At 74.9% G+C, this 51,420-nt stretch carries 46 protein-coding genes, 1 tRNA gene and 1 pseudogene; 39 read left to right on the top strand and 9 right to left on the bottom strand.

Annotated features, from left to right (window positions below):
• The first annotated feature begins 241 nt into the window (after positions 1 to 241).
• Positions 242 to 1,720 carry a phytoene desaturase family protein gene (locus V9U69_RS10360; protein ID WP_337061680.1) on the top strand — a complete coding sequence of 493 codons (1,479 nt, stop codon included), beginning with the start codon at positions 242 to 244 and terminating at the stop codon, positions 1,718 to 1,720.
• 138 nt (positions 1,721 to 1,858) lie between these two features.
• Here the strand turns inward: V9U69_RS10360 and V9U69_RS10355 are convergent.
• A tRNA-Arg gene (locus V9U69_RS10355) sits at positions 1,859 to 1,930 on the bottom strand.
• Positions 1,931 to 2,046: 116 nt separating this feature from the next.
• Here V9U69_RS10355 and argS point away from each other — a divergent pair.
• The 25 genes from argS (at position 2,047) to V9U69_RS10230 (ending at position 27,325) form a co-directional block, all read left to right on the top strand.
• Positions 2,047 to 3,711, top strand: coding sequence for an arginine--tRNA ligase (gene argS, locus V9U69_RS10350; protein ID WP_337061679.1), 1,665 nt, complete (start codon positions 2,047 to 2,049; stop codon positions 3,709 to 3,711).
• Complete coding sequence (gene lysA, locus V9U69_RS10345; RefSeq protein WP_337061678.1) at positions 3,711 to 5,144, top strand: diaminopimelate decarboxylase; 1,434 nt, start codon at positions 3,711 to 3,713, stop codon at positions 5,142 to 5,144. Before argS ends, lysA begins: the two co-directional genes overlap by 1 nt.
• A gap of 94 nt (positions 5,145 to 5,238) precedes the next feature.
• Positions 5,239 to 6,579, top strand: a complete 1,341-nt coding sequence (locus V9U69_RS10340; protein WP_442907713.1) for a homoserine dehydrogenase — start codon at positions 5,239 to 5,241, stop codon at positions 6,577 to 6,579.
• Positions 6,579 to 7,673, top strand: a complete 1,095-nt coding sequence (gene thrC / locus V9U69_RS10335) for a threonine synthase (protein ID WP_337061675.1) — start codon at positions 6,579 to 6,581, stop codon at positions 7,671 to 7,673. Before V9U69_RS10340 ends, thrC begins: the two co-directional genes overlap by 1 nt.
• Positions 7,674 to 7,681: 8 nt before the next feature.
• Positions 7,682 to 8,671, top strand: a complete 990-nt coding sequence (thrB, locus tag V9U69_RS10330; RefSeq protein WP_442907714.1) for a homoserine kinase — start codon at positions 7,682 to 7,684, stop codon at positions 8,669 to 8,671.
• Between the two features lie 290 nt (positions 8,672 to 8,961).
• Positions 8,962 to 11,064: a transcription termination factor Rho gene (rho, locus tag V9U69_RS10325; RefSeq protein WP_337061673.1), complete on the top strand. Its 2,103-nt coding sequence runs from the start codon at positions 8,962 to 8,964 to the stop codon at positions 11,062 to 11,064.
• Positions 11,065 to 11,238: 174 nt separating this feature from the next.
• Positions 11,239 to 11,454, top strand: a complete 216-nt coding sequence (gene rpmE / locus V9U69_RS10320; RefSeq protein WP_337061672.1) for a 50S ribosomal protein L31 — start codon at positions 11,239 to 11,241, stop codon at positions 11,452 to 11,454.
• A 96-nt stretch (positions 11,455 to 11,550) separates the two neighbouring features.
• Positions 11,551 to 12,624: a peptide chain release factor 1 gene (gene prfA / locus V9U69_RS10315; RefSeq protein WP_337061671.1), complete on the top strand. Its 1,074-nt coding sequence runs from the start codon at positions 11,551 to 11,553 to the stop codon at positions 12,622 to 12,624.
• Positions 12,621 to 13,496 (top strand): peptide chain release factor N(5)-glutamine methyltransferase, encoded by an 876-nt coding sequence (prmC, locus tag V9U69_RS10310; RefSeq protein WP_337061670.1) that lies wholly within the window; start codon positions 12,621 to 12,623, stop codon positions 13,494 to 13,496. Before prfA ends, prmC begins: the two co-directional genes overlap by 4 nt.
• A gap of 107 nt (positions 13,497 to 13,603) precedes the next feature.
• Positions 13,604 to 14,350: an L-threonylcarbamoyladenylate synthase gene (locus V9U69_RS10305; RefSeq protein WP_337061668.1), complete on the top strand. Its 747-nt coding sequence runs from the start codon at positions 13,604 to 13,606 to the stop codon at positions 14,348 to 14,350.
• A gap of 6 nt (positions 14,351 to 14,356) precedes the next feature.
• Positions 14,357 to 15,550 carry a glycosyltransferase family 4 protein gene (locus V9U69_RS10300; RefSeq protein ID WP_337061666.1) on the top strand — a complete coding sequence of 398 codons (1,194 nt, stop codon included), beginning with the start codon at positions 14,357 to 14,359 and terminating at the stop codon, positions 15,548 to 15,550.
• Positions 15,551 to 15,668: 118 nt separating this feature from the next.
• A complete protein-coding gene (locus tag V9U69_RS10295) occupies positions 15,669 to 16,097 on the top strand; it encodes a hypothetical protein (protein ID WP_337061664.1) in 429 nt (142 codons plus the stop codon).
• 29 nt (positions 16,098 to 16,126) lie between these two features.
• Positions 16,127 to 16,360 carry a hypothetical protein gene (locus tag V9U69_RS10290; protein ID WP_337061662.1) on the top strand — a complete coding sequence of 78 codons (234 nt, stop codon included), beginning with the start codon at positions 16,127 to 16,129 and terminating at the stop codon, positions 16,358 to 16,360.
• Between the two features lie 88 nt (positions 16,361 to 16,448).
• Positions 16,449 to 17,243, top strand: coding sequence for a F0F1 ATP synthase subunit A (gene atpB / locus V9U69_RS10285; RefSeq protein WP_337061660.1), 795 nt, complete (start codon positions 16,449 to 16,451; stop codon positions 17,241 to 17,243).
• A 65-nt stretch (positions 17,244 to 17,308) separates the two neighbouring features.
• On the top strand, positions 17,309 to 17,524 hold the full coding sequence (locus V9U69_RS10280; RefSeq protein ID WP_337061659.1) for an ATP synthase F0 subunit C: 216 nt from the start codon (positions 17,309 to 17,311) through the stop codon (positions 17,522 to 17,524).
• A gap of 46 nt (positions 17,525 to 17,570) precedes the next feature.
• Positions 17,571 to 18,143: a F0F1 ATP synthase subunit B gene (locus tag V9U69_RS10275; RefSeq protein WP_337061657.1), complete on the top strand. Its 573-nt coding sequence runs from the start codon at positions 17,571 to 17,573 to the stop codon at positions 18,141 to 18,143.
• Positions 18,140 to 18,967 carry a F0F1 ATP synthase subunit delta gene (locus V9U69_RS10270; protein ID WP_337061656.1) on the top strand — a complete coding sequence of 276 codons (828 nt, stop codon included), beginning with the start codon at positions 18,140 to 18,142 and terminating at the stop codon, positions 18,965 to 18,967. Before V9U69_RS10275 ends, V9U69_RS10270 begins: the two co-directional genes overlap by 4 nt.
• 184 nt (positions 18,968 to 19,151) lie before the next feature.
• Positions 19,152 to 20,807, top strand: a complete 1,656-nt coding sequence (atpA, locus tag V9U69_RS10265) for a F0F1 ATP synthase subunit alpha (protein WP_337061654.1) — start codon at positions 19,152 to 19,154, stop codon at positions 20,805 to 20,807.
• Between the two features lie 58 nt (positions 20,808 to 20,865).
• Positions 20,866 to 21,771 (top strand): F0F1 ATP synthase subunit gamma, encoded by a 906-nt coding sequence (locus V9U69_RS10260; RefSeq protein ID WP_337061653.1) that lies wholly within the window; start codon positions 20,866 to 20,868, stop codon positions 21,769 to 21,771.
• 50 nt (positions 21,772 to 21,821) lie between these two features.
• The gene (gene atpD, locus V9U69_RS10255) at positions 21,822 to 23,282 is read left to right on the top strand and encodes a F0F1 ATP synthase subunit beta (protein WP_337061652.1); all 1,461 of its coding nucleotides are present in this window, start codon (positions 21,822 to 21,824) and stop codon (positions 23,280 to 23,282) included.
• A 45-nt stretch (positions 23,283 to 23,327) separates the two neighbouring features.
• Positions 23,328 to 23,606 (top strand): F0F1 ATP synthase subunit epsilon, encoded by a 279-nt coding sequence (locus V9U69_RS10250; RefSeq protein ID WP_337061650.1) that lies wholly within the window; start codon positions 23,328 to 23,330, stop codon positions 23,604 to 23,606.
• 27 nt (positions 23,607 to 23,633) lie between these two features.
• Positions 23,634 to 24,068, top strand: coding sequence for a DUF2550 domain-containing protein (locus V9U69_RS10245; protein ID WP_337061648.1), 435 nt, complete (start codon positions 23,634 to 23,636; stop codon positions 24,066 to 24,068).
• A gap of 118 nt (positions 24,069 to 24,186) precedes the next feature.
• Complete coding sequence (locus V9U69_RS10240; protein ID WP_337061646.1) at positions 24,187 to 25,515, top strand: extracellular solute-binding protein; 1,329 nt, start codon at positions 24,187 to 24,189, stop codon at positions 25,513 to 25,515.
• Entirely contained in the window at positions 25,512 to 26,459 is a 948-nt protein-coding gene (locus V9U69_RS10235; RefSeq protein ID WP_337061644.1) for a carbohydrate ABC transporter permease, read from the top strand. Before V9U69_RS10240 ends, V9U69_RS10235 begins: the two co-directional genes overlap by 4 nt.
• Entirely contained in the window at positions 26,456 to 27,325 is an 870-nt protein-coding gene (locus tag V9U69_RS10230; RefSeq protein WP_337061643.1) for a carbohydrate ABC transporter permease, read from the top strand. The genes V9U69_RS10235 and V9U69_RS10230 overlap by 4 nt, the downstream gene beginning before the upstream one ends.
• A 19-nt stretch (positions 27,326 to 27,344) precedes the next feature.
• Here the strand turns inward: V9U69_RS10230 and V9U69_RS10225 are convergent, their stop codons facing one another.
• Complete coding sequence (locus tag V9U69_RS10225; RefSeq protein WP_337061642.1) at positions 27,345 to 27,677, bottom strand: hypothetical protein; 333 nt, start codon at positions 27,675 to 27,677, stop codon at positions 27,345 to 27,347.
• A 423-nt stretch (positions 27,678 to 28,100) separates the two neighbouring features.
• Between V9U69_RS10225 and V9U69_RS19310 the strand changes: the two are divergent.
• Positions 28,101 to 28,361 (top strand): annotated as a pseudogene (locus tag V9U69_RS19310) (STAS domain-containing protein); the annotation flags it as partial.
• A gap of 86 nt (positions 28,362 to 28,447) precedes the next feature.
• Here V9U69_RS19310 and nucS read toward each other — a convergent pair.
• A complete protein-coding gene (nucS, locus tag V9U69_RS10215) occupies positions 28,448 to 29,140 on the bottom strand; it encodes an endonuclease NucS (protein WP_242127726.1) in 693 nt (230 codons plus the stop codon).
• A 219-nt stretch (positions 29,141 to 29,359) separates the two neighbouring features.
• On the opposite strand from nucS, the gene V9U69_RS10210 reads away from it, so the two are divergent.
• The 3 genes from V9U69_RS10210 (at position 29,360) to V9U69_RS10200 (ending at position 31,567) form a co-directional block, all read left to right on the top strand.
• The gene (locus V9U69_RS10210; protein ID WP_337061639.1) at positions 29,360 to 29,653 is read left to right on the top strand and encodes a hypothetical protein; all 294 of its coding nucleotides are present in this window, start codon (positions 29,360 to 29,362) and stop codon (positions 29,651 to 29,653) included.
• Between the two features lie 73 nt (positions 29,654 to 29,726).
• Positions 29,727 to 30,824: a threonine aldolase family protein gene (locus V9U69_RS10205; protein ID WP_337061637.1), complete on the top strand. Its 1,098-nt coding sequence runs from the start codon at positions 29,727 to 29,729 to the stop codon at positions 30,822 to 30,824.
• Positions 30,821 to 31,567 carry an alpha/beta hydrolase gene (locus V9U69_RS10200; RefSeq protein WP_337061636.1) on the top strand — a complete coding sequence of 249 codons (747 nt, stop codon included), beginning with the start codon at positions 30,821 to 30,823 and terminating at the stop codon, positions 31,565 to 31,567. Before V9U69_RS10205 ends, V9U69_RS10200 begins: the two co-directional genes overlap by 4 nt.
• A 45-nt stretch (positions 31,568 to 31,612) precedes the next feature.
• On the opposite strand, the gene V9U69_RS10195 is transcribed toward V9U69_RS10200, so the two are convergent.
• Positions 31,613 to 32,740 carry a hypothetical protein gene (locus tag V9U69_RS10195; protein ID WP_337061635.1) on the bottom strand — a complete coding sequence of 376 codons (1,128 nt, stop codon included), beginning with the start codon at positions 32,738 to 32,740 and terminating at the stop codon, positions 31,613 to 31,615.
• 147 nt (positions 32,741 to 32,887) lie between these two features.
• Between V9U69_RS10195 and V9U69_RS10190 the strand changes: the two genes are divergently transcribed.
• Positions 32,888 to 33,226 carry a thiamine-binding protein gene (locus V9U69_RS10190; protein ID WP_337061633.1) on the top strand — a complete coding sequence of 113 codons (339 nt, stop codon included), beginning with the start codon at positions 32,888 to 32,890 and terminating at the stop codon, positions 33,224 to 33,226.
• Positions 33,227 to 33,248: 22 nt separating this feature from the next.
• Here the strand turns inward: V9U69_RS10190 and V9U69_RS10185 are convergent, their stop codons facing one another.
• Positions 33,249 to 33,731: a DoxX family protein gene (locus tag V9U69_RS10185; RefSeq protein WP_337061631.1), complete on the bottom strand. Its 483-nt coding sequence runs from the start codon at positions 33,729 to 33,731 to the stop codon at positions 33,249 to 33,251.
• 344 nt (positions 33,732 to 34,075) lie between these two features.
• Between V9U69_RS10185 and V9U69_RS10180 the strand changes: the two genes are divergently transcribed.
• The 7 genes from V9U69_RS10180 to V9U69_RS10150 all read left to right on the top strand — a co-directional run bounded on the left by V9U69_RS10180 (position 34,076) and on the right by V9U69_RS10150 (position 40,870).
• Positions 34,076 to 34,753: a hypothetical protein gene (locus tag V9U69_RS10180; RefSeq protein WP_337061630.1), complete on the top strand. Its 678-nt coding sequence runs from the start codon at positions 34,076 to 34,078 to the stop codon at positions 34,751 to 34,753.
• Positions 34,753 to 35,796, top strand: coding sequence for a hypothetical protein (locus tag V9U69_RS10175; protein WP_337061628.1), 1,044 nt, complete (start codon positions 34,753 to 34,755; stop codon positions 35,794 to 35,796). Before V9U69_RS10180 ends, V9U69_RS10175 begins: the two co-directional genes overlap by 1 nt.
• Positions 35,797 to 35,942: 146 nt before the next feature.
• Positions 35,943 to 36,905: a co-chaperone YbbN gene (locus tag V9U69_RS10170; RefSeq protein WP_337061627.1), complete on the top strand. Its 963-nt coding sequence runs from the start codon at positions 35,943 to 35,945 to the stop codon at positions 36,903 to 36,905.
• A 76-nt stretch (positions 36,906 to 36,981) separates the two neighbouring features.
• Positions 36,982 to 38,406: a serine hydrolase domain-containing protein gene (locus tag V9U69_RS10165; protein ID WP_337061626.1), complete on the top strand. Its 1,425-nt coding sequence runs from the start codon at positions 36,982 to 36,984 to the stop codon at positions 38,404 to 38,406.
• Between the two features lie 112 nt (positions 38,407 to 38,518).
• Complete coding sequence (locus V9U69_RS10160) at positions 38,519 to 39,169, top strand: ABC transporter permease (RefSeq protein ID WP_337061625.1); 651 nt, start codon at positions 38,519 to 38,521, stop codon at positions 39,167 to 39,169.
• Between the two features lie 5 nt (positions 39,170 to 39,174).
• Positions 39,175 to 39,900: an ABC transporter permease gene (locus tag V9U69_RS10155; RefSeq protein WP_337061623.1), complete on the top strand. Its 726-nt coding sequence runs from the start codon at positions 39,175 to 39,177 to the stop codon at positions 39,898 to 39,900.
• 22 nt (positions 39,901 to 39,922) lie between these two features.
• Positions 39,923 to 40,870: an ABC transporter substrate-binding protein gene (locus tag V9U69_RS10150; RefSeq protein ID WP_337061621.1), complete on the top strand. Its 948-nt coding sequence runs from the start codon at positions 39,923 to 39,925 to the stop codon at positions 40,868 to 40,870.
• A 101-nt stretch (positions 40,871 to 40,971) separates the two neighbouring features.
• Here V9U69_RS10150 and glgB read toward each other — a convergent pair whose 3' ends face one another.
• The 4 genes from glgB to V9U69_RS10130 all read right to left on the bottom strand — a co-directional run bounded on the left by glgB (position 40,972) and on the right by V9U69_RS10130 (position 48,553).
• Complete coding sequence (gene glgB / locus V9U69_RS10145) at positions 40,972 to 43,161, bottom strand: 1,4-alpha-glucan branching protein GlgB (RefSeq protein ID WP_337061620.1); 2,190 nt, start codon at positions 43,159 to 43,161, stop codon at positions 40,972 to 40,974.
• Between the two features lie 84 nt (positions 43,162 to 43,245).
• A complete protein-coding gene (locus V9U69_RS10140; protein ID WP_337061619.1) occupies positions 43,246 to 44,658 on the bottom strand; it encodes a maltokinase N-terminal cap-like domain-containing protein in 1,413 nt (470 codons plus the stop codon).
• Positions 44,655 to 46,457: a maltose alpha-D-glucosyltransferase gene (gene treS, locus V9U69_RS10135; RefSeq protein ID WP_442907711.1), complete on the bottom strand. Its 1,803-nt coding sequence runs from the start codon at positions 46,455 to 46,457 to the stop codon at positions 44,655 to 44,657. Before treS ends, V9U69_RS10140 begins: the two co-directional genes overlap by 4 nt.
• Positions 46,454 to 48,553 (bottom strand): alpha-1,4-glucan--maltose-1-phosphate maltosyltransferase, encoded by a 2,100-nt coding sequence (locus V9U69_RS10130; RefSeq protein ID WP_337061617.1) that lies wholly within the window; start codon positions 48,551 to 48,553, stop codon positions 46,454 to 46,456. The genes treS and V9U69_RS10130 overlap by 4 nt, the downstream gene beginning before the upstream one ends.
• 165 nt (positions 48,554 to 48,718) lie before the next feature.
• On the opposite strand from V9U69_RS10130, the gene glgP reads away from it, so the two are divergent.
• Positions 48,719 to 51,283 (top strand): alpha-glucan family phosphorylase, encoded by a 2,565-nt coding sequence (gene glgP / locus V9U69_RS10125; protein WP_337061616.1) that lies wholly within the window; start codon positions 48,719 to 48,721, stop codon positions 51,281 to 51,283.
• Positions 51,284 to 51,420: the final 137 nt, after the last annotated feature.

The raw sequence follows: 51,420 nt of genomic DNA, 5'->3' as shown, positions 1-51,420 counted from the left end.
CGGGCGCGGTCCAGCACGACCGTCCAGCCGGTGAGCCCGTGCTCGGCCAGCAGCTCCTCGGCCGTCGCGACCGCCTCCCGCAGATCCACGCCGCACATCCTGCCGCCCGCACCACCTCGCTCCGCTCACCCGTCCCTACGCCCCCAACGGTGATCAAGGAAGTGGCAACTTCCTTGATCACCGTTGGGGGCGGGGCGGGGAGCGGGGAGCGGGGAGGAGCAGTGCGTGCCAGGGTCGCGGGGTGAGCGCAGTCGTCGACGCCGTCGTGGTGGGGGCCGGGCCCAACGGGCTGGCCGCCGCCGTGGTCCTGGCCCGCGCCGGCCTGCGGGTGGAGGTCCTCGAGCGCGCCGCGACCGTCGGCGGGGGAGCGCGCACCGCCGAGCTGACCCTGCCCGGCTTCCACCACGACCTCGGCTCCGCCGTGCACCCCATGGCGCTCGCCTCGCCGTTCTTCCGGGCCTTCGACCTGCCCGCGCACGGCGTGGAGCTGCTGCAGCCGGAGGTCGCCTACGCGCACCCGCTGGACGGCGGCCGGGCCGCCCTCGCCCTGCGCGACCTGGACGCCGCCGCCGAGGGCCTGGGCGCGGACGGTGCCGCGTGGCGCGCGCTGCTCGGCCCCCTCGCCGCCCGCTGGCGCGAGGTGGTGGCCCTCGCCCTGGGCGACCTGCGGACCCCGCCGCGCTCCGCCGCCGAGCTGGGCGCCGCCGCCCGGCTCGCCGTCTCGGTGCTGGAGCAGGGCGGGCCCGCGTGGGGCGCGCGCTTCCGCACCGAGGAGGCGCCCGCGCTGCTGACGGGCGTGGCCGCGCACGCGGTCGCGCCCCCGCGGGCACCGGGCCCGGCCGGTGCGGGGCTGCTGCTCGCCGCCCTCGCGCACGCCGTGGGCTGGCCGGTGCCCCGGGGCGGCTCGCAGTCGATCTCCGACGCGCTGGCCGCCGAGGTGCGCCGCCTGGGCGGGGCGGTGCGCACCGGCGTGGAGGTCACCGACCTGGGGGAGCTGCCGCCCGCGCGCGCCGTCCTGCTGGACGTGGTGCCGCGCGGGCTGCTGCGGCTGGCGGGGGACCGGCTGCCGGAGCGCTACGCGGGGTGGTTGCGCCGCTGGCGCCACCGGGCCGCCGCCGCGCCGGTGCACTTCGCCCTCGACGGCCCGGTGCCGTGGGCGGCGCAGGGCCTGGAGCTGGCCGGGACGGTGCACGTGGGCGGCACGCGCGCGGAGGTCGTCGCCGCGGAGCGCGCGGTGGCCGCGGGCCGGCACGCCGAGCGGCCCTACGTGCTGCTCTCGCAGCCGTCGGTGCTGGACCCCGCCCGCGCGCCGCAGGGGCGACAGGTGCTGTGGACGTACGCCCACGTCCCGCTGGGGTCCACCGTGGACGTCGGCGACGCGGTGCAGGCCCAGCTGGAGCGGTTCGCGCCGGGTTTCGGCGACCGGGTCCTGGCCCGGCGCACGGTCACGGCCGCCCAGCTGGAGGAGCAGGACCCGAACCTCGTGCGGGGCGACATCTCCGGCGGGGCGGTCACGCCGTGGCAGCTGCTGTTCCGCCCGGTGCCGCGCTGGGACCCGTACCGGGTGCCGCTGCCGGTGCCGACGTACCTGTGCTCCTCGGCGACGCCGCCGTCGTCGGGGGTGCACGGCATGGCCGGGGTGCACGCGGCGCGGCGCGCCCTGCGGCAGGTGTTCGGGGTGCGCGTCGGCGCGGACGGGTTGTCGGCGCCGGCGCGCTGAGGGTGCGCGGTGGACCGGGGCCTCCCGGCGGTTCCCCGGGCCGCCGGGGACGTTCGCCCCGCCGCCGACGTGGCGGCCGTGAGACGCCGAGAGCGGCGCACCCCACGGGGTGCGCCGCTCTCGGCGTCTCGATCCAGGTGCCCCCGGCAGGACTCGAACCTGCGCACACGGCTCCGGAGGCCGATGCTCTATCCGCTGAGCTACGGGGGCTGACAGCAGGATCAACCGTACCAGCGTCCGCACGCACCCCCGACCACCGCCCGCCCCGTCCGGTGGGCCGGCGCGGGGGCGGGGCGCGGCGGGGCCCACGGGTAGGCTTGTCGCCCGTGACCCCCGCCGAGCTCTCCACCGCCCTGCGGGACGCTCTGATGTCGGCCGTGCAGGCCGGCGAGCTGTCCCTCGACCCGGCCGACGTCCCGGCCGAGGTCCGCGTGGAGCGCCCCAAGAACCGCGACCACGGCGACTGGGCGACCAGCGCGGCCCTGCAGTTGGCCAAGAAGGCCGGCCTGCCGCCGCGCGACGTCGCCGCCCTGGTGCGCGAGCGCCTGGTGCGGGTGCCCGGCGTGAAGGCCGTCGACATCGCCGGGCCGGGGTTCCTCAACGTCACCCTGGACGCCGCCGCGGCCGGCGGGCTGGCCCGCGCGGTCGTCGAGGCCGGTGCCGCCTACGGCACCGCGGCCGAGCCCACCGGCGAGAAGGTGAACCTGGAGTTCGTCTCCGCCAACCCCACCGGCCCCATCCACCTGGGCGGCACCCGCTGGGCCGCCGTCGGCGACTCCCTGGCGCGCATCCTGACCGCCGCCGGCGCCGAGGTGACGCGCGAGTACTACTTCAACGACCACGGCGCGCAGATCGACCGCTTCGCCCGCTCCCTGCTGGCCGCCGCGCACGGCGAGCCCACCCCGGAGGACGGCTACGGCGGCGCGTACATCGGCGAGATCGCCCAGCAGGTCCTGGCGCGGGTGCCCGCTCTGCTGGACCAGCCGCGCGAGCAGCAGCAGGAGACGTTCCGCCGCGAGGGCGTCGAGCTGATGTTCGGCGAGATCAAGAAGACGCTGGCGGACTTCGGCGTCGAGTTCGACGTCTACTTCCACGAGGACTCCCTGCACACCTCCGGCGCGGTGGAGCGGGCCGTGGCGCGGCTGCGCGAGCTGGGCCGCGTCTACGAGGCCGACGGCGCGACCTGGTTGCGCACCAGCGACTTCGGCGACGACAAGGACCGCGTCGTCGTCAAGAGCGACGGGCAGCCCGCGTACATCTCCGGGGACCTGGCGTACTACCTCGACAAGCGCGAGCGCGGTTTCGACCGGTGCGTGCTGATGCTCGGCGCCGACCACCACGGCTACGTCGGCCGGATGATGGCGATGTGCGCGGCGTTCGGCGACGAGCCGGGCCGGAACCTCGAGATCCTCATCGGCCAGATGGTGAACCTCGTCAAGGACGGCAAGCCGGTGCGCATGAGCAAGCGCGCGGGCACGGTCGTGACGCTGGAGGACCTCGTCGAGCAGGTGGGCGTGGACGCCGCGCGGTACTCCCTGGTGCGCTCCTCGGTGGACACCTCCATCGACATCGACCTCGACCTGCTCGTCAAGCGCAGCAACGACAACCCCGTCTACTACGTGCAGTACGCGCACGCCCGCACCGCCAACGTCGCGGTGAACGCCGCGGCCGCCGGGGTGCGCCGCCAGGACGCCTTCGACCCCGCGCTGCTGACCGACGAGACCGAGTCGCTGCTGCTGGCCGCGCTGGCGGAGTTCCCCGCCGTCGTGGCCCGCGCCGGTGAGCTGCGCGAGCCGCACCGGGTGGCCCGGTACCTGGAGGAGCTGGCGGGCAGGTTCCACAAGTTCTACGACGCCTGCCGGGTCACGCCCCGCGCCGGCGAGGAGGTCACCGACGTGCACCGCACCCGCCTGTGGGTGAACGACGCGACGCGGCAGGTGCTCGCCAACGGCCTGGCGCTGCTGGGCGTGAGCGCCCCGGAGCGCATGTAGTGGCCCGCACCCACGAGGCCGGCCAGCTGCACGCGCCGGGGTCCTCGTCCATCGCCTACGTGCCCGCCTGGCTCACGCCGCCCGCCGACGTCAACGAGCTGCTGCCGAAGCTGTGGGCGCGCACCGTCGAGCGCGGCGCCGACGGTGCGGTGCGCGTGGGCGGCCTCAGCGTCGCCGAGCTCGCCGCCGAGCACGGCACCCCGCTGTACGTGCTGGACGAGGCGGACTTCCGCGGTCGCGCGGTCGCGTTCCGGGACGCCTTCGCCGCCGCCTTCGCCGACCTGTGCGGCGGGGCGGACGTCTACTACGCCACCAAGGCCTTCATCGCCACGGGCGTGGCCCGCTGGCTCGCCCAGGACGGGCTGAGCCTGGACACCTCCTCCTCCGGCGAGCTGGAGCTGGGCCTGCGCGGTGGGGTGCCCGGGGAGCGGATCGCCCTGCACGGCAACAACAAGTCGCGCGCGGAGATCGAGAAGGCCCTGCGCGCGGGCGTCGGCCGCATCGTCGTCGACTCCCTGCAGGAGGTCGACGTCGTCGCCGAGGTGGCGGCCTCGCTGGGCGTGGTGGCACCCGTCATGCTGCGCATCACGGTCGGGGTGGAGGCGCACACGCACTCCTACATCGCCACCGCCCACGAGGACCAGAAGTTCGGGCTGTCGCTGTCCTCCGGCGCGGCGCAGGCGGCCGTCGCGAAGGTGCTGACCAGGCCGGAGCTGCGGCTGCTGGGCCTGCACAGCCACATCGGCTCGCAGATCTTCGACATGGGTGGTTTCGAGGTCTCCGCCCGGCGCCTGCTGGGCCTGCACCGCACCGTCGAGCGCGAGCACGGCGTGACGCTGCCGGAGATGGACCTGGGCGGCGGCTTCGGCGTGGCCTACACCTCCGAGCACGACCCGCTGGGACCGGAGGAGATCGCCGGCCGCCTCGCCGACATCGTCGCGCGCGAGTGCCTGGCGCAGGGCATCGCCGTGCCGCGCATCTCCGTGGAGCCGGGCCGCGCCATCGCCGCCCCCAGCACCTTCACCCTCTACGAGGTCGGCACCACCAAGGACGTCGACCTCGACGGCGGCGTGCGCCGGCGCTACGTGTCCGTCGACGGCGGCATGAGCGACAACGTCCGCACCGCCCTGTACGACGCGGACTACTCCGCGACCCTGGCCTCCCGCGCCTCCGGGGCACCGGGCGTGCTCTCCCGCGTGGTGGGCAAGCACTGCGAGAGCGGTGACGTCGTCGTCAAGGACGAGTTCCTGCCCGCCGACGCCGGCGCCGGCGACCTGCTGGCGGTGCCCGGCACGGGTGCCTACTGCCGCAGCATGGCCAGCAACTACAACCAGATCACGCGCCCGGCCGTGGTGTCGGTGCGCGACGGCGTCTCCACGGTGCTGGTGCGCCGCGAGACGCCCGAGGACCTGCTGTCGCTCGACGCCGGGTGACGGGCGGGTGGCCCACGCGCGTCGCGCGGGGTGAGAGGGTGTCCGGGGCCCCGTCGGGGCGCTGGGAGAACGGGACGGTGGAGGGACGACTGCGGTGGAGCCGGTGAAGGTCGCGTTGCTGGGGTGCGGGGTGGTCGGCACCGAGGTGGCGCGGCTGCTGACGACGCAGGCCGACGAGCTCGCCGCCCGGGTGGGCGCGCCGCTGGAGCTGGCCGGCATCGCCGTGCGCCGCCTCGGCCGCGACCGCGGTCTGCCGGTGGACCCGGCGCTGTTCACCACCGACGCGGAGGAGCTCGTCACCCGCGCCGACGTCGTGGTGGAGGTCATCGGCGGCATCGAGCCGGCGCGCTCGCTCATGCTGCGCGCCATCGAGCACGGCGCCTCCGTCGTCACCGCGAACAAGGCGCTGCTGGCCGCCGACGGCCCCGCCCTGTACGAGGCGGCCGCGAAGCACGGCGTCGACCTGTACTACGAGGCGTCCGTGGCCGGCGCGATCCCGCTGCTGCGCCCGCTGCGCGAGTCCCTCGTGGGCGACCGCGTCACCCGGGTGCTCGGCATCGTCAACGGCACGACCAACTACGTGCTGGACCAGATGGACACCACCGGCACCGGGTACGCCGAGGCCGTGGAGCAGGCGCAGGCGCTCGGCTACGCCGAGGCGGACCCCACCGCCGACGTGGAGGGCTTCGACGCCGCGGCCAAGGCGGCGATCCTGGCCTCGCTGGCCTTCCACACCCGCGTCTCGCTCGACGACGTGCACCGCGAGGGCATCACGGAGGTCAGCGCCGCGGACGTGCGCGCCGCCCGGGCGCAGGGGTGCGTCGTGAAGCTGCTCGCCATCGCCGAGCGCAGCACCGGCCCCGGCGGCGAGGACGCCGTCTCGGTGCGGGTGCACCCGGCGATGATGCCGCGCGAGCACCAGCTCGCCGGTGTGCGCGGCGCCTTCAACGCGGTCTTCGTCGAGGCGGAGGCGGCCGGGGAGCTGATGTTCTACGGCCCCGGCGCCGGCGGGGGTCCCACCGCCAGCGCCGTGCTCGGCGACGTCGTGGCCGCGGCCCGGCACCGCCGCGCGGGTGGCCGCGGGCCGGGGGAGTCCGCGTACGCGGACCTGCCGGCGCTGCCCATGGACGACACGATCACCCGCTACCACGTGCGACTGGACGTGGCGGACAAGCCCGGTGTGCTGGCGCAGGTCGCCGGCGTGTTCGCCGCGCACGGCGTCTCGATCGAGGCCGTGCAGCAGCGGCAGGAACCGGGCGGCCCGGGCGGGCGCGGACGCGCGGTGCTGGTGGTGGTGACGCACAGCGCCCCGGACGCGGCGCTGGCGGCGACGGTGGACGAGCTGGAGGACCTGGAGATCGTGGACTCGGTGGCGGGCGTGCTGCGCGTGGAGGGCCACGAGGCCCGCGCTGAGGCGAAGGAGGGCGTCGCCTGATGGCGCACGTGTGGCGGGGCCTGATCGAGGAGTACCGCGACCGCCTGCCGGTCAGCGAGGCGACCCCCGTCGTCACGCTCGGCGAGGGCGGCACGCCCCTGGTGCCCGCCCGGCACCTGTCCGAGCGGATCCGCGGCCGGGTGTTCCTGAAGGTGGAGGGGTGCAACCCCACAGCCTCCTTCAAGGACCGCGGCATGACGATGGCGATGAGCAAGGCCAAGGAGAACGGCGCCGAGGTCGTCATCTGCGCCTCCACCGGCAACACCTCCGCCTCCGCCGCCGCGTACGCGACCGCCGCCGGCATCCGCTGCGCGGTCCTCGTGCCCGACGGCAAGATCGCCATGGGCAAGCTGTCGCAGGCCGTCGCCCACGGCGCGACGCTGCTGCAGGTGGACGGCAACTTCGACGACTGCCTCACCCAGGCGCGCAAGCTGGCCGAGGCGTACCCGGTCGAGCTGGTGAACTCGGTGAACCCGTTCCGCATCGAGGGTCAGAAGACCGGCGCGTTCGAGGTCGTCGACGTCCTCGGTGACGCGCCGGACGTCCACGCCCTGCCCGTGGGCAACGCCGGCAACATCACCGCGTACTGGAAGGGTTACTGCGAGTACGCGGCCGACGGTGTGGCGACGAAGCGCCCGAGGATGTGGGGCTTCCAGGCCGCCGGTGCGGCCCCGCTGGTGAAGGGTCACCCGGTCGACGAGCCGGAGACCGTCGCCACCGCCATCCGCATCGGCCACCCGGCCTCGTGGACCGGCGCCACGACCGCGCGCGACGACTCCGGCGGGCGCATCGACGCCGTCACCGACGAGCAGATCCTCGCCGCGCACCGCTGGCTGTCGTCGAAGGAGGGCGTCTTCGTCGAGCCCGCCTCGGCCGCGGGCGTGGCCGGCCTGCTCGCCGCCAGCGAGGCGGGTGAGGTCGAGGAGGGGCTGACCGTCGTCATCACCGTCACCGGGCACGGCCTGAAGGACCCGCAGTGGGCCCTGGAGCTGGCCGGTGCCCCCGGCGCCGACGGGCGGCGGCGCGCCGTGGAACCCGTGCGGGTGCAGCCCGACGCGGTGACCATCGCCCGCGCCCTCGACCTCGACGCCTGAGCGCGGTGCTGCCCGTGAGCGGCACGCCCGCGCCCTCCCGCGAGGCCGCGGTCGCCCTGCCCGCCGGCACGGCGACGACCGTGCGGGTGCCGGCCACCAGCGCGAACCTCGGCCCCGGCTTCGACGCCTTCGGCCTGGCCCTGGAGCTGCACGACGAGGTGCGCGCCCGGGTGGGCGGCGACGGGGTGCGCGTGCACGTCGACGGCGAGGGGGCCGACCGGCTGCCGACGGACGCGCGGCACCTGGTGGCGCGCGTGGCGCTGGAGGAGCTGGCCGCGGCGGGGAGCGCTGCACCGGGGCTGGAGCTGTTCTGCCGCAACGTGATCCCGCAGGGTCGTGGTCTCGGCTCCTCCGCGTCGGCGATCGTCGCGGGCCTGGCCGTGGCGCACGGGCTCCTGGCGGCCGCCGGCCGCGGCGCCGGCTCGGAGGACGAGGTGCGCGAGCGCCTGCTCCTGGAGGCCGGGCGCCGGGAGGGTCACCCGGACAACGCCGCACCGGCCGTCGTCGGGGGGTTCACGATCGCCTGGACCCGCGGTGACGACCCCACCCGGCCGGAGGCGGTGCGCGCGGTGCGCCTGCAGGTGCACCCGGACGTGCGTGCGGTGGTGTGCGTGCCCGACGAGCAGCTGGCGACCTCGCGGGCCCGGGCGCTGCTGCCGGCCGCGGTGGCGCACGCCGACGCCGCGCTCACCGCCGGCCGCGCGGGCCTGCTCGTGCACGCGCTGACGAGCGCCCCGGAGCTGCTGCTGGACGCCACCGTGGACCGCCTGCACCAGGAGCAGCGGGGCCCCGCCATGCCGCGCACAGCGCAGCTGCTGAGCCGCCTGCGCGGGCAGGGGCTGGCCGCGGTCGTCTCCGGCGCGGGCCCGAGCGCCCTGGTGCTCGTGCCGGCGGCGCAGGTGCCGGACGTGCAGCGGGTGGCGGAGCGCGAGGGCGGCTGGCGGGTGCTGCCCGTGCCGGTCGCGCAGCAGGGCGTCACCTGGAGCCCCGCCGGCTGACCGCGTGCGGTCGGTCCCGCACCGCTCGTCCCGTGCGGGAACGGCCCGACGCGTCCGATCGGGGGATCGGGGCGGTGTCGCCGTGTCGTGGTGTTACGATCGTGCCAGCACCTCACCGGCGGGGTCGCGTTCCCTCTTTCTGCGCATGCTCTCCTCGTCGAACGGTGCGCACCCACGACGCTTCGCGCTCTCTGCGCGTCCGTGGAGCCAGTACCTGCCTGTTGCAGGCAGTCATCGCGACCGTGCCTCTTCTGCCGGCCCGTCGCTCTGGACGAGGGGGAAGGACCTTCGTGACCGACACCACCGACATCGCTGCCACCGACGGCGCAGCAGCGCCCCGCCGCACCGGCAGCCTCTCCGCCCTGCGCCTGCCCCAGCTGCAGGCCCTGGCCGCGGAGCTCGGCATCAGCGGCACCGGGCGCATGCGCAAGGTGGACCTGCTCGCCGCCATCCGCGAGCACCAGGCTGCGGTGCCGCAGCGCTCGGAGCGCTCCGCCGAGCAGGCCGCCCCCGCCGACGCGGTCGAGGCCCTGGTCGCGCCCGCGGCCGCGGCGGGCGCACCCGTGCCCCCGTCCGCCGAGCCCAGCGCTCCCGCTGCCGAGCCCAGCGCTCCCGCTGCCGAGCCCACCGCGGAGGCCGCACCGGCCACCGGGCGCCGCTCCCGCCGTGCCGGGGCTCCCGCCGGGGCCCCGCCCGCTCCTCGTGAGCAGTCCGAGCAGCCCACCGCCGCGGGTGCCGGGGAGGAGTCCCAGGACCGGCCCGCGCAGCGCGCCGAGGACCGCCGCGAGGACGGCGCCGACGCGCCGAGCGTGCCGACGCTCGAGGAGCTCACCTCCCGGGCCGAGCGTCCCGAGCGGCTCTCCCGCCGCGAGCGCGCCCGCCGCGACCGCGTGCGCGAGCCCGACCAGCAGGTCGAGCTGCCTCAGCTCCCGCGCCGCGACTCCGAGGGCGGTGAGCAGCGAGCCGACCGCGGTGAGCAGCGCACCGACCGCACGGAGCAGCGCGCTGATCGCGGTGAGCAGCGCCCGGAGCGCGCCGAGCAGCGCGCCGAGCAGCGCGCCCCCCGCGAGGACCGCGAGCCCCGCGCCGCGTCCGGGGGCGGCGCCGGCCCCTCCGACGACTTCGACGACGACCGCGGCGGCCGTCGCGGTCGCCGCAACCGCTACCGCGACCGCAAGGGCCGTCGCGGCGGCCGCGACGGCGCCGTGCCCGAGGTCGACACCGAGATCAGCGAGGACGACGTCCTGCTGCCGGTGGCCGGCATCCTCGACGTGCTGGACAACTACGCGTTCATCCGCACCTCCGGCTACCTCGCCGGTGCGAACGACGTCTACGTCTCGCTGAACCAGGTGAAGAAGAACAACCTGCGCCCCGGTGACGCGGTGACCGGCGCGGTCCGCCAGCCCCGCGAGGGCGAGCAGCAGGGGCAGCGCGCGAAGTTCAACGCGCTGGTGCGCGTGGACACCGTCAACGGCGCCCCGCCGGAGCAGGCCCGCAACCGGCCCGACTTCACCAAGCTGACGCCGCTGTACCCGCAGGAGCGGCTGCGCCTGGAGACCGAGCCCAACGTCCTGACGACGCGCATCATCGACCTGATGTCGCCGCTCGGGAAGGGGCAGCGCGGTCTGATCGTCGCCCCGCCGAAGGCGGGCAAGACGATGGTCATGCAGGCCATCGCCAACGCGATCACGACCAACAACCCCGAGTGCCACCTCATGGTCGTCCTCGTCGACGAGCGGCCCGAAGAGGTCACCGACATGCAGCGCACGATCAAGGGTGAGGTCATCGCCTCCACCTTCGACCGTCCCGCCGCGGACCACACCGCGGTCGCCGAGCTCGCCATCGAGCGGGCCAAGCGCCTCGTGGAGCTCGGCAACGACGTCGTCGTGCTGCTGGACTCGCTGACCCGCCTGTCGCGCGCCTACAACATCTCGGCGCCGGCCAGCGGCCGGATCCTGTCCGGTGGTGTGGACGCGTCGGCGCTGTACCCGCCGAAGCGCTTCTTCGGCGCGGCCCGCAACGTCGAGAACGGCGGCTCCCTGACGATCCTCGCCTCGGCGCTGGTCGAGACCGGCTCCAAGGCCGACGAGGTCATCTTCGAGGAGTTCAAGGGCACCGGGAACATGGAGGTGCGGCTGTCGCGCCAGCTGGCCGACAAGCGCATCTTCCCCGCGGTCGACGTGCCGGCCTCCGGCACCCGCCGCGAGGAGATCCTCATGTCGCGCGAGGAGCTGCAGACCGTCTGGAAGCTGCGCCGCGTGGTCACCGCGCTCGACGCGCAGGCCTCCATCGAGCTGCTGCTGGACCGCCTGAAGAAGACCCGCAGCAACCTCGAGTTCCTCGTCCAGGTGCAGAAGTCCACGCCCCTGGTCAACAAGGACTCGGACGACTGACACCGCCGGCCCGGCGCGGGAATCACCGCGCCGGGCCGTGGGTTCCACCAGGTGAGCAGCTCGTGCAGGGCTTCCTGTGGGAGACTGACCCGACCGCAGGCCCCGGCTCACGCCAGCACCACCCCCGCGGGGGAGGGCGACCCGGGACCGTCTGAGCAAGGCGAGGAGAACACCATGAAGGCCGGTATCCACCCGGAGTACGTGGAGACCCAGGTGACCTGCACCTGCGGCAACACGTTCACGACCCGCAGCACCTCGACGAGCGGCGAGCTCCGCGCCGACGTGTGCAGCGCCTGCCACCCGTTCTACACGGGCAAGCAGAAGATCCTGGACACCGGCGGCCGGGTGGCTCGCTTCCAGGCGCGCTACGGCAAGAAGAACGCCCAGTAGCACCCTCGCAGCGCCGGTCCCACCGCCCTCCCGGGCGACGGGGCCGGCGCTGTCGCGTTCCCGCTCCGCCACCCGCCGCTCCCGGAGGTCCCCGCCGTGTTCGAGTCCGTCCAGCCGCTGCTCGCCGAGCACGCCGAGCTGGAGGGGCGGCTGGCCGACCCCGCGGTGCACGCCGACGCGGCGCTGGCCCGTTCGCTCGGGCGGCGCTACGCGGAGCTGGGCGCGGTCGTGGAGGCGCACACCACCTGGCGCTCGGCCGTGGACGACGCCGGCGCCGCGCGCGAGCTGGCCGCCGAGGACCCCTCCTTCGCCGCCGAGCTGCCCGCGCTGGAGCGCGCTGCCGAGGAGGCCGCCGAGCGGCTGCGCCGGCTGCTGCTGCCGCGCGACCCCGACGACTCCCGGGACGTGATCCTGGAGATCAAGGCGGGGGAGGGGGGCGAGGAGTCGGCCCTGTTCGCGGGCGACCTGCTGCGCATGTACCTGCGCTACGCCGAGCGCCGCGGCTGGACGACGGAGCTGCTGGACGCCACCGGCAGCGACCTGGGCGGGTACAAGGACGTCTCCGTCGCGGTGAAGACGCGCGGCGCCGCTGCCGAGGGCGTGTGGAGCCGGCTGAAGTACGAGGGCGGGGTGCACCGCGTGCAGCGCGTGCCCGTCACCGAGTCCGCCGGGCGGGTGCACACCTCGGCCGTCGGCGTGCTGGTGGTGCCGGAGGCGGAGGAGGTCGAGGTGCAGGTGGACCCGAACGACCTGCGCGTGGACGTCTTCCGCTCCTCCGGGCCCGGCGGCCAGAGCGTGAACACCACGGACTCGGCGGTGCGCATCACGCACCTGCCCACCGGCATCGTCGTCAGCTGCCAGAACGAGAAGTCGCAGCTGCAGAACCGCGAGCAGGCGATGCGCATCCTGCGGGCGCGCCTGCACGCCGCGGCGCAGGAGGCCGCCGACGCCGAGGCCTCCGCAGCTCGGCGCTCCCAGGTGCGCACGGTGGACCGCTCCGAGCGCATCCGCACCTACAACTTCGGCGAGAACCGCATCGCGGACCACCGCACCGGCTTCAAGGCGTACAACCTCGACACCGTCCTCGACGGCGACCTGGACCCGGTGATCCAGTCGGCTGTCGACGCCGACGAGGCGGTCCAGCTGGCTGCGGCGGGCGGCGTGGCGTGAGCGCACCGGCGGCCGGCCGGACGGTCCGCGAGCTGGTCGGCGAGGCGCAGGCGCAGCTGGCCGCGGCGGGGGTGCCGAGCCCGCGCGCTGACGCGGAGGTGCTCCTGGCGCACGCCCTGGGCGTGCAGCGCTCCCGGCTCGGGGTGCTGGCAGCGCTCGGCTCCCCGGTGGAGCCCGGGCGGTTCGCGGACCTGGTCGCCCAGCGCGCGCAGCGGGTGCCGCTGCAGCACCTGACCGGTCGCGCCCCGTTCCGCTCGCTGGAGCTGGCGGTGGGCCCGGGCGTGTTCGTGCCCCGGCCGGAGACGGAGGTCGTCGCCCAGTTCGCGGTCGACGAGGCGGCCCGGCTCGCGGCCACCGGCGGGCGGCCCGTCGTGGTGGACCTGTGCACCGGCTCGGGGGCGATCGCGCTCGCCGTGGCCACCGAGGTGCCGGCGGCCCGGGTGCACGCGGTGGAGCTGGACCCGATGGCGCACGCGTGGGCCCGGCGCAACGCCGACGAGTTCGCGCCGGAGCTGGACCTGCGGCTGGGGGACGCGGCGAGCGCGTTCGCCGACCTCGACGGCGAGGTCGACGTCGTCGTCAGCAACCCGCCGTACGTGCCGCCGGGGGCGGTGCCGCAGGAGGTGGAGGTGGCGCGCCACGACCCCGAGCTGGCGCTCTACGGCGGTGGTGAGGACGGGCTGGAGGTGCCCCGCCGCGTGGTGGCGGCCGCGGCTCGCCTGCTGCGGCCCGGCGGCCTCGTCGTCGTCGAGCACGCCGAGGTGCAGGAGGACGGCGCCCGCCGGCTGCTGGCCGGTCCCGCGTGGCGGCAGGTCGCCGGGCACCGCGACCTGACCGGGCGCCCCCGCTGCACGAGCGCCCGCCGCGCCTGACCCCGGCGGCGCCCGACCCTCGCCGTGCCTGATCCCGGCCGCGCCGCGGGGACCCGCCGGGCGGGTGGCGCCCCGCACCGGTGCGCGCCGGTGGGACACTCGCCCGTGTGAGACCCCCTTTCGACTGCGCCGACCCGGTGACCCGCGAGCGCGGCCTGGCCGCGGCCGAGAACGCCGTCAAGCGCGGCGAGGTCGTCGTGCTGCCCACCGACACCGTCTACGGCATCGGTGCGGACGCGTTCTCGCCGGCGGCGGTCCAGAAGCTGCTGGACGCCAAGGGGCGCGGGCGCGACATGCCGCCGCCCGTGCTCGTCCCCGAGGTGCGCACCGTGGACGGGCTGGCCTCGGCCGTGCCGTTCGCCGTGCGCGAGCTCATGGACGCCTTCTGGCCCGGGGCGCTGACGATCGTGTGCCGCGCGCAGCCGTCCCTGACGTGGGACCTGGGCGACACGCACGGCACCGTCGCCCTGCGCATGCCGCTGCACCCCGTCGCGCTGGAGCTCCTCAAGCGCACCGGCCCGATGGCCGTCTCCAGCGCCAACCTGTCGGGCAGGCCCGCGGCCACCCTCGTGCAGGAGGCCGTCGACCAGCTCGGCTCGTCCGTGCGGGTGTACCTCGACGGCGGCCCCAGCCCGAAGGGTGCGCCCTCGACCATCGTGGACGCCTCGGACGGTCCGCTGCGGGTGCTGCGGGTCGGGGCGCTCAGCGAGGAGGAGCTGCGCCGTGCGGTGCCGAAGGGCTGGTACGACCCGGAACCCGAGCCGGACCCGGAGCCCGGGCCGGGGCTCGAGGAGGACCCCGCAGCCGCCGGCGGCTCGGGGGGCGAACGGGCCGACGCCTCCCCGGAGGGCTGATCCGGGGTGCGCGTCTACCTGCTGGTCATCGTCGTCGCCGCGGCCGTCACCTACCTGACGACGCCCCTGGTGCGGCGGCTGGCGCAGCGCGTCGGCGCCGTCACCCCGTTGCGCGAGCGGGACGTGCACTCCGTGCCGGTGCCGCGCATGGGCGGGGTGGCGATGCTGCTGGGCCTGGCGGCGGCGCTGCTGGTGGCCAGCCGCATCCCCTTCACCTCGCGGGTGTTCGACGCCTCACCGGGACCGCAGTGGGTGCTGGTGGGCGCGGCGATCGTCTGCGCGGTGGGGGTGGCCGACGACATCGTCCAGCTGGACGCCGTCACCAAGCTCGCCGGGCAGGTGCTGGCGGCCGGGGTGATGGGCTGGCAGGGCGTCAGCCTGCTGCAGCTGCCCATCGGCGGTGTCACGCTGCTGTCGGCGCCGGCGATGATGGCGATCACCATCCTGGTGGTCCTGGTGTCGGTGAACGCCGTGAACTTCGTGGACGGCCTCGACGGCCTGGCCGCGGGGATCGTCGGCATCGGCGCGGTGGCGTTCTTCCTCTACTCGTACGCCCTGCAGCGCGGGCAGTTCCCCGACGACTTCTCCTCGCTGGCGACCCTCGTCGCGGCCACCACCGTCGGCTGCTGCGTGGGGTTCCTGCCGCACAACTCGCACCCGGCACGCATCTTCATGGGCGACTCCGGTTCCATGCTGCTGGGCCTGCTGCTGGCCACGGCGACCATCGCCGCCACGAGCACCGTCGACCCCGAGACGGTCGCCGACGAGGAGATCGCCCCGGCGTTCTTCCCGCTGGTGCTGCCGGTGGCGGTGCTGCTGGTGCCCCTGGGGGACATGCTGCTGGCCGTGGTGCGGCGCACCCGGGCGGGCAAGGCGTTCTGGCACCCGGACAAGAAGCACCTGCACCACCGGCTGCTGCAGATGGGGCACTCGCACCGGGTGGCGGTGCTCGTCATGTACTCGTGGGCCGCATTCCTCAGCTTCGGTGCCGCCTCGTACGCCTTCCTGCCCCTGGTGCAGGCGCTCGCGGTGGCCCTGGCGGCGGGCAGCGTGGTCCTCGCCTTCACGTTCGGGCCGCTGTTCTGGCGGCGCTCCCGCGGGCGCGCCGCCCAGGTGCCGGACGGAGCCGCCGCGGCGGGGACGGCCCCGCCCCGGGAACCCTCGGCGCGCCCGCGACAGGGGGTCCACGACGGTGCGTAGGAGACCCTTCGTCTCGTGATAGCTTTCACGAAGTCCGCCCGGCTCCCGCACCGGTGAGCCGCGGACGCGCCGACGAGCCGAACCCCGGACGACCCGCCGACGACAGAGAGCAGCAGCCGTGACGAGGAGTGCCGACGACGTCTTCAGCGTCGTCCCGCGGCGCGCGCTGCCCCCCGTCGTCCTCGTGTGGGCCGGGTGCACCGGCATCGGTGCCGCGTCCGGCGCGGACGGTGCGCTCGGCGCCCTAGTGGGCGGTGGTCTCGCCACCGTCTTCCTGGCCTCGACGTTCCTGCTGCTGCGGGTGGTCAAGCACGTCGAGCCGGGTCTGAGCCTGGCGCTGGCCCTCATGGTCTACCTGTTCAAGGTCACGGTGCTCGCCACCGCGGTCCTCGTCCTGCGCGACCTGCCGGCCCTCGACGGCGCTGCGGCGGCCGTCTCGGCCGCGGTGTGCACGGTCGCGTGGAGCGCTGCCGCGTGCGTCGCGTTCCGCCGGTTGCGCCTGCCCGTGTTCGAGCTCGGCCACGGCCGTCCGGGTGCGGGGGGCTGACGTGGGCGACTGCTACCGTTCGCTCCACCATGCCCGAGGAGGACAGGCGGCCGGACGAGGACGCGCGCGAGGAGGCCCGGCTGAACGACAGCGTGGCCTGGAACGCGGCGTCGTACCTCATCTCGGGCATCGTCGGTTTCGGCCTGCTGGGCCTGCTGCTCGACCGGCTGCTGGACACCTCGTTCCTCGCAGTCGTCGGCAGCCTCGGCGGCATGGCCTTGAGCATCTACTACGTGTGGTTCCGGTACGGTTCGCGCAACTGACGCTCAGCCCGCGCACAGCGCGGCTGGGTGACTGGCGCACCGCCCCGGCCCCCCGTCCACACACTGGCGTTCGTACGGAGGAGACGCTGTGAGCTTGTCCACGCTCGCCACCGCCGGCGGGGAGACCTTCGAGGCTCCCTCGCCCGCGGACTTCTGGCAGCCGCTGATCGGGGACGGCGCCTTCGCCCTGACCCGCCCGATGGTGCTGATGGCGCTGAGCTTCGTCATCATCGCCGCGGTGCTGCTGGCGACCACCAAGCGGCTCAGCGTCGTGCCCGCGAACAAGAAGCAGTTCGCGGTGGAGGCCCTGTACGGCTTCGTCCGCAACGGGGTGGCCCGGGACATCATCGGGTCCAAGGAGTTCCTCCGCTACGTCCCGCTGCTGTTCACGCTGTTCACGCTCATCCTGGTGAACAACCTCTTCGGCGTCATCCCGCCGATCCAGTACCCCACGATGAGCCGCATCGGCTTCCCGATCGCGCTGACGCTGGTCGTCTTCGTGCTGTACCACCTCATCGGCATGAAGCGGAAGGGCGTGGGCGGCTACTTCAAGTCGCTCATGCCGGCGGGCGTGCCGGTCTTCCTGGTGCCGGTCGTCTACCTGCTCGAGCTGTTCACCTACTTCGTCTCGCGCCCCCTGACCCTGGCGGTGCGACTGTTCGCGAACATGTTCGCGGGTCACATGCTGATCCTCGTGCTCTTCCTGGGCGGCGAGCACCTGCTGCTGCACGGTGAGGGACTGCTGCCCGCGGCGGGCGTCGTCTCCTACCTGTTCGGCCTGGTGATGTCGTTCTTCGAGCTCCTCATCCAGGTGCTGCAGGCGTACATCTTCGTGCTGCTCACCGCCACGTACATCGCCGGCTCCCTCGCCGACGAGCACTGACCCACCGCACGACCCAACGTCCCCGGGGCCACCGGCGCCGGTCCGAGAAAGGAACGATCCACACCATGGGTGGAAGCCTCAACGTCATCGGTTACGGCCTCGCCGCGATCGGCCCGGCCATCGCCGTCGGTCTCGTCTTCGCCGCCTACATCAACGGCGTGGCGCGCCAGCCGGAGTCCCGCGGCATGCTGCAGCCGATCGCCATCCTGGGCTTCGCGCTCGCCGAGGCGCTCGCGATCCTGGGCTTCGTCCTCGCCTTCATCAACCCGGGCGTCGAGTGACCGACCACCGTCGTCGGCGAGACCACTGACTGCTTAAGGAGCGCACATGCCCGCGTGGGTGATGGCCGCAGCGGCCGAGGAGGAGGGGGGCTTCTGGGAGGAGGCCTACCCGGTCCTGCCGCACCCCGGTGAGCTCATCGCCGGGCTGGTCTTCCTGGCCCTGCTCTACCTGCTCGTCGCCAAGGTCGTCGTGCCGCGGCTCGAGAAGGCCTTCGAGGAGCGCCGCGAGGCGATCCAGGGCGGCGTCGAGAAGGCCGAGCGCGCGCAGGCCGAGGCCAACGCCGCGCTGCAGGAGTACAAGGCGCAGCTCGCCGACGCCCGCGGCGAGGCCAACCGCATCCGTGAGGAGGCGCGCCAGCAGGGCGCGGCGATCGTCGCCGAGCTGCGCGAGCAGGCCCAGGCCGAGGCCGAGCGGATCACCACCTCCGCTCGCGCCACGATCGAGGCCGAGCGCGTGCAGGCCGCGGCGCAGCTGCGCGCCGAGGTCGGCCGCCTGGCCACCGAGCTCGCCTCGCGCATCGTCGGGGAGTCGCTGCAGGAGCCGGCGCGCCAGAGCGGTGTCGTCGACCGCTTCCTCGCCGAGCTCGAGACCTCCGAGCAGGGCGTGACGGCCCGATGACCGACCTCGACAGCGGTGCGGCGCGGGTCAGCCTGGCCCGCGCCCAGGAGGTGCTCGAGGCGCAGCTCGCCGCGCAGGGGGCCGACGCCGGGCGGACCGGTGAGGACCTCTTCGCGGTCACCTCGCTGCTCGACGACTCCATCGGGCTGCGCCGGGCGCTGACCGACCCGGCGCGCGAGGGGGCGGCCAAGGCCGCCTTCGTGCGCGCCGTGCTGGGCGGCAAGGTCTCGCCGGCCGCCGTCGAGACCGTCGCCGCCCTGGCCACCGGCCGGTGGGGCGCCACGCGCGACATCGCCGACGCCTGCGAGCAGCTGGCGGTGGCGGCGGTGGCGGCGCAGGCGGAGCGCTCCGGTCACCTGGACGCCCTCGAGGACGAGCTGTTCCGCTTCTCGCGCACCGTGGCCGGCAACCCGGCGCTGCGCGACGCGCTGGCCGACCGCACCGCGCCGGCCGCCGAACGGGCGGCGCTGGTGTCGCGGCTGCTGCTGGGCCGGGCCACCCCGGAGGCCGTGCAGCTGGCCCGCCGGGCGGCCGCCGCGCCGCGCGGCGTGCGCGCCGAGCGGCTGCTGGAGGAGTACGTCACGGTCGTCGCGCGCCGGCGCGAGCAGATGGTCGCCCACGTCGTGAGCGCCCGCCCGCTCAGCCAGGAGCACCACGACCGGCTCTCGGCGGTGCTGAGCCGCCAGTACGGGCGCCCGGTGCGCCTCAACGTCGACGTCGACCCCGAGCTGGTCGGCGGACTGCGGGTGAGCATCGGCGACGACGTCATCGACGGCGCCGTCTCCACCCGGCTCGCCGAGGCCCGTCGCCGCCTCGCCGGCTGAGCCGACGGCGAACGGGCGGCGGCTCGGTCGACCGGCCCCCCGCGACGGGGGGACAATGGGTCGCAGCACGCACTGAACCGCCGCTCGGCGGTCCGGCGACGCCGGGACCGAGCACCCGCCACGGGCGCGGGCAGCACCCGCCGGCACCCCAGACAGCACCCCCAGAAGGAGAGCAGGGCATCCCATGGCCGAGCTGACCATCCGCCCGGAGGAGATCCGGGACGCTCTCGACGCGTTCGTGGCGTCGTACGACCCCGGCTCCGCCGCGCGCGAGGAGGTCGGGCGCGTCAGCGAAGCCGGCGACGGCATCGCGCGCGTCGAGGGCCTGCCCTCGGTGATGGCGAACGAGCTGCTCCGCTTCCAGGACGGCACCCTGGGCCTGGCCCAGAACCTCGACGTGCGCGAGATCGGCGTCGTCGTCCTGGGCGACTACTCCGGCATCGAGGAGGGCCAGGAGGTCCACCGCACCGGCGAGGTCCTCTCCGTGCCCGTCGGCGACGCCTTCCTGGGCCGCGTCGTCAACCCGCTGGGCGCCCCCATCGACGGCCTCGGGCCGATCGAGGCGGAGACCCGTCGCGCCCTGGAGCTGCAGGCCCCCTCGGTCGTGCAGCGCCAGGAGGTCCGCGAGCCGCTGCAGACCGGCATCAAGGCCATCGACGCGATGATCCCGGTCGGCCGCGGCCAGCGTCAGCTGATCATCGGCGACCGCCAGACCGGCAAGACCGCCATCGCGATCGACACGATCATCAACCAGAAGGCCAACTGGGAGTCCGGCGACCCGAAGCAGCAGGTCCGCTGCATCTACGTCGCCATCGGCCAGAAGGGCTCGACGATCGCCTCGGTGCGCCGCTCGCTGGAGGAGGCGGGCGCCATGGAGTACACGACCATCGTCGCCGCCCCGGCGTCCGACCCGGCTGGCTTCAAGTACCTGGCCCCGTACACCGGCTCGTCCATCGGGCAGCACTGGATGTACGGCGGCAAGCACGTCCTCGTCGTCTTCGACGACCTGTCCAAGCAGGCCGAGGCCTACCGTGCCGTGTCGCTGCTGCTGCGCCGCCCGCCGGGCCGCGAGGCCTACCCCGGTGACGTCTTCTACCTGCACTCCCGCCTCCTGGAGCGCTGCGCGAAGCTGTCCGACGAGCTCGGCGGCGGCTCGATGACCGGCCTGCCGTTCATCGAGACCAAGGGCAACGACGTCTCGGCGTACATCCCCACCAACGTCATCTCCATCACGGACGGGCAGATCTTCCTGCAGTCCGACCTCTTCAACGCCAACCAGCGCCCCGCGATCGACGTCGGCATCTCGGTGTCCCGCGTCGGTGGCGCCGCGCAGACCAAGGCGATCAAGGGCATCTCCGGCACGCTGAAGCTGGACCTGGCGCAGTACCGCGCCATGGAGGCGTTCGCGATGTTCGCCTCCGACCTGGACCAGGCCTCGCGCAACCAGCTGGCCCGCGGCGCCCGCCTGGTGGAGCTGCTCAAGCAGCCGCAGTACACCCCGTACTCCCTCGAGGAGCAGGTCGTCTCCATCTGGGCCGGCACCACCGGTCAGCTGGACTCGGTCGAGGTCGCCGACATCGGCCGCTTCGAGCGCGAGTTCCTCGAGTACGTCAAGCGCCAGCACCCGGGCGTGATGCAGGGGATCCGCGAGACCAAGCAGTTCTCCGACGGGGCCAAGGAGGAGCTGAAGAAGGCGATCGACGCCTTCAAGCCGCAGTTCTCCTCCTCCGAGGACACCACCCCGGTGCCCGCGGACACCGACGAGGGCCGCACCGACGCGGGCGACGTCTCGCAGGAGCGCATCACCACCAATCGGGGCGGGGCGACCGCGGCCCGCTGACGCGGGACGCGCACAGATCACGGCAGGGACCGAGCGGAGCAGGGAAGAGGAGCAGGACATGGCAGGCCAGCTGAGGGCCTACCGGCGGCAGATCCGCTCGGTCCAGGCGACCAAGAAGATCACGCGGGCGATGGAGTTGATCGCGGCGTCGCGCATCATCAAGGCGCAGGCGAACGTGCGGGCGTCGACCCCCTACGCCCGGGCGCTCACCCGCGCGGTGTCGGCCGCGGCGTCCAACGCCTCGCTCGACCACCCGCTGATCACCGAGAAGCCGCAGGTGCGGCGGGCAGCGGTCCTGCTGCTGTCCTCCGACCGCGGCCTGGCCGGTGCCTACTCCTCCAGCGTGCTGCGCGAGGGGGAGCGGCTGACGGCGACCCTGCGGGCCGAGGGCAAGGAGGTCTCCCCCTACCTCGTCGGCCGCAAGGCGGCGTCCTTCTACCGCTTCCGCCGGCGCGACATCACCGCCGAGTGGGCCGGGTTCACCGACTCGCCGCGCTACGAGCACGCCAAGGAGATCGGCGAGCGCCTCGTGGCCGACTTCGGCCGCGAGGCCGGCGAGGGCGGCGTCGACGAGATCCACGTCGTGTACACCCACTTCGTCAGCATGGTCACGCAGGAGCCCCGCGTGATCCGCCTGCTGCCGCTGGAGGTCGTCGAGGGCGCCGGGGATCAGGACGGGGAGCTCACGCCCCTGTACAGCTTCGAGCCCAGCCCCGAGGCGGTGCTCGACGCGCTGCTGCCGCAGTACGTCAACAGCCGCGTCTACAACTGCCTGCTGCAGGCCGCGGCCTCCGAGCTCGCCGCCCGGCAGCGGGCGATGAAGTCGGCCACGGACAACGCCGACGAGCTCATCAAGAACCTCACGCGGCTGGCGAACAACGCCCGGCAGGCGGACATCACGCAGGAGATCACCGAGATCGTCGGCGGCGCCGACGCCCTCTCCTCCGCGGGCTCGCGCGCCTGATCCCCGCACTCAGCAAGAACTGACTCGACGAAGGAAGCCCGAGGAGCGACATGACCGCCACCGTCACCGATTCGCCGGCCAGCACCAGCAAGGGTGCGACCGGCCGTATCGCCCGAGTCATCGGGCCCGTCGTCGACGTCGAGTTCTCGGCCGACGCGATGCCCGAGCAGAACAACGCCCTCACCACCGAGGTGACCATGGGCGGTCAGACGCAGACCGTGACCCTCGAGGTGGCCTCCCACCTGGGTGACAACATGGTCCGCGCCATCTCGCTGAAGCCGACCGACGGCATGGTGCGCGGCGCCCCCGTGGTCGACACCGGTGCCCCGATCTCCGTGCCGGTCGGCAACGTCACCCTCGGGCACGTCTTCAACGCCATCGGCGACTGCCTCAACCTCGAGGAGGGCGAGCGCCTGGAGGTCACCGAGCGCTGGCCGATCCACCGCAAGGCCCCCAGCTTCGACCAGCTCGAGTCGAAGACCACGATGTTCGAGACCGGCATCAAGGTCATCGACCTGCTGACCCCGTACGTGCAGGGCGGCAAGATCGGTCTGTTCGGCGGTGCGGGCGTCGGCAAGACCGTCCTCATCCAGGAGATGATCCAGCGCGTCGCCCAGAACCACGGCGGTGTGTCGGTGTTCGCCGGCGTCGGTGAGCGCACCCGCGAGGGCAACGACCTCATCGGCGAGATGGCCGAGGCCGGCGTCTTCGACAAGACCGCGCTGGTCTTCGGCCAGATGGACGAGCCGCCGGGCACCCGCCTGCGCGTCGCCCTGTCCGCGCTGACGATGGCGGAGTACTTCCGCGACGTGCAGAAGCAGGACGTGCTGCTCTTCATCGACAACATCTTCCGGTTCACCCAGGCCGGCTCCGAGGTGTCGACCCTGCTGGGCCGCATGCCCTCCGCCGTGGGGTACCAGCCCACGCTGGCCGACGAGATGGGTGTGCTGCAGGAGCGCATCACCTCCACGCGCGGCCACTCGATCACCTCGCTGCAGGCGATCTACGTGCCCGCGGACGACTACACCGACCCCGCGCCGGCCACGACGTTCGCGCACCTGGACGCCACCACGGAGCTCTCCCGCGAGATCGCCTCGCGCGGTCTGTACCCCGCGGTGGACCCGCTGGCCTCGACCTCCCGGATCCTTGACCCGCTGTACATCTCCAAGGACCACTACTCCACCGCGGTGCGCGTGAAGCAGATCCTGCAGCGCAACAAGGAACTGCAGGACATCATCGCCATCCTGGGCGTCGACGAGCTGTCCGAGGAGGACAAGCTCATCGTCTCCCGCGCGCGGCGCATCCAGCAGTTCCTGTCGCAGAACACCTACATGGCGGAGAAGTTCACCGGCGTCGCCGGCTCGACGGTGCCCCTGAAGGAGACCATCGAGGGCTTCTCGCGGATCGCCGACGGCGAGATGGACCACATCGCCGAGCAGGCGTTCTTCAACGTCGGCGGTCTCGAGGACGTCGAGCGCAAGTGGGCCGAGATCCAGAAGCAGGGCGACTGAGCCCTCGCGGGCCGGTAGCCGTCACGAGGGACGAAGGAGCTCAGGGTGCCGTTGCAGGTCGAGCTGGTCGCCGCCGACCGGTCCGTGTGGTCGGGTGAGGCGACGCTGGTGCGCGCCCGCACCGTCGACGGCGAGATCGGCATCATGGCCGGCCACGAACCGTTGCTGGCCGTCCTCGCCGAGGGGGAGGTGTCCGTCACCGGGAGCGGTGGCGGCACCACCGTCCACGTGGACGGGGGGTTCTTCTCCGTCGACTCCGACACGGTGACCATCGTGGCCGAGACGGTCCGCGAGGGTGCCGGTCGGGCCGTCGAGGACCTCTGACGAGCTGACCGGGGAGGACCGACCGGCGTGCGCGAGCTGCTGCTGTCCCTGGAGGTGGCGGGCGCCTGCGCCCTGGTGGTCCTGCTCGGCCTGGTCCTGGTCCTCGTGCGCCGGCGCCGCCTCACCGGGCGCCTGGGCACGTTCGACTGCTCGGTGCGCCACCCCTCGTCCCGCCGCTGGGCGTGGGGGGTGGCGCGCTACGAGACGGACCGCCTGGACTGGTACCGCACGTTCTCCCTGTCGCCGCGCCCCTCGTGCTCCTTCGCACGGGGGGCGCTCGACGTGACGCGGCGGCGCGACGCCGACGGGCAGGAGCGCTTCGCGGTGCAGCCCGGCGCCATCGTCGTGGAGTGCCGGCACCGCGGTGCGCCCCTGGAGCTGGCGATGAGCTCCGACGCCTACACGGGCTTCGCGTCCTGGCTGGAGTCGGCGCCCCCGGGACAGAACGTCAACGTCGCCTGAACCCTCCGTCACGTTCGCCGGGCCGAGACGGGCCCGAACGGCTAGCGTCGTCAGCACCCACCCCCGCTGCAGCCCCCGGCGGGTCGAACAGCGGCCCGTGGCTACCCCAGGAGCTGACGTGACCGCACCCCGAAGCACCCCCTCCACCCCCCGTCGTCCTCGCGCGTCCGCGACCCGCCGCACCGTGCTGGGCGCGGGCGCCGGGGCCGCCGCCACCGCCGGGCTCACCGCCTGCAGCGGCTTCTCCACCGACGCCTCCGGCGGCACGCCCGCTGACCCGGACGAGCTGACGATGATCACCTGGGCCAGCGAGGCCGAGGTGCCCGCCTTCGAGAAGCTCGCCGACGACTTCGCCGCCGCGGGAGGCCCGCGCGTGCGGTTGCAGGTCGTGCCGTACTCGCAGGTCCTCACCGCGGTGGACACCGCCCTGCGCACCGACAGCCCCCCCGACCTCTTCCGGGTCAGCTACACCGACGTGGCCGCCTACCGGGAGCAGGGCGTCCTCGCGGACCTGCCCGGTGCCTCGGACCTGGAGCCGGCGTTCCTGCCCGCCTTCTGGAGCGCGGTCACCGACGAGCGCGGCACCTTCGGCGTCCCGCACCACACCGACACCTCGATGGTCCTCGTCGACGACGAGGCGGTGGCCGCCGCCGGGCTGACGCTGCCGGGTTCGCTGGAGCGGGCGTGGACGTGGGAGGAGTTCGCCGACGTGCTGCGCCGCGTGCAGCCGACCCGCGCCGACACCTACCCGGTCGCGGTGAACTGGCAGAACGCCGGCGCCTTCCGCTGGCTGAACTGGGTCGACCAGGCCGGTGGCCGGCTGCTCACCCAGGACCTCGACGGCGTGGTCGAGGACGACCCGGGAACGCTCAAGGCCCTGTCCTTCACGCGCGACCTCTTCCGGCAGGGCCTGACCCCGCCCAACGCCAGCACCCGCGGCCAGGCCGCCAGCGACCTCTTCCTCAACCGGACCGTCGCGCTGTGCTTCGCCGGGGACTTCCTGCTCGCCGAGATCGAGAGCGGCGGGTTCGGGTACTCCGCCACCTTCCTGCCGCGCGACGTCAACGCCTCCGCCGACCTGGGCGGCAACGCGCTGGTGGCCGTCGAGGCCGGCGACAAGCGGGACGCCGCGCTCGACTTCCTCGCCTTCTGCGCGCAGGCGGAGCAGATGGGCGACTTCTGCGCCGCCGCCACCGTGCTGCCCACCCGCAGCGACGTCGACGCCGCCTCGCTGGACTGGAAGGTGCGCCCGGACCTCATGGAGCTGTACGTCCAGCAGGCCGAGGCGATCCGCGCCCCGCTGGTCGAGCAGGTCGTCGTGCCGAGCTTCAGCGCGATCAACGTCCAGCTGCGCGACCGCCTGGAGGAGGCGTTCCTCGGCTCCGCGGACGACCGCGCGGCCCTGCGCGACATCACCGAGGGCGTGCGGTCGGTGGTCCGGGCGTGAGGGCACCGGGTGCCGCGGTCCCCGCGTCCCCCCGCGCACCGCGCACCGCCCCCCGCGCCACCGCCCGTCCCCGCCCGCCGGTGCGCCGCTGGCTGACCTCCTACGCGCTGCTGGCCCCGGCCCTCGTCCTGTTCGGCCTGTTCGTGCTGTACCCGCTCGTGCAGGCGGTGCGGATCTCGATGACGGACTCCACCGGCATCGGCGAGGCGCGCTTCACCGGCCTGGACAACTACGCGCGCATGGTGGGCGACCCCGTCTTCTGGCGGGCCGCCGGCAACACCGTCCTGCTGGCGCTGGTGTCGGTGCCCACCAGCGTCGCCGCCGGCTTCGGCCTGGCGCTGCTGCTGCGCGACCGGCTGCCCGCGCGCGGGCTGTTCCGCGCGCTGTTCCTGGCGCCGTACGTCCTCTCCGGCGTGGTGGTGGCCATGGCCGGCCGGTGGATCTTCGACCAGGAGGTCGGCGTGGTCGACCGCACGCTGACGCAGCTGGGGCTGCCCGCTCCGGACTGGCAGTCCAGCGGCGCGGCGGCTGCGGTGTCGGTGTTCGTCGTGCTGTTCTGGGCGCGCACCGGCCTGGTGGTCGTCCTCTACCTCAGCGCGCTGCAGGGCGTGGACCGCGACGTGCTGGAGGCCGCGGAGCTGGACGGGGCCTCCCGTCGGCAGCGGGTGCGGTACGTGACGTGGCCGCTGCTGCGCCCCACGACGTTCTTCGTGGTGGTCCTCATGGTGGTCGAGGTGTTCCAGACCTTCGACGTGGTGCGGGTCATGACGGGCGGTGGCCCGGCCGGCGCCACCGAGATCCTCGTCACCTACGCGTACGCGCAGGGCTTCCAGGCGCGCGCCGAGGGGTACGGCTCGGCGATCGGGGTGGTCGTCTTCAGCGTGGTGCTCCTGGCGACCGTGGCCGCCTGGTGGGCGCAGCGCGGCTCCGAGGAGGTCGCGTGAGCACCCCGGTGCGCGAGCGCCACGACCGGCTGGCGGTGCAGCCGGGGCGGGTGCGGCGCCCGGTGCGCTGGCCCCGACTGGTGGTGGTCGGCGCCCTGGCGCTCGTGTGGGTCTTCCCGCTGTACTGGATGGTCGTCACGGCGCTGTCCGCGCGCGCTGACCTGGCGACGGGCCGGGTGGGGCTGGTGCCCACCTCCGTCGACCTGGGCGGCTTCCGCCGCGCGCTGGTGGACCTGCCGGTGCTGCAGTGGGTGGTGAACTCCGCGGCGATCGCGGTGGTGGCGGTGGTGCTGACCGTCGTGGTGGACGTGCTGGCGGGCTACGTCCTGGCCAAGCACCGCTTCCCCGGGCGCACGGTGGTGTTCTTCTGCATCGTCGCGACCCTCATGGTCCCGGTGCAGACGCTGCTGGTGCCGCAGTTCGACCTCGTCAACGACCTGGGCTGGATCAACTCGTACTGGGCCGTGATCGTGCCGCGGTCGGCGGAGGCGTTCGGGGTGTTCCTGGCCCGGCAGTACTTCCTGTCGCTGCCCGACGAGCTGCTGGAGGCGGCGCAGCTGGACGGTGCCGGTCAGCTGCGCGCGCTGTGGTCGGTGGTGCTGCCGCTGGCCCGGCCGCTGGTGGCGGTGCTGGTCGTCATGACCTTCATGTGGCGCTGGAACGAGTTCGCCTGGCCCCTGGTGGCGCTACGGGCGCCGGAGCTCTACACGCTGCCGGTGGGGCTGTCCTTCCTGCAGAGCCAGTACACGACGGACTACCCGGCCCTCATGGCGGGCGCGCTGGTCTCGGCCCTGCCGGTGCTGGTGCTGTTCGCCCTGGCGCAGCGGCAGTTCGTCGCGGGTCTGGCCCGCAGCGGCCTGCGCTGAGCGAGGCAGGAGCGCCGGCTCAGCGGCGCTCGCCGCGGCCGGCGAGCAGCTGGCGGGCCAGGGCGGCGTGCTCGGGGAAGACCATGACGCGCGGCCCCTCCGTGGTGGGGGCCAGGGTGGCGCGGATGCCGGCGTCGGTGAGGGTGCGTCGCTGCACCTCCGCCTCCACGAAGGTCGACGGGGCGGAGACCACCTCCAGCAGGCCGTACTCCTCGCTGCTGCCGGTGCGGGGCCGGCGCTCCACCAGGGAGCGGCCCGAGGAGAAGGTCCAGCGCAGCAGGAGGACGAGGACGCCCACGACGAGCAGGGCGAGCACCGGGCCCACCGCGTAGTAGTAGCCGCTGAACGTCACGCCCCCAGTGTCGCCGCCCTGTCCAGCGGGACACCCGGCGCTCGCCGGCACCCCACCCGCGGCCCGGCGCGGCCCGGCGGTCCTGCGCGGCCCGGCGTGGTGGGCGGGGCGGGGCAGGAGCGCGGTGGGGAGGTCACCGTTCGGTGAACGCCGTGGCGCTCCCCTCCCGATTGACTGCGCACAGTGGCAGAGTCAGCACACAGGGTGCTCCGAATGGGCGGGTGCGCGGTGCAACCGCACGACGGGCCCCTGCGTCTGAGCCGGTGACCACGACCGGCGTCCTCGGGGGAGGAACACATGGCGATCCAGGTCGCAGCAAGGAGAGCGGCGCCCAGCGCCGCGGACGACGTGGCGGCGCGGCGCGCCGCCCGGGCGGCACCGCCGGGCGGTGCCACCGTCGTCGAGGAGGACCCCGGCAGGCTCGTGCGCCTCACGGGCCGCCTCGACGTGCACTCGGTGCCGGAGGTGCGCACCGCCCTGCACGCCGCGGTCGACCGCGGCAGCGGGCCCCTGGTGGTGAGCGTCGACGGCGTCGTCGTCGCCGACGCCACGGGTCTGGGCGTGCTGGTGGGCGCGCACCGGCGCGCCCAGCGCGCCGGCCGCGAGATGGTGCTGCGGGACGTGCCGCTGCCCGCCCTGCGGCTCGTGCGCGTCACCCGCCTGCACCGGGTGCTGCGGGTGGACGACGACCAGGCCCGCACGGCCGGTGCACCGCTGCGGGTGCAGGTGCGGCAGCAGGTCGGGGGACACCCGGCCGACGGCCGGGAGGTTCAGAACAAGCGCGCGGAGACGTCGTCCATGCCCCGCAGGGCGTCGTAGTCCAGCGTCACGCAGCGGATGCCGCGGTCGGTGGCCAGCGTGCGCGCCTGGGGCTTGATCTCCTGGGCGGCGAACACGCCGGCCACCGGCCGCAGCTGCGGGTCCCGGTTCAGCAGCTCCAGGTAGCGGGTCAGCTGCTCCACGCCGTCGATGTCGCCGCGGCGCTTGATCTCCACCGCGATCGCACCGCCGCCGCCGTCGCGGGCCAGGATGTCCACCGGGCCGATCGCGGTGGGGTACTCCCGCCGCACCAGGCGGTAGCCGTCGCCGAGCGTGCCGATGTGCTCGGCCAGCAGCTCCTGCAGGTGCGCCTCCACGCCGTCCTTGACCAGGCCCGGGTCCACGCCGAGCTCGTGGCTGGAGTCGTGCAGCACCTCGTGCACGGAGACCACCAGCCGGTCGTCGCTCTTGAGGTTGCGCACCGTCCAGGTCTCCACGACGCCCTCCGCGGCGTCCTCGCCGGCCGGCGCCACCGTCAGCCGGGCCGGTGGGCTCATCCAGTTCAGCGGCTTGTAGGAGCCGCCGTCGGAGTGCACGAGCACGCTGCCGTCCGCCTTCACCAGCAGCAGGCGGGTGGCCAGCGGCAGGTGCGCTGACAGGCGCCCCGCGTAGTCGACGGAGCAGCGGGCGATGACCAGGCGCACGGTCGGGCAGCTTACGGCCCGCCCGCGCGACGACGGCGCACCCACCCCGTCCCGCTCACCCCGCGCCACCCGCGGGTGGCACCGCAGGTCGCCCCCCGGAAGGGGGGTGTAACGAAAAGCACACCCCGAACGGTGGAGGGGGTGAGACCGGGCGCGCCACGGTGGTGTGGAGGGGACTCCGCCGCGGCGACGCCCGGTCCCGGCTGCCACCATGGGCGTGTGCCCCGCGCCAACCGCCGACGCCCCGACCCGCCGCCGCGCGGCGTCCTCGGGCGGGGCGTGGACCGCACCGTCACCGGTCCGGACGGCTCCTGGGTGGTGCGCCCGCTGCGCGGGGACACCTCCACCAAGACCTACCGCTGCCCCGGCTGCGCGCAGGAGATCCCGCCCGGTGCCGCGCACCTGGTGGTCTGGCCCTCCCGCGGCACCTTCAGCCCCGCCGACGGGGTCAGCGAGCGGCGGCACTGGCACGCCTCCTGCTTCCGGGCGCGCGAGCGGCGCGGACCGCGCTGAGCCGCCGACCCGCCCCGCCGCACCTCGCCGCCCCGCCCTGCGCCCGCCCGTCGCGCCGCACTACCGTCGCCGGGTGACCGGAACACCCACCGCAGAGCACACCCCGGCGATCGCCCGGCACGACCCCGGCCGCCGCTCCTTCGCCAGCGACAACGCCGCGGGCATGCACCCCGAGGTGCTCGAAGCGCTCGTGGCCGCCAACGGCGGCCACGTCCCCAGCTACGGCGCCGACCCCTACACCGCCGCGCTGGAGGAGGTGCTGCGCGGCCACTTCGGCGAGGACACCGCCTCCGCCGTCGTCCTCACCGGCACCGGGGCGAACGTGGTCGCGCTGCAGGCGCTGACGCACCGGTGGGAGTCGGTGCTGTGCTCGGAGCAGGCGCACGTCCTGCACGACGAGGGCGGTGCGCTCGAGCACGTCGGCGGCACGAAGCTGATCCCCCTGCCCGCCCCCGACGGCCTGGTCGACCCGGCCGACCTGGAGCGCGCGGTGCGCCGGGCGCAGGGCCCGATGGCCGCGCCCATCGGTGCGCTGACGCTGACGCAGAGCACCGAGCTGGGTACCGTCTACTCGGCCACGCACCTGCGCGAGCTGGTGGACGTGGCCCACGGCCTGGGCGTGCGGGTCCACGTGGACGGCGCCCGCCTGGCCAACGCCGCCGTCGCCCTGGGGGCCGGGCTGGGCGAGCTGACCACGCGGCTGGGCGTGGACGCCGTCTCCGTGGGCGGGACGAAGAACGGCGGGGGCACCGCCGAGGTCGTCGTGGTGCGCGAGCGGGCCGCCGCGGACGGGCTGTCCCGGCTGCGCAAGCAGTCGCTGCAGCTGCTGTCCAAGGCGCGCTTCGCCTCCGCGCAGCTCCTGGCGCTGCTCGAGGGGGACCTGTGGGTCCGCAACGCCGCGGCCGCCAACGCCGCCGCCGACCTGCTGGCGCGCGGTGCGCAGGACCTGGGCTCCCGGGTGCGGCTGGCCCACCCGGTGCGGGCCAACGCCGTCTTCGCCTCGATGCCCGCCGACGTCGCCGAGCGCGCCGCGGCGCGCGTGCCGTTCTTCGTCTGGGACCCGCACCACGGCCCCGGGCAGGTGGAGGCGCGCTTCGTCACCTCCTTCGACACCACCGGCGCCGACGTCTCGGCCCTGCTGGGCGTGCTGCGCGAGGAGCTGGCGCGGTGAGCGGCGCCCCGGACCCCGGCGCCGGCCCGGTGGAGATCCGCTCGGACCTGGTGCTGCCGGCCCGGCGCGAGGACGTGGAGCTGCACACCGCCGACGGGCTCACCCTCGTCGGTGAGCTGGCGCTGCCCGCCGAGCGCGACCCGGTCGCGACGCTGGTGACGCTGCACCCGCTGCCGACGGCCGGCGGGTTCATGGACAGCCACGTGCTGCGCAAGGCGTCCTACCGGTTGCCCGCCCTGGCGGACCTGGCGGTGCTGCGCTTCAACACCCGCGGCACCTCCAGCCCGCGCGGCACCAGCGGCGGCACCTTCGACGCCGGCCGCGCCGAGCGCCACGACGTCGCCGCCGCGCTGGAGCTGGTGGAGTTCCGCGAGCTGCCGCGGGTGTGGCTGCTGGGGTGGTCGTTCGGCACCGACCTGGCCCTGGTCCACGGGCGCGACCCGCTGGTGGAGGGGCTGATCCTGCTCTCCCCGCCGCTGCGCTGGTCCACCCCGGAGGACCTGCGCGCCTGGGGCGAGCTCGGCCGGCCGGTGACCGCGCTCGTGCCGGAGCACGACGACTTCCTGCGCCCGCCCGAGGCGCGCGAGCGCTTCGCCGCCCTGCCGCAGGCGGAGGTCGTCGCCGTGGAGGGCGCCAAGCACCTGTGGGTGGGGGAGCCGTCGGTGCGGCGCGTGCTCGACGAGGTCGTCGCCCGCGTCAACCCCGCCCGGGCGCCGCTGCCGACGACCTGGCCCCCGGCCTGACGCCGGGCGGGCCGGCTCCCCGACGGGTCCGGCCCGCCCGGCGGTTCAGCCGACGGCGCCGGCCCGGTCCTCCTGCGGGGCGCGGCCGGTGAGGTCGACGACCTCGGCCCCCTGCTCGTCCTCCTCCTCCGCGGGGACGGTGAGCACCGGCGGCGTCAGGCCGAGCAGACCGCGCAGGTCGTCGAGGTGCTCCGTGATCTCGTCGCGCTGGTGCATCAGCTCGTCGACCTCCGACTGCGCCGAGGCGCGGCTGCGCTCGGCCTGCTCGCGCGCGGTGTCGACCATCTGCTGCGCGCGGGTGCGCGCGTCGGTCAGCAGCGCGTCGGCCTCCTGCCGGGCGGACTCGGCGCGCAGCGCCGCCTGGGCCAGCGCCTCGGCGCGGATGGACTCCGCCGCCTCGGCGGCCTGCTGCGCGCGCTCCTCGGCCTCCGCGGCGCGCTGCTCGGCCTCGGCGATGCGGGCGGCGGTGCGGGCCGCGGCGACCTCCAGGCGCTGGCGGTCCTCCTCGGCGGCGCGCTCGCGGGCGGCGGCCAGGGCCAGCTCCTGCTCGCGCACGGCCGCCTCGGTGCCGGTGCGCAGCTCCAGCGCCTCCCGCTCCGCCTGCGCGCGCAGCTCGGTGGCGTGCCGCTCGGCGGCGGCGATCGCCTCGGAGGTCTCGTGCTCGGCCTGGGCGCGCAGGTTCGCCGCGTGCCGCTCGGCGGCGGCGGTCGTCTCGGCGGCGCTGCGCCGGGCGGCCTCCACGATCCCCTCCGCCTCGGTGCGGGCCCGCGCGACGATCTCCTGCGCGTCCCGGGTGGCGCCCTCGGTGCGCCGCTGCGCGTCCTCGTCGGCGCGCGAGCGGGTCTCCAGGGCCTCCGCGCGCGCCTCCTCGCGCAGCCGGTCGGCGTCGCGGCGGGCGGAGCGCAGGATCTCCCCGGACTGGTCCTCGGCCAGGCGCAGCAGCTTCTCCATGCGCGCCCCCAGCCCGGAGTAGGTGGGCTTGTCGTGCTCGCGCAGCTCCTTCTGGGCCTGGCTGAGCTCGGCGGCCACGCGCAGCGCGCGCGCGTCGCTCTCCTCCACGCGCGCCCGCGCCTCGCGCAGCGCGTCCTCGAGGTGCTGCAGCCGGGCCTCGACCTGACCGCGGTCGTAACCGCGCACGACGATGTTGAAGGCGTCGGGGGACTCGTGGGACACCGGCGGACCTCCGGGACGGGACGGGGACGGGCTGAGGGGCCACCGCGCGGTGCTCCCCGGTGCGGCGCGGCCGCCGCCAGCAGCGTAACCGCGCGGTGGTGCGCCGCCCGGCAGGCGACGGCCGGGCGCGGCGCCTAGCGTGGGCGCGTGCTGGTCGCCTTCTCCGTCTCCCCGTCCGGTGGTCCCGCGCCCGAGGGGGCGCCGGACTCGGTGAGCGCTGCGGTCGCCGACGCCGTGCTCGTCGTGCGCTCCTCCGGCCTGCCGCACCGCACCGACGCGATGTTCACCACGGTGGAGGGTTCCTGGGAGGAGTGCATGGACGTCGTGCGCCGCGCCTGCGAAGCCGTCGGCCGGCACGGCCCCCGGGTCTCCCTCGTGCTCAAGGCCGACATCCGCCCCGGGCACGAGGGCGAGCTGACCGGCAAGCTGGAACGGCTGGAGGCCGCCGTGGAGCGCGCGCAGGGCGAGGCGGGCCGGGGGCAGTGACCCCCGGCCGGCCCCGCGCGCCTCAACCCCGTGCCCGGGCCCGCTGCGCGGCGGCGTCCAGGGAGAAGCGGCCCGCGCCGGTGAACAGCAGCGCCAGACCCGCCGCGCCGAGCAGCAGCGCGTTCTCGCCGTTGACCTGACCCTCCACCAGGAACCCCTGCGGGGCGTGCACGAGCAGCCACACCCCCGCCATCTGCAGCACCAGCAGGCCGCCGGCGACGCGGGTGAGCAGCCCCACCAGCAGCAGGACCCCCAGGCCGACCTCACCCAGGACCACCAGCCAGCCGGCGACCTCGGGGAACGGTGCCCCGACCGCGGCGGCCGTCCCGGTCGCACCGGCGGGGTCGGCGAGCTTGGGGACGCCGTGCACGAGCAGCAGGGCGCCGGTGACCAGGCGCAGCAGCAGCAGGCCCGCGCTGGTCGGGGCGGGCGTGCGGGCCGCGCTCGCGGCGCCGCGGGTGGCGGTGGGTCCGGTCGGGGTGGCGGTCGATCGGGCAGCGGTCATCGTGGGGGTCCTCCGCGTTCGTCGGGGTGGCCCGGGCGGGCCGTTCTGTCGGGCGCGAGGCGTCGCGGGGCGTCGCGGCCGGCTGCGGCGACGCGACGGACCCGGGACCCTGCGCGCAAGGACCGGCTCGCGGGCCCGTCACCGGGGTCAACGAGACCGCTGCCGGGGCGGTTCAGCGCCCGCAGAACCACCGGCCGCGGTCCGCGGGGTTCCCGGGCACGGCTCACGGGTGCGTAGGGTGTCGTCCCGTACCCGGCGCCCGTGCGCGGCCGCCGTCGCCCGTGTGGAGCCCGGGCCCGGCGGCCCACCGCCCGGGCGAGACCCCCACGACACCGGAGGACCACGTGCGACGCGCGATCGCCCGGCTGCTGCTGCTCGCCGGCCTCGGCTGCGCCGCCGCCGGCGCCCTGCTGCTGACGGTCCTGGCCCCGCCGGCCACCCTGACGGTCGCGGTGCAGCCCGCCGCCGGTTCGGTGGCCGTCGTGACCGCCCCCGGTGTCCTGGACCTGTCCGGGCCGGCCGCCACCGTCCGCGCCGCCGCCGGGGACGGCCGGGACGTGTTCGTCGGCGTCGCGACCGCCCGCGACGCGCAGGCGTGGCTGGGGCGGGCCGCGCGCACCGAGGTCACCGGTGTGGCCGGCTCCCTCGACGAACCCGTCGCCCGCACGAGCGCCGAGGGCTCCGGCGCGGCCGCCGACCCCCGGGCCGCGGACGTGTGGCTGGCCTCCGCGGACGGCTCCGGCAGCGCCGAGCTGGTCTGGGACACCACCTCCGACGAGGCCCTCGACGCCGCCGGCGGGGCGGTCGCCGTCGTCGCCACCGACGGCACCGCCGCCGCCCCGCAGCGGGTGGAGCTGACCTGGAGCCTCACCGGCGACGCCGCCCGGCACCCCGCCGCCGTGCCCCTCCTCGCCGGCGGCGCCGTCCTGGCCGTCCTCGGCGCGGTGGGCCTGCTCCTGCACCGCCGCCCCGCCCGCGCCTCGCGCGCCCCCGCCCGACCCGCCCGGCAGGAGACCCGCTGATGCGACCGGTCCGCACCACCGAGACCCGGGCGACGGCGCGCGCGCCGCGCACGACCCGCGCCGCCGCGCTCGCCGCCTGCGCCGCCGTGCTGGCCCTGCCGGCGTGCGCGGAGCTGCCCGCGGTCACCGCCCCCGCGGCCGCCGCGGGGGAGCGGGCGGCCCTGGTGGTCCAGCCCGCGCAGGCCGCCCGCGTGGCGCAGGCGGCCACCGCACCCCTGGAAGCCGCCGGCGACCCCGCCGCCACCGACCTCGACGCGCTCGCCGAACGCGTCACCGGCCCCGAGCTGGACCTGCGCCGGGCCGCCGCCGCCGTCGCCGCCGCCGGCGTGACCCCGCCGGCCGCCGGCGCCGACGACCTGGACGCCATCTCCTCCGTGCTGCCGCGCCAGGACGGCTGGCCGCGCTGGTTCCTGACCGTCACGGAGCCGGGCGAGGACGGCAAGCCGTCGGTGGTCGTGCTGCGCTCGCCGTCGGCCCGCGAGCCGTACCGGGTGTGGGGCACCCCCTCGCTGCTGCCCGGTGCCAGCCTGCCCACCACCGGCGCTCCCGCCGACGGGGCCGCGGTCGTGGCGCCCGACGAGGACACCAACCTGCCGATGAGCCCGCGCGCCGTGGCGGAGCGCTACGCCGACGTGCTGCTGCACGGGGACGGCAGCGAGTTCGCCGACCTGTTCACCGCGGACGCCTACCGCAGCAGCGTGGTCTCCTCCGCGCAGGAGCAGGCCCGCGCGCTGGAGGCCGCGGGCGGCTCGCTGACCCAGGAGCGCACCCTGCTGGACGACTCCGTCGTGGCCGTGCGCACCCGTGACGGCGGCGCCCTCGTCGTGGCGGGCTACCGCTCCTCCGTGACGGCCAGCGGACCGGACGGCGGGCGGCCGGGCACCCTGCAGGACGTCGCGGCGGCCCTGGCCGGTCGCGACGGCGGTGTCACCTCCGTGACGACGGTGCTGGAGGAGGTCGTCGTCTTCGCCGTCCCGCCGGGCGGCGGTCAGGTCTCCGTCGTTGCCGTGCAGAGCGGGCCGGTCTCCGTCGAGGCGTCCTGAGCCCTCCGGGGCCCTCCCGCTGAGCCCTCGCCGCGCGGCTCCCGCGGACCGCGTCACCGGCGTCGTCACCCGCGTCGTCACCCGCGTCGTCACCGGCCTCGCGGGCCGGTGACGGTGCCCGGTGACCGCGTGAGAAGCTGACCGCCATGACTCAGCCGACTCCCCCCGGTGCGGGGCTGAACCTGCGCGGGGCCGTGGACCTCGGTGCCCTGGCGGCCCGCAACTCCCGCCGCGAGGAGGTCGCCCGGCGCGCGGCCGCCGCCCCCGACGCCACGCAGCAGACCTCCCCGTTCGTCGTGGACGTCACCGAGGAGTCGTTCGCCGAGGTCGTCCAGCGCTCGGTGGAGTTCCCCGTCGTGCTGGACCTGTGGGCCGAGGGCTACGACACCGGCTCGGAGGTCCTCGCGCAGCTGGCCGGCGAGTTCGCCGGGCGGTTCCTGCTCGGTCGCATCGACGTGCAGGCCGAGCCGGCGCTGGCGCAGTCGCTGCTGCAGTCGCTGCAGGCGCGCTCGGTGCCGCTGGTCGCCGCGATCGTCAAGGGCCAGCCGCTGCCGCTGTTCACGGGCGCCTACCCCCCGGCGGAGGAGGCCCGGCCGCTGCTGGAGGAGGTCCTGCGCGTCGCCGAGGCCAACGGCGTGACCGGTCGCGTGGCGGGGGAGGCACCCGCGGAGGCCACCGGGCCCCAGGAGCCCGAGCTGCCCCCGCTGCACGCCGAGGCGCAGGCCGCGGCCGAGGCGGGCGACTACGACGCCGCCGCGGCCGCCTGGCGCAAGGCGCTGGCGAACGACCCGCGCGACGCCGCGGCCACCGAGGGCCTGGCCCGCGTCGGCGTCCTGCGCCGGCTGAGCGGGGTGGACGCGAACCGGGCCCGGGCCGCCGCGGCCGACGCCCCCGACGACGTGGCCGCGCAGATCGTCGTGGCCGACCTCGACCTCGTCGGCGGCCACGTGGAGGACGCCTTCGAGCGGCTGCTGCGCATCGTGCGGCGCACCGCGGGCGAGGAGCGGGACGCGGCCCGCGCCCACCTGCTGGAGCTGTTCACGGTCGTCGGTGCGGGGGACCCCCGGGTGGCGAAGGCGCGCACGGCGCTCTCGCGCGCGCTGTTCTGACCCTCCGCCCGACCCCCGCGGGAGCGCGCCCGGCCTGCTCCCGCGGGGCGCGGCGGCGCCGCCTAGGATCGCGCGGGTGAGCACCGACGCGACCGCCACCCGCGGCGAGCTGCCCCGCAGCGCCCCCTCCGCCCTGGGCGTCGACGCCCGCGGCGTGGCGGCGTTCCTCGACGCGGTCGAGGCCGCCGACGGGGTCGAGCTGCACTCCCTGGCCGTGCTGCGCGGCGACGCCGTGGTCGCCGAGGGCTGGTGGGAGCCGTACGCGCCGGACCGGCTGCACCTGCTGTACTCGGTGAGCAAGAGCTTCACGGTCACCGCGCTCGGCCTGGCGGTCGCGCAGGGGCTGGTGGACCTGGACTCCACCGTCCTGTCGCACTTCCCCGAGCTGGACGCCGACGTCACCGACGGGCGCGCCCGCTCGATCACGCTGCGCCACGCGGCCGCCATGGCCAGCGGCCACCGCGGCGAGACGATCGAGGCGGCGCGCGCCGACCCCACCGGCGACGTGGTGCGCGGGTTCCTGCGCCTGCCGCCGGAGGAGGAGCCGGGGACGTTCTTCGCCTACAACCAGCCGTGCACGTACGCGATCGCCGCGGTGCTGCAGCGCGTCACCGGCACCACCCTGACGGGGTACCTGCGCCCGCGCGTGCTGGACCCGCTGGGGATCGGCGAGACCGCGTGGCTCACCGACGACCGCGGTCGCGAGATCGGCTTCTCCGGCCTGCACGCCACCACCGACGCCCTGGCGAAGCTGGGGCTGCTGCACCTGCGCCGGGGGCGCTGGGGCGAGGAGCAGCTGCTGCCGGCCGAGTGGGTCGACGAGGTCGGGCGCCCCCACGTGGACACCTCCGCGGCGCACCCGGACCCGGACGGGCAGCTCGGGTACGGGTACCAGTTCTGGCCCTCCCGGCACGGCTACCGCGCCGACGGCGCGTACGGGCAGTTCGCCCTCGTGCTGCCCGAGCAGGACGCCGTCGTGGCGATCACCGGGCAGAGCACGCGCGGGCAGGTGCTGCGGGACGCCGTCTGGGACCACCTGGTGCCCGCCCTGTCCGGTCCGCCGCTGCCCGCGGACGCCGCCGCGCACGACGCCGCGCTCGCCGCCCGCCTGCGCGGGCTGCGCCTGGACGTGCCGCCGTCCTCGGGGCCGGCGCGCGAGCCCGAGCCGGCGGTGCTCACCGCCGCCGACGGCAGCGCCCCGGCCACGCTGGCGCGGGTCCGCGTGGAGCGCGCCGCGGCCGGCTGGTCGCTCGTGCTGGAGGACGGGGACGACCGCTTGACCGCCGCGCTGGGGGAGGGGTGGACGACCACGGGCGCCCTGGCGACGAGCTGGGCGTGGACGGGACCGCGCTCGCTGCGCGTGGACGTGGTGCTCGTGGAGACCCCGCACCGCCTGCAGCTGGAGCTGGACGTGGCCGCGGGCACCTTCCGCGGCACCTGGTGCACCGAGCCGCTGCACGCCCCCGCGCTGGCGCGGATGCGCGCCCCCGGGCGGCCGTGAGCCCCGTCCCGGCCCGCCGCCCCGGGCGCGCACCGGCTCCCCGGTCGCGGGTCCGGCCGCCGGGTGCTGCACTGTGGGACCGTCCCCGTCCCGGTCCAACCACGGAGCCGCAGTGATCGACTACCTGCGGGGCAGTTCGGGCGTCGTCCTCGACGCCCTGGCCCAGCACGTCGTCCTGGCCGTCGTGCCGCTCCTGATCGGCGCGCTGCTGGCGCTGCCGGTGGGCTACCTGGGGGTGCGCTTCCCGCGCCTGTACCAGCCGCTGATGGGGCTGTCGGGGATCGTGTACTCCATCCCGTCCCTGGCCGTGTTCGTGACGCTGCCGTACCTGCTGGGCACCCGCATCCTGTCCCCGGTGAACATCGTGGTGGCGCTGGCCGTCTACACGCTGGCGCTCATGGCCCGCACGGTCGCCGACGGGCTGCGCTCGGTGGACCCGGCGCTGGCGGAGGCGGCGACCGCCATGGGGTACCGGCGCACGCGGCGGCTGCTGGAGGTGGAGCTGCCGCTCGCGCTGCCCGTGGTGCTGGCCGGTGCGCGGGTGGCGGCGGTGTCCAACATCAGCCTCGTCAGCGTGGGCGCGCTCATCGGGGTCGGCGGGCTGGGGGAGCTGTTCACCCGCGGGTTCCAGCTCGACTACGCCGAGCCGATCGTCACCGGGATCGTGCTGACGCTGCTGCTCGCCGCGGTCGCCGACCTGCTGCTCGTGCTGCTGCAGCGCTGGGCGACGCCGTGGACCCGCACGGCCGGACGGAAGGGCTGACCCGCGTGGAGGACACCCCGTACCTGCTGGACCCGGCGCGCTGGAGCGGCCCGGGCTCGATCCCGCAGCTGGTGCTGGCGCACCTGGGCTACACCGGGCTGGCGCTGCTGGCCGGCGTCCTGATCGCCTTCCCGCTGGGGCTGCTCATCGGCCACACCGGCCGCGGCGCGTGGCTGGCCATCAACGCCGGCAACGCCGGACGCGCCCTGCCGACGCTGGGTCTGCTCATGCTGCTGGTGACGCTCATGGGGCTGGGCGTGCTCCCCGTGCTCATCGCCCTGGTGGTCCTCGTGGTCCCGCCGATCCTCACCTCCACCTACGCCGGGCTGCGCTCGGTGGACCGCGCCGCCGTCGACGCCGCGCGCGGCATGGGGATGCGCCCGCTGCAGGTGCTGTTCGGCGTGGAGGTGCCGATGGCGCTGCCCGTGCTGTTCAGCGGGTTGCGCGCTGCGGCGCTGCAGGTGGTGGCCACCGCGACCGTCGCCGCCGCCGTGGGCCTGGGCGGCCTGGGGCGCCTGCTCATCGACGGCCTGGCCGTCAACGACTACGGCCGCGTCGTCGCCGGGGCCGTCGTGGTGGCGGTCCTGGCCATCGCCCTGGACGTGCTCCTGGCCCTGGTGCAGCGCGCCGTCGTCTCCCCGGGGCTCACCGGGCGCCGCTCGCGCCGCACGCGCGGCCGGCGCCGCCCGGACACCCCGGCCCAGTCCCGCCTCGACGCCGACCTGGCGTGAGGACCGACGGAAGGATCCACCCGTGAAGCGCAGGACCCTGCTGACGACCGCCCTGGCCGCCTCCGGCGCGGGGCTGACCCTGGCCGCCTGCGGGGCGGGGGAGGACCCGCTCGCCGCGGATCCCAGCACCGAGGACGCCGCGACGGACGCGCTGGTGATCGGCTCGGCCAACTTCCCCGAGAACGAGCTGCTGGCGGAGATGTACGCCCAGGTGCTCGAGGCCTCCGGTGTCGAGGTCGAGCGGAACTTCGGCATCGGCTCGCGCGAGATCTACCTGCGCGCCCTGCAGGACGGCTCGATCGACCTCATCCCCGAGTACAGCGGCGCCCTGCTCGCGGCGGTCTCCGAGGGGGGCGTCCCCGAGGACGTCAGCACCCCTGAGGAGGTGTACGAGGCGCTGGAGGACGCGCTGCCGGACGGCCTGACGGTGCTGGAGCAGGCGGAGGCGCAGAACAAGGACAGCCTGACGGTCACGCGGGCCACCGCCGAGCAGTACGGCCTGACGAGCATCGCGGACCTCGCGCCGGTGGCGGGGCAGCTCACGGCCGGTGGTGCGCCGGAGTTCGCCGAGCGCTACCAGGGGCTGGTGGGGCTGAAGGAGGTCTACGGCGTGGAGTTCGCCGGGTACCGCCCCCTGGACGTCGGCGGCCCGCTGACGGTGCAGGCGCTGCTGGACGGTGACGTCCAGGTCGCGAACCTCTTCACCACCGACTCCTCCATCGAGACCAACGACCTCGTGGTGCTGGAGGACCCGGAGGACCTGTTCCTGGCCGAGAACGTGGTGCCGCTGATCAGCGCGGCGCGCGGCAACGCGCAGATCGCCGCGGTCCTGAACGCGTTCTCCGAGACCCTGACCACCGAGAAGCTCACCGAGTACCTGGCACGGGTGCAGGTGGACAAGGAGTCCGTGGCCGAGGTGGCGAGCGCCTACCTGGAGGCGAACCCGATCGAGCCCGCCGCCGCGGGCTGACCCGCTCCCGGGGCCGGGTTCCCGGCGCTGAGTCCCGGGCACCGCGCGACGACGGCCGGCCACCCGCGCGGGTGGCCGGCCGTCGTCGTGGCTGCGGAGGCTCAGTCCTCCGGCACCAGCCAGATGGCGCCCAGCGGCGGCACGCGCAGGGTCGCGGACTGCGGCTGGCCGTTCCAGGACGGGCCGTCGGCGACGATCGTGCCGGTGTTCACCACGCCCGAGCCGGCGAAGCGCTCGTCGTCGGTGTTGAGCAGCTCCTTCCAGCGGCCCGGCTGCGGCAGGCCGACGCGGAAGTCCTCGTACGGGCTGGCGGAGAAGTTCACCACGACGGCCAGCTGCTCGCCGTCGGTGCCCCGGCGCACGTACGAGATCAGGTTGCGCTGGTTGTCACCGCCGTCGATCCACTGGAACCCCTCGGGCGAGAAGTCCTGCGACCACAGCTGCGGGTGCGCCTTGTACAGGGCGTTGAGCTGCGCGACCAGGTCGTGCAGCCCCTTGTGCCAGGGGGTGTCCAGCAGCCACCAGTCCAGCGAGCGGGCCTCGGACCACTCGGCCTCCTGGCCGAGCTCCGCGCCCATGAACAGCAGCTGCTTGCCGGGGTGGGACCACATGTACGCCAGGTAGGCGCGCACGTTCGCCAGCTGCTGCCAGCGGTCGCCGGGCATCTTGCGCAGCAGGGAGCCCTTGCCGTGCACCACCTCGTCGTGCGAGATCGGCAGGCAGAACTGCTCGCTGAACGCGTAGACGAGGCTGAACGTCAGCTCGCCGTGGTGGTACTGGCGGTAGATCGGGTCCTGGGACACGTACTGCAGCGAGTCGTGCATCCAGCCCATGTTCCACTTCAGGCCGAAGCCGAGGCCGCCGCCGCTGGTGGGGGCCGTGACGCCGGGGAACGCCGTGGACTCCTCGGCGATCATCATGATGCCCGGGGTGCGCTTGTAGGCGGTGGCGTTGGCCTCCTGCAGGAAGCTGATGGCCTCCAGGTTCTCCCGGCCGCCGTACTGGTTGGGCAGCCACTGGCCCTCCTCGCGGGAGTAGTCCAGGTAGAGCATGGAGGCCACCGCGTCCACGCGCAGGCCGTCGGCGTGGAACTCCTCCAGCCAGTACAGGCCCGAGGCGACGAGGAAGTTGCGCACCTCGCTGCGGCCGAAGTCGAAGACGTACGTGCCCCAGTCCATCTGCTCGCCGCGGCGCGGGTCGGGGTGCTCGTACAGCGGCGTCCCGTCGAAGCGGGCCAGGGCGAACTCGTCCTTGGGGAAGTGGCCGGGCACCCAGTCGATGATGACGCCGATGCCGGCCTGGTGGAGGCGGTCGATGAGGTGCCGCAGCTCGTCGGGCGAACCCCAGCGCGAGGTGGGCGCGAAGTACGACGTCACCTGGTAGCCCCAGGAGCCGCCGAAGGGGTGCTCCATGACGGGCAGGAACTCCACGTGGGTGAAACCGGCTTCGCTGACGTAGGAGACCAGCTCCTCCGCCAGTTCGCGGTAGCCGAGCCCCTGGCGCCAGGACCCCAGGTGCACCTCGTAGACGGACACCGGCCCGGCGTGCGGGTCGCTCGCCGCGCGCTTCGCCAGCCAGTCGGCGTCGCCCCACTCGTAGGTGGACTCCGCCACGACGGACGCGGTCGCCGGGGCGACCTCGGTGGCCTGGGCCATCGGGTCGGCCTTCTGGCGCCAGTGCCCGTCCGGGCCGAGGATCTCGAACTTGTAGCGGCTGCCGGCGCCGACGCCGGGCACGAACAGCTCCCACACGCCGGAGGAGCCCAGCGAGCGCATCGCGTGCGCGCGCCCGTCCCAGTGGTTGTGGTCGCCGACGACGCGCACGGCCTGCGCGTTCGGGGCCCACACGGCGAACGCGGTGCCGTCCACCCGGCCCCGGGGACCGTCCCAGTGCCGCACGTGCGCGCCGAGGACGTCCCACAGCTGCTCGTGGCGGCCCTCGCCGATGAGGTGCAGGTCCACCTCGCCGACGGTGGGCAGGAACCGGTACGGATCGTCGACGACGTGCGGCTCGCCGTCGGGGTAGGTGACCTCCAGGCGGTAGTCGCCGACCCTGCCGCCCGGGTGCACGCCGGCCCACACGCCGTCGTGCTCGTGGACCAGGCCGACCCGTCCGCCGTCCTCGGTGAGGACGGTGACGGCCGAGGCGAACGGCTTCAGGGCGCGGTAGGTGACGGCACCGTCGTGCGGGTGCGCGCCCAGCACGGAGTGCGGCGACCAGTGGGACCCGGTGGCGACCTTGGCCAGGTCGTCCGCATCCACGGGGCGGGGGGTGGCGGCTTCGCTCGACATGGGCTCCAGTCTCCGGTCGGCAGGGCCCGCCCGCGCGTCGGAGCGGACCGGGGTTCTCGGTCGCGGTCGGTCAGGTCGTGACGGTCACGACGTCAGGCGCCGCACGGCGCCCATCGGGATGCCTACCCAGTCCGGTCGGTTCCGGACCTCGTAGACGACCTCGTACAGGGCCTTGTCCAGCTCCAGGGCGGCCAGCAGGGTCGCCGCCGCCGAGCCCGGCTCGCGCGGGTCGACGCCGGTGCCCCGCGCGTACGCGGCCAGGAACGCCTCGCGGCAGGCGGCGGCCCAGCGGCCGGCGGCCTCCTCGCCCACCCGGTCGGCACCGCTGGAGGCGGCGTAGTCGAAGGAGCGCAGCATCCCGGCCACGTCGCGCAGGGCGAGGTCGGGCACGCTGCGCTCGGCCAGCGGCCGCAGCGGCTCGCCCTCGAAGTCCAGCAGCACCCAGCCGCGCTGCTCGGAGCGCAGCACCTGGCCCAGGTGGTAGTCGCCGTGCACGCGCTGCAGGTCCGGCGCGCCGGTGACGTGCCGCACGGCGTCCACGCGGGCGGTGGCGGCCTCGGCCACCTCGCGCAGCTGCGGCACCGCGGTGCACGCCCACGCCACGCGGGCGGTCAGCCCGTCGGCGAGCGCGGCGAGGCGCTCGGGCGTGGCGGGCTCGGTGGCCAGCTCCCGGGCGAGGACGGCGTGGACCTCGGCGGTGGCGGCGCCCAGCTCACCGGCGTCGGCGCTGAAGTCGCGGCCCTCCTCGACCGCGGCGGTGGCGACCCGCCAGGCGTCCTGCGAACCGGCGAGGAACTCCGTCAGGTGCGCGAGGTGGCCGTGCGCGACCTGCCCGTCCGGGGCCGTCCACTGCCCGTCGACCCACCCGGCGGGGCGGGGCACGCGCTCGCAGCCAGCCGCGGCCAGGGCGGTCTGCACGACGACGTCGGGGTTGTCGCCGGCGCTGAGGACGCGGAACACCTTCGCGATGAGCGGTGCCGCGTCCGAGCCGTCCGGCGGGGTGACGACGATGGAGGTGTTCGACTGCTCGCCGCCGAGCACCTTCGTGCGCGCCCCGGCGGGCACGGGCAGCCCGCCGTCGGCGCTGGTGCCGTGCACGCCGAAGGAGGCCGAGCCGGCACCCTCCTCGCTGGCCACCAGCGTCAGCAGCGCCCGGGTGAAGGTGGGGTCGTGGGGGCCGTCGTACACCCACGCCTCGGCGCCGTCGACGTCCGGCAGGTGCCCCACCAGCGCGCCGGCGAGGTCGTCGTCGGGGGCCGGGCGCACCGTCAGCGGCACCGCGTAGACGGTGCTGGTGGCCTCCTCGCCCAGGCCGGTGCGCACGGTCAGGGCCACGAGCTGCGCCACGCCGCCCTCGTCCAGGGCGGTGCGCTCCAGGCGCTGCAGGTGCACCGAGGCGCCCTTGTGGGCGAACCACCGCTGCTGCGGCGCCCACCGCAGCAGCAGTTCGGCCAGCGCCGCGTCCGAGGCGGGGTCCGTGGTGGTGGGGCCGGTCACGAGCCACCTCCGAGCTTCAGCCAGTAGAAACCTCGCGGGCCGACGGTGACGGTCAGGCCGCCGTCGGCGTCCACGTCGGGGAAGGCGGCGCCGCCGAAGAGGTCCCGCACGCTCGCGCCCGCCTGACCGGGCACGCGCAGCACCGCCGACTGCGCGTGGTCGGAGAGGTTGTTGACGCACAGCACCGTCTCGCCCTCCTGCTCCTGGGTCGGATCCAGCACCCGCAGGAACGCCAGCACGGAGTCGTTGCTGCAGTAGCCCTCCTCGGGGCGCACCGGGGCGGCGCCGACGGCTGCCTCCAGGGAGGCGTCCGCGGGGCTGAGCCCCTCCTCGGTGCTCTCCGGGTGGCGCGGGGTCAGCGGCACGTACCGGCCCAGGCCGAACGCGGGGTGCTGCCGGCGCACCGCCAGGACGTTGCGCACCCAGTGCAGCAGCGAGCTGGACGTCGCCAGCTGCGCCTCCACGTTGACCGCCTGGTAGTTGTAGACCAGCGACTGGATGGTCGGCAGGTACAGCTTGCCGGGGTCGGCGGCGGAGAAGCCGGCGTTGCGGTCCGGCGTCCACTGCATCGGGGTGCGCACCGCGTCGCGGTCGTCGAGCCAGATGTTGTCGCCCATGCCGATCTCGTCGCCGTAGTACAGGCACGGGCTGCCCGGCAGCGACAGGACCATCGCGTGGATGAGCTCGATCTCGGGCCGGGAGTTGTCCAGCAGCGGGGCCAGCCGGCGGCGGATGCCGATGTTGGCGCGCATGCGCGGGTCCGGGGCGTACCAGCCGTACATGGCGGCGCGCTCCTCGGTGGTGACCATCTCCAGCGTCAGCTCGTCGTGGTTGCGCAGGAAGGTGCCCCACTGGCCGCTGGAGACGGGGATCTCCGGGGTGGCCGAGAGGATGTCGATGATCGGGGTGGCCTTGCCCTCGCGCAGCGCGTAGTACAGCCGCGGCATGACGGGGAAGTGGAAGCACATGTGGCACTCCGGCTCCTCCTCGGTGCCGAAGTACTCCACGACGTCGAACGGCCACTGGTTGGCCTCGGCCAGCAGGACGCGGCCGGGGTACTCGTCGTCGACCATCTTCCGCAGCCGCTTGAGGAACTGGTGGGTGGCGGGGAGGTTCTCGCCGTTGGTGCCCTCCTCCTCGAAGAGGTAGGGGACCGCGTCGAGCCGGAAGCCGTCGATGCCCATGTCCATCCAGAAGCGGACGGTGTCGAACATCGCCTCCTCCACGGCCGGGTTCTCGAAGTTGAGGTCCGGCTGGTGGGAGAAGAAGCGGTGCCAGAAGTACTGCCGGCGCACCGGGTCGAACGTCCAGTTCGACGTCTCGGTGTCGACGAAGATGATGCGCGCGTCGGCGTACTTCTCGTCGGTGTCGCTCCAGACGTAGAAGTCGCCGTAGGGGCCCTCGGGGTCGGACCGGCTGGCCTGGAACCACGGGTGCTGGTCGCTGGTGTGGTTCATGACCAGGTCGATGATGATGCGGATGCCGCGCTGGTGGGCCTCCTGCACGAGGCGCTGGAAGTCCGGCAGGGTGCCGAACTCGGGCAGCACCGCGTTGTAGTCGGCGATGTCGTACCCGCCGTCGCGCAGCGGGGACGCGAAGAACGGCGGCAGCCACAGGCAGTCCACGCCGAGCCACTGGAGGTAGTCCAGCCGGTCGGTCAGGCCGGAGAAGTCCCCGGTGCCCGAGCCGTTGGAGTCGGAGAACGCACGGACCAGCGCCTCGTAGAAGACGGCCGTCTTGTACCACTGCGGGTCGTTCTTCAGGCCGGGGCCGGCGATGTGGAGGTTCTCCAAGGTCATCCTCCCGCCCCGTGCGGCAGCACGTGGAAGACGTGCGCGGGCTCGACGTACGGGTCCAGGCGCACGTAGTCGTGCTCGCCCCACTCGTACACCGCGCCGGTCAGCTCGTCGCGCACGGTGAAGCGCTCCCACCACTGCCGGCCCAGCGCGGCCATGTCCAGGTGCACGGTGGTCTCGCGGGTGGCGTGCGGGTCGAGGTTCACGACGGCGATCACGAGGTCCTCGGTGCCGTCGGGGGCCACGCGGCGGCGGGAGAACGCCAGGACGTTCTCGTCGTCGCACGGGTGGAACACCGTGCCGCGCAGCTCCTGCAGGGCCGGGTGGGCCCGGCGCACCTCGTTCAGGCGCTTCAGGTACGGGGCCAGGCTCCACCCCTCGCGCTCGGCGCGCGCCCAGTCGCGGGGCCGGAACTGGTACTTCTCGTTGTCCAGCTGCTCCTCGGCGCCGGGGCGGGCGGCGTGCTCGACGAGCTCGTAGCCGGAGTAGATGCCCCATGACGGGCTCAGCAGCGCGGCGAGCACGGCGCGCAGCTTGAACACCGGTGGACCGCCGTACTGCATGGTGGGGGTGAGGATGTCGTGCGTCGTGGGCCAGAAGCTGGGCCGCATGTAGTGCGCCGACTCGGTCGTCAGCTGCTCCAGGTACTCGCGGATCTCCCAGCCGGCGTTGCGCCACGCGAAGTAGGAGTACGACTGCTGGAAGCCCACCTTGGCCAGGGTGTGCATCATCGCCGGGCGGGTGAACGCCTCCGAGAGCCACACCACCTCGGGGTGCTCGCGGCGCACCTCGCCGATGAGCCACTCCCAGAACTCGACCGGCTTGGTGTGCGGGTTGTCCACGCGGAAGCAGGTGACGCCGTGCTCGATCCACACGTCCACCACGCGCTTGACCTCGGCGTAGATGCCCTCGGGGTCGTTGTCGAAGTTCAGCGGGTAGATGTCCTGGTACTTCTTCGGCGGGTTCTCCGCGTACGCGATGGTGCCGTCGGCGCGGGTGGTGAACCACTCCGGGTGCTCGGTGACCCACGGGTGGTCCGGGGAGCACTGCAGCGCCAGGTCCAGGGCCACCTCCAGGCCCAGCTCCTTCGCCCGGGCCACGAAGAAGTCGAAGTCCTCGAAGGTGCCCAGCTCCGGGTGGATGGCGTCGTGCCCGCCCTCGGCCGCCCCGATCGCGTACGGCGAGCCCGGGTCCAGCGGGCCGGCGTTCAGCGAGTTGTTCGGGCCCTTGCGGTTGGTCCTCCCGATGGGGTGGACCGGGGTGAGGTAGGCGATGTCGAAGCCCATGTCCGCGATGGCCGGCAACCGCTCCGCGGCGGTGCGGAACGTGCCCGACACCCAGCGGCCGGCCTCCTCGTCGAAGTGCGCCCCCTCCGAGCGCGGGAAGAACTCGTACCAGCTGCTGAAGGCCGCCAGCCGCCGCTCCACGCGCAGCGGGAGGGTGGGGGAGGGGGAGACCATCTCCCGCAGCGGCAGCCGGTCCAGCGCGGCGCGCACGCCGGCGGACGTGCCGGCCGCCAGGCGCTCACCGTCGCCCAGGGAGGTGTCGCGCAGCCGGCCGGCGGCCTCGCGCAGCACCTGCGCGCCCTCGCCGTCGCGGCCGGGCAGGTCCGCGGCGCGCTCCAGCAGCCGGGCGCCCTCCTCCAGCATCAGCGCCACGTCCACACCGGCGCCGACCTTGATGGTCGCGTCGTGGTCCCAGGTGCCGTACGGGTCGGACCAGCCGTCCACCCGCACGCCCCAGTCCCCCTCGCCGTCCGGCACGAGCACGGCGGCGTAGGAGTCCCTGCCGGCGTTCGTCAGCGTCATGCGCGCGCTGGGCCCGTCGGTGCCGTCCGGCCGCACCAGCACGGCCGTCGCGGCCACCGCGTCGTGGCCCTCGCGGAACACCGTGGCCGTGACCGGGACGAGTTCCCCGACCACCGCCTTGGAGGGCCAGCGCCCCGCGTCCACGGCGGGGAAGACGTCGAGGACGGGGATGCGCCCGACCACCGGCCGGGTGCCGCTCCCGGCCGGCGCGGTACCCGCCGAGGGGGTGTCCGGGCGCTGCGCCGCGGCGGCAGCGGTCCCGCGCGTGGTCGGCTGCTGCTTCGTCGTCACGTGCGGCAACCTACCGAGGGCGGGCGGAGGTGTCGCGGGGAAGTCGCGGGCGAGCGGTCGCCGGTCCGGCCCGCGCGCGGCCGGGCGCGGACCGGGTGGCGGGGGGGTGCGGAGGTGGAGCGCTCACCTGTCGTGCGCGTGTCCGCGCGGCTACTGTCGATCCTCGTGAGAGCCATCCGACGCTTCACCGTCCGCACCGTGCTCCCCGCTGCGCTGGCCCCGCTGGGGGAGCTGGCCAGCAACCTGCGCTGGTCGTGGCACGAGCCCACGCGCGAGCTGTTCGAGTCCATGGACCCGGCCGCCTGGGTGGCGGTGCACCGCGAACCGGGGGCCCTGCTGGGTGCCCTGAGCACCGAGCGGCTGGAGGCGCTGGCCGCCGACGCCGGGTTCGTGCGCCGCGTCGAGGCCGCCGCCGCGGACCTGCGCTCCTACCTCTCGCGGCCGGGCTGGTACGCCTCCCTGGGAGCGGACGCGCCGAGGTCCATCGCCTACTTCTCGATGGAGTTCGGCATCACCGGTGCCCTGCCGCAGTACTCCGGCGGTCTGGGCATCCTCGCCGGCGACCACCTGAAGTCCGCCAGCGACCTGGCCGTGCCCGTGGTCGGCGTCGGGCTGTTCTACGCCACCGGGTACTTCAAGCAGTCCCTCTCCCGCGACGGCTGGCAGCAGGAGACGTACCCGGTCCTGGACCCGGACGGGCTGCCGCTGGCCCTGCTGCGCGAGGAGGACGGCACCCCGGCGAAGGTGCACGTGGACCTGCCCGGCGGGCGGCGCCTGAGCGCGCAGGTGTGGAAGGCGCAGGTCGGGCGGGTGCCGCTGCTGCTGATGGACTCCGACGTGGAGGAGAACGACGACGCGGCCCGCTGCGTCACCGACCGCCTGTACGGCGGCGGCGGCGAGCACCGCCTGCAGCAGGAACTGCTCTGCGGCGTCGGCGGGGTGCGCGCGCTGCGGCTGTGGTCGCGGCTGACCGGTGCGCCGGAGCCGGAGGTCTACCACACCAACGAGGGGCACGCCGGGTTCCTCGGCGTGGAACGCATCCGCGAGCACGTCGAACGGGGCCTGGAGTTCGACGAGGCGCTGGAGGCCGTGCGCGCCGCCACCGTGTTCACCACCCACACCCCCGTCCCCGCCGGCATCGACCGCTTCGGCCGCGACCAGATCGAGCTGTACTTCGGCCCCGGCAACCCGCTGCCCGGGGTGCCGGTCGAGCGCGTCCTCGCCCTGGGCGCCGAGGACTACCCCGGCGGCGACCCCGGCGTGTTCAACATGGCCGTCATGGGGCTGCGCCTGGCGCAGCGCGCCAACGGCGTCTCGCAGCTGCACGGCGCCGTCAGCCGCGGCATGTTCGACGGGTTGTGGCCCGGGTTCGACGCGCCCGAGGTGCCCATCGCGTCCATCACCAACGGCGTGCACGCCCCCACCTGGGTCGCTCCCGAGGTGCTGCGCATGGGCGAGCGGTACATCGGCCCCGAACTCGTCCGCGAGGGCCAGGGGTTCGAGAAGGTCGACCGGGTCCCCGACGAGGAGATCTGGCGCACCCGCCGGGTGCTGCGCGGCCGGCTCGTGGAGGACGCCCGGCGCCGGCTGAAGCTGTCGTGGCTGCAGCGCGGGGCCAGCGAGGCCGAGCTGGCCTGGACCCGGGAGGTCCTCGACCCGGACGTGCTGACCATCGGGTTCGCCCGGCGCGTGCCGACCTACAAGCGCCTGACCCTCATGCTGCGCGACACCGAGCGGCTGAAGTCGCTGCTGCTGCACCCGCAGCGGCCCGTCCAGCTCGTCATCGCCGGCAAGTCCCACCCGGCCGACGAGACCGGCAAGCGCCTCATCCAGCAGATGGTGCGCTTCGCCGACGACCCCGAGGTCCGCCACCGCATCGTCTTCCTGCCCAACTACGACATCACCATGGCGCTGTCGCTGTACCCGGGCTGCGACGTGTGGCTGAACAACCCGCTGCGCCCCTTCGAGGCGTGCGGCACCTCGGGCATGAAGGCGGCCCTGAACGGCGGGCTGAACCTCTCGATCCTCGACGGCTGGTGGGACGAGTGGTACGACGGCGGCAACGGGTGGGCGATCCCCACCGCCGACGGCGTCGACGACCCCGACCGCCGCGACGACCTCGAGGCCGCGGCGCTGTACGACCTCGTCGAGAACTCGGTGGCCGCGCGCTTCTACGACCGCGACGAGCGCGGCCTGCCCGCGCGCTGGCTGGAGATGGTGCGCCACACCCTCGCCTCGCTGGGGCCGAAGGTGCTCGCCAGCCGCATGGTCGGCGACTACGTGCGCCAGCTGTACGTGCCGGCCGCCGTCGCGGGCCAGGCGGCCACGTCCTCCGGCGCGGCGGCCGCGAAGGACCTGGCGCGCTGGAAGGGCGAGGTGCGCGGAGCGTGGCCGGGCGTGCGCGTCGACCACGTGGAGTCCTCCGGCGTGGGCGACTCCGCCCAGGTCGGCGACGTGCTGCACGTGCGGGGCTTCGTCTCCCTGGGCTCGCTGCGACCGGACGACGTGGAGGTGCAGGTCGTGCACGGGCGCGTCAGCGAGTCCGACCGGCTCAGCCCCTCCGGCGTGCTGGCCCTGCGCCACGCGGAGGACTTCGGCGACGGCCGGCACCGCTACGAGGGCGAGGTCCCGCTGCGGCAGACCGGCCCGTTCGGCTACACCGTGCGCGTGCTGCCCCGGCACGACGGCCTGGCCACCCCGGCCGAGCTGGGGCTCGTCGCCAACGCCTGAGGCGCTCGGGGCGCGGGTGGTGGGGCGGGGGCCGCCCCACCACCCGGCCCGCCGCCGTCCTCGCCGCCGCCGTCCTCACCACCACCGCCGTCACCGAGGAACTCCAGGAGCAGCGCGCTCACCGCGCCCGGTTCGAC

The sequence above is a fragment of the Kineococcus sp. G2 genome, from assembly GCF_037154035.1.
In the GTDB taxonomy this organism is placed as follows: domain Bacteria; phylum Actinomycetota; class Actinomycetes; order Actinomycetales; family Kineococcaceae; genus Kineococcus.
Note: the sequence above shows the minus strand (reverse complement) of the source record. Positions and strands in the feature narration are given on the sequence as shown.

Coding starts and splice junctions, on each gene's coding strand:
- thrC (WP_337061675.1), top strand. CDS start 6,579: ATGGCGCACGTGTGGCGGGGCCTGATCGAGGAGTACCGCGACCGCCTG.
- rpmE (WP_337061672.1), top strand. CDS start 11,239: ATGAAGGCCGGTATCCACCCGGAGTACGTGGAGACCCAGGTGACCTGC.
- V9U69_RS10290 (WP_337061662.1), top strand. CDS start 16,127: ATGCCCGAGGAGGACAGGCGGCCGGACGAGGACGCGCGCGAGGAGGCC.
- V9U69_RS10280 (WP_337061659.1), top strand. CDS start 17,309: ATGGGTGGAAGCCTCAACGTCATCGGTTACGGCCTCGCCGCGATCGGC.
- V9U69_RS10275 (WP_337061657.1), top strand. CDS start 17,571: ATGCCCGCGTGGGTGATGGCCGCAGCGGCCGAGGAGGAGGGGGGCTTC.
- V9U69_RS10270 (WP_337061656.1), top strand. CDS start 18,140: ATGACCGACCTCGACAGCGGTGCGGCGCGGGTCAGCCTGGCCCGCGCC.
- atpA (WP_337061654.1), top strand. CDS start 19,152: ATGGCCGAGCTGACCATCCGCCCGGAGGAGATCCGGGACGCTCTCGAC.
- V9U69_RS10260 (WP_337061653.1), top strand. CDS start 20,866: ATGGCAGGCCAGCTGAGGGCCTACCGGCGGCAGATCCGCTCGGTCCAG.
- atpD (WP_337061652.1), top strand. CDS start 21,822: ATGACCGCCACCGTCACCGATTCGCCGGCCAGCACCAGCAAGGGTGCG.
- V9U69_RS10185 (WP_337061631.1), bottom strand. CDS start 33,731: ATGACCGCTGCCCGATCGACCGCCACCCCGACCGGACCCACCGCCACC.
- V9U69_RS10175 (WP_337061628.1), top strand. CDS start 34,753: ATGCGACCGGTCCGCACCACCGAGACCCGGGCGACGGCGCGCGCGCCG.
- V9U69_RS10170 (WP_337061627.1), top strand. CDS start 35,943: ATGACTCAGCCGACTCCCCCCGGTGCGGGGCTGAACCTGCGCGGGGCC.
- glgB (WP_337061620.1), bottom strand. CDS start 43,161: ATGTCGAGCGAAGCCGCCACCCCCCGCCCCGTGGATGCGGACGACCTG.
- treS (WP_442907711.1), bottom strand. CDS start 46,457: ATGACCTTGGAGAACCTCCACATCGCCGGCCCCGGCCTGAAGAACGAC.